At 46.6% G+C, this 57,671-nt stretch carries 40 protein-coding genes (2 of these 40 cut by a window edge); 27 read left to right on the forward strand and 13 right to left on the reverse strand.

Annotation, left to right across the window (positions count from 1 at the left end; translation table 11 throughout):
• Both H9625_RS01580 and mltG read right to left on the reverse strand, forming a co-directional pair.
• Positions 1-1,285: the 5' portion of a capsule assembly Wzi family protein gene (locus tag H9625_RS01580; protein ID WP_191762806.1), read on the reverse strand. It extends 206 nt beyond the left edge of the window; the window shows 1,285 of its 1,491 coding nt (coding positions 1-1,285); it begins with the start codon at positions 1,283-1,285; the stop codon falls past the left edge of the window.
• Positions 1,286-1,345: 60 nt separating this feature from the next.
• Positions 1,346-2,371, reverse strand: a complete 1,026-nt coding sequence (mltG, locus tag H9625_RS01585) for an endolytic transglycosylase MltG (protein WP_022040731.1) — start codon at positions 2,369-2,371, stop codon at positions 1,346-1,348.
• A 640-nt stretch (positions 2,372-3,011) separates the two neighbouring features.
• On the opposite strand from mltG, the gene H9625_RS01590 reads away from it, so the two are divergent.
• Positions 3,012-5,201 carry a glutamine synthetase III family protein gene (locus H9625_RS01590; RefSeq protein WP_022040729.1) on the forward strand — a complete coding sequence of 730 codons (2,190 nt, stop codon included), beginning with the start codon at positions 3,012-3,014 and terminating at the stop codon, positions 5,199-5,201.
• A 390-nt stretch (positions 5,202-5,591) separates the two neighbouring features.
• Here H9625_RS01590 and H9625_RS01595 read toward each other — a convergent pair whose 3' ends face one another.
• From H9625_RS01595 to H9625_RS01605, 3 genes are read right to left on the reverse strand one after another with little or no spacing between them, the layout of a single operon-like run.
• Complete coding sequence (locus tag H9625_RS01595) at positions 5,592-6,977, reverse strand: efflux transporter outer membrane subunit (protein ID WP_022040728.1); 1,386 nt, start codon at positions 6,975-6,977, stop codon at positions 5,592-5,594.
• A gap of 12 nt (positions 6,978-6,989) precedes the next feature.
• Positions 6,990-10,100 carry an efflux RND transporter permease subunit gene (locus H9625_RS01600; RefSeq protein WP_022040727.1) on the reverse strand — a complete coding sequence of 1,037 codons (3,111 nt, stop codon included), beginning with the start codon at positions 10,098-10,100 and terminating at the stop codon, positions 6,990-6,992.
• A gap of 30 nt (positions 10,101-10,130) precedes the next feature.
• Positions 10,131-11,324, reverse strand: coding sequence for an efflux RND transporter periplasmic adaptor subunit (locus tag H9625_RS01605; protein ID WP_191762807.1), 1,194 nt, complete (start codon positions 11,322-11,324; stop codon positions 10,131-10,133).
• 221 nt (positions 11,325-11,545) lie between these two features.
• On the opposite strand from H9625_RS01605, the gene H9625_RS01610 reads away from it, so the two are divergent.
• The 6 genes from H9625_RS01610 to nudC all read left to right on the forward strand — a co-directional run bounded on the left by H9625_RS01610 (position 11,546) and on the right by nudC (position 18,401).
• Positions 11,546-12,931, forward strand: coding sequence for a threonine/serine exporter family protein (locus H9625_RS01610; RefSeq protein ID WP_191762808.1), 1,386 nt, complete (start codon positions 11,546-11,548; stop codon positions 12,929-12,931).
• Positions 12,932-13,038: 107 nt separating this feature from the next.
• Positions 13,039-13,410 carry a hypothetical protein gene (locus H9625_RS01615; RefSeq protein ID WP_191762809.1) on the forward strand — a complete coding sequence of 124 codons (372 nt, stop codon included), beginning with the start codon at positions 13,039-13,041 and terminating at the stop codon, positions 13,408-13,410.
• Between the two features lie 260 nt (positions 13,411-13,670).
• Entirely contained in the window at positions 13,671-14,366 is a 696-nt protein-coding gene (locus H9625_RS01620; protein ID WP_087212216.1) for a hemerythrin domain-containing protein, read from the forward strand.
• Complete coding sequence (locus tag H9625_RS01625; protein WP_022040721.1) at positions 14,363-14,971, forward strand: response regulator transcription factor; 609 nt, start codon at positions 14,363-14,365, stop codon at positions 14,969-14,971. Before H9625_RS01620 ends, H9625_RS01625 begins: the two co-directional genes overlap by 4 nt.
• A gap of 383 nt (positions 14,972-15,354) precedes the next feature.
• On the forward strand, positions 15,355-17,487 hold the full coding sequence (locus H9625_RS01630; protein WP_191762811.1) for a Tex family protein: 2,133 nt from the start codon (positions 15,355-15,357) through the stop codon (positions 17,485-17,487).
• A 110-nt stretch (positions 17,488-17,597) separates the two neighbouring features.
• Positions 17,598-18,401: an NAD(+) diphosphatase gene (gene nudC, locus H9625_RS01635; protein WP_191762812.1), complete on the forward strand. Its 804-nt coding sequence runs from the start codon at positions 17,598-17,600 to the stop codon at positions 18,399-18,401.
• An 11-nt stretch (positions 18,402-18,412) separates the two neighbouring features.
• Here the strand turns inward: nudC and H9625_RS01640 are convergent, their stop codons facing one another.
• The 3 genes from H9625_RS01640 to H9625_RS01650 are packed head-to-tail and all read right to left on the reverse strand — an operon-like array spanning position 18,413 to position 22,151.
• Entirely contained in the window at positions 18,413-21,286 is a 2,874-nt protein-coding gene (locus H9625_RS01640; RefSeq protein ID WP_191762813.1) for a golvesin C-terminal-like domain-containing protein, read from the reverse strand.
• Between the two features lie 26 nt (positions 21,287-21,312).
• Positions 21,313-21,870, reverse strand: a complete 558-nt coding sequence (locus H9625_RS01645; RefSeq protein ID WP_087212733.1) for a 1-acyl-sn-glycerol-3-phosphate acyltransferase — start codon at positions 21,868-21,870, stop codon at positions 21,313-21,315.
• Positions 21,867-22,151 (reverse strand): hypothetical protein, encoded by a 285-nt coding sequence (locus tag H9625_RS01650; protein ID WP_191762814.1) that lies wholly within the window; start codon positions 22,149-22,151, stop codon positions 21,867-21,869. The genes H9625_RS01645 and H9625_RS01650 overlap by 4 nt, the downstream gene beginning before the upstream one ends.
• A 215-nt stretch (positions 22,152-22,366) precedes the next feature.
• On the opposite strand from H9625_RS01650, the gene H9625_RS01655 reads away from it, so the two are divergent.
• Together H9625_RS01655 and H9625_RS01660 are read left to right on the forward strand one after the other, a co-directional pair.
• A complete protein-coding gene (locus H9625_RS01655) occupies positions 22,367-24,010 on the forward strand; it encodes a diphosphate--fructose-6-phosphate 1-phosphotransferase (protein WP_087212730.1) in 1,644 nt (547 codons plus the stop codon).
• Positions 24,011-24,154: 144 nt separating this feature from the next.
• A complete protein-coding gene (locus tag H9625_RS01660) occupies positions 24,155-25,087 on the forward strand; it encodes a glycoside hydrolase family 25 protein (RefSeq protein ID WP_022040714.1) in 933 nt (310 codons plus the stop codon).
• An 86-nt stretch (positions 25,088-25,173) separates the two neighbouring features.
• On the opposite strand, the gene prmA is transcribed toward H9625_RS01660, so the two are convergent.
• Positions 25,174-26,022 carry a 50S ribosomal protein L11 methyltransferase gene (prmA, locus tag H9625_RS01665; protein ID WP_087212728.1) on the reverse strand — a complete coding sequence of 283 codons (849 nt, stop codon included), beginning with the start codon at positions 26,020-26,022 and terminating at the stop codon, positions 25,174-25,176.
• 110 nt (positions 26,023-26,132) lie between these two features.
• Between prmA and H9625_RS01670 the strand changes: the two genes are divergently transcribed.
• A complete protein-coding gene (locus H9625_RS01670; protein WP_191762815.1) occupies positions 26,133-27,809 on the forward strand; it encodes a metallophosphoesterase family protein in 1,677 nt (558 codons plus the stop codon).
• Positions 27,810-28,000: 191 nt separating this feature from the next.
• Here H9625_RS01670 and H9625_RS01675 read toward each other — a convergent pair whose 3' ends face one another.
• Together H9625_RS01675 and H9625_RS17550 are read right to left on the reverse strand one after the other, a co-directional pair.
• Positions 28,001-28,294 carry a hypothetical protein gene (locus tag H9625_RS01675; protein WP_191762816.1) on the reverse strand — a complete coding sequence of 98 codons (294 nt, stop codon included), beginning with the start codon at positions 28,292-28,294 and terminating at the stop codon, positions 28,001-28,003.
• 315 nt (positions 28,295-28,609) lie between these two features.
• Positions 28,610-28,807: a hypothetical protein gene (locus H9625_RS17550; protein ID WP_087406948.1), complete on the reverse strand. Its 198-nt coding sequence runs from the start codon at positions 28,805-28,807 to the stop codon at positions 28,610-28,612.
• A 177-nt stretch (positions 28,808-28,984) separates the two neighbouring features.
• On the opposite strand from H9625_RS17550, the gene H9625_RS01685 reads away from it, so the two are divergent.
• The 11 genes from H9625_RS01685 (at position 28,985) to H9625_RS01735 (ending at position 44,515) form a co-directional block, all read left to right on the forward strand.
• Positions 28,985-29,560 (forward strand): DUF3575 domain-containing protein, encoded by a 576-nt coding sequence (locus H9625_RS01685; RefSeq protein WP_087247292.1) that lies wholly within the window; start codon positions 28,985-28,987, stop codon positions 29,558-29,560.
• 17 nt (positions 29,561-29,577) lie between these two features.
• A complete protein-coding gene (locus H9625_RS01690; RefSeq protein ID WP_191762817.1) occupies positions 29,578-31,002 on the forward strand; it encodes a DUF3868 domain-containing protein in 1,425 nt (474 codons plus the stop codon).
• A gap of 27 nt (positions 31,003-31,029) precedes the next feature.
• The gene (locus H9625_RS01695) at positions 31,030-32,736 is read left to right on the forward strand and encodes an Mfa1 family fimbria major subunit (RefSeq protein ID WP_191762818.1); all 1,707 of its coding nucleotides are present in this window, start codon (positions 31,030-31,032) and stop codon (positions 32,734-32,736) included.
• Positions 32,737-32,831: 95 nt separating this feature from the next.
• On the forward strand, positions 32,832-33,875 hold the full coding sequence (locus H9625_RS01700) for a FimB/Mfa2 family fimbrial subunit (RefSeq protein WP_191762819.1): 1,044 nt from the start codon (positions 32,832-32,834) through the stop codon (positions 33,873-33,875).
• Between the two features lie 37 nt (positions 33,876-33,912).
• Positions 33,913-35,841 carry a hypothetical protein gene (locus tag H9625_RS01705; protein WP_191762820.1) on the forward strand — a complete coding sequence of 643 codons (1,929 nt, stop codon included), beginning with the start codon at positions 33,913-33,915 and terminating at the stop codon, positions 35,839-35,841.
• Positions 35,838-36,968, forward strand: coding sequence for a hypothetical protein (locus H9625_RS01710; RefSeq protein WP_191762821.1), 1,131 nt, complete (start codon positions 35,838-35,840; stop codon positions 36,966-36,968). The genes H9625_RS01705 and H9625_RS01710 overlap by 4 nt, the downstream gene beginning before the upstream one ends.
• 8 nt (positions 36,969-36,976) lie before the next feature.
• The gene (locus H9625_RS01715; protein ID WP_191762822.1) at positions 36,977-39,973 is read left to right on the forward strand and encodes a DUF4906 domain-containing protein; all 2,997 of its coding nucleotides are present in this window, start codon (positions 36,977-36,979) and stop codon (positions 39,971-39,973) included.
• A 428-nt stretch (positions 39,974-40,401) separates the two neighbouring features.
• Entirely contained in the window at positions 40,402-40,983 is a 582-nt protein-coding gene (locus H9625_RS01720; RefSeq protein ID WP_087210346.1) for a LemA family protein, read from the forward strand.
• Between the two features lie 9 nt (positions 40,984-40,992).
• Positions 40,993-41,907, forward strand: a complete 915-nt coding sequence (locus H9625_RS01725; protein ID WP_087247304.1) for a TPM domain-containing protein — start codon at positions 40,993-40,995, stop codon at positions 41,905-41,907.
• Between the two features lie 79 nt (positions 41,908-41,986).
• Positions 41,987-43,063: a chorismate synthase gene (gene aroC, locus H9625_RS01730; protein ID WP_191762823.1), complete on the forward strand. Its 1,077-nt coding sequence runs from the start codon at positions 41,987-41,989 to the stop codon at positions 43,061-43,063.
• Between the two features lie 84 nt (positions 43,064-43,147).
• Positions 43,148-44,515 (forward strand): dipeptidase, encoded by a 1,368-nt coding sequence (locus H9625_RS01735; RefSeq protein ID WP_191762824.1) that lies wholly within the window; start codon positions 43,148-43,150, stop codon positions 44,513-44,515.
• Positions 44,516-44,541: 26 nt separating this feature from the next.
• Here H9625_RS01735 and H9625_RS01740 read toward each other — a convergent pair whose 3' ends face one another.
• Positions 44,542-44,712, reverse strand: coding sequence for a hypothetical protein (locus H9625_RS01740; protein WP_158100135.1), 171 nt, complete (start codon positions 44,710-44,712; stop codon positions 44,542-44,544).
• A gap of 324 nt (positions 44,713-45,036) precedes the next feature.
• On the opposite strand from H9625_RS01740, the gene H9625_RS01745 reads away from it, so the two are divergent.
• The 6 genes from H9625_RS01745 to ybaK all read left to right on the forward strand — a co-directional run bounded on the left by H9625_RS01745 (position 45,037) and on the right by ybaK (position 56,615).
• Positions 45,037-46,470, forward strand: a complete 1,434-nt coding sequence (locus tag H9625_RS01745) for a calcineurin-like phosphoesterase C-terminal domain-containing protein (protein WP_191762825.1) — start codon at positions 45,037-45,039, stop codon at positions 46,468-46,470.
• 54 nt (positions 46,471-46,524) lie between these two features.
• Complete coding sequence (locus tag H9625_RS01750; protein WP_191762826.1) at positions 46,525-49,788, forward strand: SusC/RagA family TonB-linked outer membrane protein; 3,264 nt, start codon at positions 46,525-46,527, stop codon at positions 49,786-49,788.
• Between the two features lie 33 nt (positions 49,789-49,821).
• Positions 49,822-51,624 (forward strand): RagB/SusD family nutrient uptake outer membrane protein, encoded by a 1,803-nt coding sequence (locus H9625_RS01755; RefSeq protein WP_191762827.1) that lies wholly within the window; start codon positions 49,822-49,824, stop codon positions 51,622-51,624.
• A 304-nt stretch (positions 51,625-51,928) separates the two neighbouring features.
• Positions 51,929-52,714 carry a nucleoside triphosphate pyrophosphohydrolase gene (gene mazG, locus H9625_RS01760; RefSeq protein WP_177895618.1) on the forward strand — a complete coding sequence of 262 codons (786 nt, stop codon included), beginning with the start codon at positions 51,929-51,931 and terminating at the stop codon, positions 52,712-52,714.
• Positions 52,715-53,078: 364 nt separating this feature from the next.
• A complete protein-coding gene (uvrA, locus tag H9625_RS01765) occupies positions 53,079-55,931 on the forward strand; it encodes an excinuclease ABC subunit UvrA (protein ID WP_191762828.1) in 2,853 nt (950 codons plus the stop codon).
• Positions 55,932-56,141: 210 nt separating this feature from the next.
• Positions 56,142-56,615: a Cys-tRNA(Pro) deacylase gene (ybaK, locus tag H9625_RS01770; RefSeq protein ID WP_013617433.1), complete on the forward strand. Its 474-nt coding sequence runs from the start codon at positions 56,142-56,144 to the stop codon at positions 56,613-56,615.
• Here the strand turns inward: ybaK and H9625_RS01775 are convergent.
• Positions 56,554-57,671: the 3' portion of a glycerate kinase family protein gene (locus H9625_RS01775; protein WP_191762829.1), read on the reverse strand. The gene runs 58 nt beyond the window's last position; 1,118 of the gene's 1,176 nt are visible here — the last part of the coding sequence; its start codon lies off the right edge, out of view — the gene reads right to left on this strand; its stop codon occupies positions 56,554-56,556. The genes ybaK and H9625_RS01775 overlap by 62 nt on opposite strands.

Consider the following 57,671-nt stretch of genomic DNA (forward strand, 5'->3'; position numbering starts at 1 on the left):
TCAGTATGCGCCAGTTCCATTCCTCGCTTGGGTCGCCTTCGATGCCTAAATGCTGGGCACGCACGCGGTTGCTCTTGAAAGTGATTTCTCCGTCTTTATTATAAATAGGCCCCGGAAGGAAAGGATTTCCCATACCTTGTCCCCAGTGCTGCCATGCCTGATAGCAATAGTTGTTGTAATAATTATCGGATGCACTGACTTGATAACCCAGTGTTCCGGCAAATTCGTCATACAGTAGCGGGCCGGTCTGCTGTTTGGTCGACATGGTTTCCCATACAATTGCGCTTAACCAACGATTCTTCGGCAGGTCTATTTCGATGCCTAGCTGTCCGTCTTTCCACCGTCCGTATTGCCATACCATTTGCGAATGGTCATCGAAATAATGGTCTAAGTAAGCACGGAACCGCCAGTCATTCAAGTAATAGGTCAAGGCAAAATTCCAGCTTCCCAGGTGGTTGCCTTCTACGTTTACTTGATCGCCCCAAGGTGTGTCGCTTCCTCCGCTCATCGGGATGAATGCCTTAAAGAAACTTTTCAGTCCGCCGGGCATGTCTACAGAGACCGTGCTGCTTCCATCGGCATTCTTCAGCATTTGTGCTCCGGCAAACTGTGCAGCCATCAGCAGTCCCAGTTCGAACTCTACCGGAAACTTTTCACGGTTCCCGATGCGGAACATCAACGACTTGCTGTGATACAGGATATGTTTGCCCCAATTGGTCTCGGGAGCTGCGAAATCTTCCTGCCAGTTCCAGTCGGTAAACGCTCCGTAAGCAAGATGCCCCTTTAAGGCAAGCCAATTGCCCGTACCAGGGATGGTGACATATTCGGGGATGTCTATTCTGACTTGCGGAACTGGTCGGGCATTCGGTCCTTCTACCATCATGCCGCTGCTCAGTCTTTCATTTTTCGTAAGTGGGAAACCCGGGCGTTCTTTGCTTCCAATGCTGAGGCGCAGGAATTTCCATGCGATGTCGGCGTACGCTTGTTGTATAACAAAACCGGAAACTTGATCGGCGGCACCTGCCAGTTCAAGTCCTGCTTCGATGCGCCAGTGGCGGTTCAGTTTTTTTCCGTAATGTAGTCCGGCTCGGATGTAGCCACTGTTTGGTTTCTGGCTGGATAGCCCATACCGGTTGGCTGTGAACCAGAGCGGTGCATACGTACCATCCGACAGATTGCCGCTTGCTTCGATGCGGTAGGTGAGGGTGGTGTCTGTTTGTTGGGCAATAGCGGGCAATGATAGGCAACCTGCTGCCAGCCATAAAGTTAGTTTTTTCCAATTCATATTGTAATTATTGAAAATGTGATGCAAAAGTAATGATTATTTAAGACAATCCGCTCAAGTTTATCGGATATTCCTTCGGTTCAATGCTTGTTGATAACGTCGGGCATTGGCAAGGTGCTGGCTCATGGTACGGGCAAAATTGTGCGTACCCGAAAAATCTTCTTTGGCACACATGTACAGATAGTCGTGATGTGAATAGTTTAATACACTTTCCAATCCTTGTATGCTGGGAATGCGGATAGGACCAGGAGGAAGTCCTTTATATATATAGGTATTATACGGGCTGTCGGTCTCCAGATGTTTGTATAAAATGCGGCGTAATCCAAATTCCTGTAATCCGAATTTAACAGTAGGGTCTGCTTGAAGCAGCATGTTTGCTTTCAGCCGGTTAATGTACAGTCCTGCCACTATCGGTTTTTCTGCTTGGTTAGCCGTTTCTTCGTCTACGATGGATGCAAGGGTACTTACCTCAGTCGGGGTAAGTCCGATAGCTTTTGCCTGTGCTGTGCGTTTTTCATTCCAGAACCGTTGATGTTCTTTCTGCATGCGTTTTATGAAGTCTTTGCAACTGGTGTTCCAATATACTTCATAGGTGTTTGGAATAAATAGAGCAGGCAGGGTATAAGCGTTATATCCCAAACTGGCACAATATGTACTGTCTGTCAGGAGGCTGGCAATTGCGGTCGAATCCATCATCAATTGGTGTGAAATAGATTGGCATAGTTTTCCGATGGTGCGCACGCTGGGGATAGTGACCGATACAGGCGTTTGGTTTCCAGCTTGTAACGTCCGGAAGATTTGCCACGTACGTGCTTCTGGAGTAAACAGATAGGCTCCCGAGTGGATGTGGTTGGTATAATCACTTTGGAATGCCAGCAGGCGAAATCCTGTCAGCCTGCGTGCATGCAGCCTGTGTTCCAATTTATAGCATACAGAGTCTATGTTGTCATCATTGTCTATATATAAGAAAGTGGATTTTTCAATTCCCAGCGGTTGGTTCATTAGGCAGGCATATCCTGTTATGATGCCTGAGGCTAGGATTAGGAACAGGATGCTTCCTCCAATAAGCAGTCGTTTCTTTTTCATTTTAATTTAGTAGTTCAAATTTAGGGACAAAGATAATACAAAAAAGCAAGATACTGGGTAAATTACGAAAACGTAATTGAAAAATAGATGAGGAACTGTTTTTGAAAAACAGTTTTGAATTATGAATTCCGCAAACAGCCAATACATACCCTTGGAAAATGAATATATACTGCATCTGCGTTTGAATATATCTCCATCCGCCTACGGATATATACTTCATCGGCAAATGAAGTACTACTGCGTTTTCAACTCAACCGGATTGGCTAATTGCGGACATGCAGATTCATTAAATTTAAGTATGTCTTAGAAACTGTTTTGAATTTATCGCCCAACACACGCGAAACGAACACATCAAGCCCAAAAAAACTTTTTGTGGAAATTCAAAACAGTCCCTTTGTTTGTGAAAGTAATAAAATCGACTTCGTTTGTGTGAAATTGATAACAGAATGTTGCGGTTTTATTTCAAATTGAAAGGTTCTGATAAAATAAATGAAAATATGACTTCGTAGAGGGGGAGTATATGAATGAAAAGCCTTACTTTTGCATCAGACAAAAAGATGTTATATAATTGAATTTCGTTTCAAAAAGATTTGATTATATAGAAATATATGAACAAATAACAACTAATTATTGAGGTATTATGTCAACTTTAAGATTCAGGGTAGTAGAAAAGGCATTCCAGGCGAAGCCTTTTGATGTACCGGCTCCAAAGGAGCGCCCGAGTGAATATTTCGGGAAATACGTGTTCAATCGGGAAAAGATGTTTAAGTATCTTCCCAGCAAAGTGTACGAGAAGCTGGTAGATGCAATGGATAACGGCGCGACACTAGACCGCAGCATTGCCGATGCTGTAGCAGCAGGAATGAAACAGTGGGCAAGCGAATTAGGGGCTACTCACTATACACACTGGTTCCAACCGCTTACGGAAGGGACTGCAGAGAAGCACGATGCCTTTGTGGAACACGATGGCAAGGGAGGTATGATGGAAGAGTTTTCCGGAAAATTGCTGGTACAGCAGGAACCGGATGCTTCTTCGTTCCCTAATGGCGGTATCCGTAATACTTTCGAGGCGCGTGGTTATAGTGCGTGGGATCCCTCGTCGCCGGTATTTGTGGTAGACGACACCTTGTGTATCCCTACCGTGTTCATCGCTTATACGGGCGAATCGCTTGACTATAAGGCTCCGTTGTTGAAAGCACTGCGGGCAGTCAATAAGGCAGCGGTAGATGTATGCCATTATTTCGATCCGAATGTGAAGAAAGTTTCGGCATACCTGGGATGGGAGCAGGAATATTTCCTGGTAGATGAAGGCTTGTATGCCGCACGACCCGATTTATTGCTGACCGGGCGTACGTTGATGGGACACGAGGCTTCGAAGAACCAACAGCTGGAAGACCATTATTTCGGTGCCATCCCGACCCGCGTGGCTGCTTTTATGAAAGATTTGGAAATTCAGGCATTAGAACTGGGAATACCCGTCAAGACCCGTCATAATGAAGTGGCTCCCAACCAGTTTGAACTGGCACCTATCTTTGAGGAGTGCAACCTTGCCGTAGACCATAACATGCTGATTATGTCGCTGATGCGTAAAGTGGCACGTACGCATGGATTCCGTGTGCTGCTTCATGAAAAACCCTTCAAGGGAGTAAATGGTTCGGGTAAGCACAACAACTGGTCATTGGGGACTGATACAGGTGTATTGCTGATGGCACCAGGTAAGACTCCCGAGGAGAACTTGCGCTTTATAACTTTTATTGTCAACACACTGATGGCGGTGTACCGTCACAACGGTTTGCTGAAGGCCTCTATCATGAGCGCTACGAATGCCCATCGTTTGGGAGCCAACGAAGCACCTCCTGCCATTATCTCTTCTTTCCTCGGCACACAGCTTAGCAAAGTACTTGATCACATGGAGGAAAGCTCGACCGATGACTTGATAGCCCTTGGCGGCAAGCACGGCATGAAACTGGACATCCCGCAGATTCCCGAATTGCTGATTGATAATACCGACCGTAACCGTACTTCCCCCTTTGCTTTTACGGGCAACCGTTTCGAGTTCCGTGCGGTAGGCTCGGAGGCTAACTGTGCCAGCGCAATGATTGCATTGAATACTGCCGTGGCAGAGCAGCTGGTAGAGTTTAAACAAAAGGTAGACGAACTTATAGAAAAAGGTGAACCGAAAGTGTCTGCCCTCATTCAGGTTATCCGTGAATACATCAAGGCTTCGAAGCCTATCCGTTTTGACGGTAATGGCTACAGTGAAGAGTGGAAAGCGGAAGCGGCACGTCGCGGCCTGGATTGCGAAACCAGTTGTCCGGTTATTTTCGACCAGTATCTGACACCTGCTTCGGTGAAGATGTTCGAGTCGCAGGGTGTGATGACACAGAAAGAACTGGAGGCGCGTAACGAAGTGAAATGGGAAACGTATACAAAGAAGATTCAGATTGAGGCACGTGTATTAGGCGATTTGGTGATGAACCATGTGGTGCCGGTCGCCATCGAATACCAAAGCAAGCTGATAGATAATGTGTACAAGATGAAGGGACTGTTTCCAGCTGAAGAGGCAGAGAAGCTTTCTGCCGAGAACGTTGCCATCATCCGGAAGATTTCGGAGCATACGTCTTATATCAAAGAGCACGTGGATACGATGATAGAAGCGCGTAAAGTGGCAAATAAAATTGTGGACGAGCGTGAAAAGGCCGTGGCTTACCATGACACCATTGCGCCGATGCTGGAACAGATACGTTACCACATCGACAAATTGGAACTGATAGTAGACGATCAGATGTGGACGCTGCCTAAATATAGAGAGCTGTTATTCATTAGATAATATCATTAAATTTACCTCTAATTTCCTTATTGGTTGTTTGATGAAAGCGAGTCGGGGTCTCCGCGAGGAGGTTCCGGCTTTGTTCTTTAAAATTTTTGAGGCTTTGTTTTTGTCTGCATTTCAGAGGCATTGATTGAAGCATGCCTTTTGATGAACATAAGTGAGTTGGGTGTTTCACATAAGTAACTTGGGCGTTTCACATAAGTAAGTCAGTCGTATCACTTATGTTCGTTTGAGGGGGCATTTATAGTGTTGCATTTCCTTGAACCTTTCACACCGTTTCCGTAGAGATGATGAGGGTGTATCAAAATAAAAATCAACTTTCATTTTGATACACCTTCTATAATGACATCGACAAAATGCATCAATAAGTGCTGCGGAAGTATAATGTCAGTTTTTCCATCCGCCTCCTAATGCTTTGTATAGGCGGACAACGGTGATTTGCTTGTCACGTACAGCATTGCTAAGTCCGATTTGCGCATTAAGATAACCACGCTGTGCATCCAGCAGGTCCATATAGCCGATCACACCATTGATGTATTGCAGCTGAGCGAGATCGAGGGTACTTTTCGATGCTTGTTCCAAGCGGAGGCGGGTTTCATAGATTTCCTTGCTTTTGTTGAAGTCGGCAATGGCATTGTAGGCTTCTTTAAAAGCGTTGAGCACTACTTTCTCATAGGCTTGGGTAGCTCCTTCCAAAGCGGCTTTTTGTGCTTTCAGTCGGGCACGGTTCTTACCCCAACTGAAGACCGGTTGTAGTAGGTTGGCACTGAGCAGGTGCCAGGGAGATTTCAGCAGTTCGCTGAGCACATCGCTCTCGCCTCCGTAGCTGGCATTCAAGGTCAGACTGGGGAACAGGCTGGTGAAGGCAATACCTACCTCGGCATTGGCTGCTATCAGTGCCTGTTCTGCTTCGCGGATGTCGGGGCGGCGTTCCAATAGGCTGGACGGCAGCCCTACAGGCAGACTGGCTGGCAACAATACGTCTTCGGGCAATGCTGTGCGCCGGATGTGGTGTGGATAGTCGCCGGTCAGGAAAGCTATGTCGTTTTCTTTTAACGTAATCTGACGTTCAAGGTCGGGAACCAGTGTGGCTGTACGTGCCAATTCCACTTGTGCTTGCCGGAAGGCGGTTTCTGAAGTCAGTCCTCCTTCGTAGCGGATGCGTGCCAGGTGGAGACTTTCGCGTCGCGCATCTACGGTTTGGCGCACGATGGCAAGTTCATTGTCGAGGGCCACCAGTTCGAAGTAGGTTTGTGCCACTTCGGCTACCAGGCTCATTTTCAATGCCCGTTGGTTTTCTATTGACCCGATGAGGTCGGCTACGCTTTTGTCTTTTGCCCAACGCAGTTTACCCCAAAGGTCAATTTCCCAGCTCATGGTACCTTTCAGGTCGAATTCGTCGTCTTGTGAGTAGTGATTGCCACCATAGTTTTCCCGTTCACGCTCGGCGTAGACGCGCAGTCCGATTTGGGGCAGCATATCTCCGATGGCAATGCGCTTACGTGCTGCCAGTTCCTTCACCCGTGAGGCAGCTATCAGCATGTCCTTGTTGTAGGTCAGTGTTTTGCGTATCAGTGCCTGCAGGGTCGTGTCGGTATAGATTTTTTCCCAGGCGTAGTCACCTATTGAAGCGGTGTCTACGCTAAGACTGTCCAGGGTATGGGGCAGGTTCAGTTCGGGACGTGAATAATGTTTCCCTATCTGGCAACTAGCCAAGAGTGAGGTTGCCAAGATGATGCAAAGGAAATAATATGTGAGTTTTGTTACTTTCATAGGTTGCAGCAATTAATGAGTATGTTTCACTTTGAGTTTGTTTTTTGCCTTGTAAATCATCACGAAGAAGAAAGGAACCAGGAAAATACCTACTGTTACAGCCACAATCATTCCGAAGAATACGCCCGTGCCGATGGCTTGACGGCTGGCAGAACCCGGTCCGCTCGCAATGACCAGTGGCACCATGCCCAAAATAAAGGCGAGTGAGGTCATCAGGATGGGACGGAAACGTAAATGTGATGCGTGCAGCGCAGCTTCTATTACATCTTTTCCTTTGTCTACTTCGTCTTTGGCAAACTCTACAATCAGGATGGCGTTTTTGGCAGCCAGTCCGACCAGCATTACCAGGCCAATCTGGAAATACGTATCATTTTCCAATCCGCATAAGGCGACACCGGCATATGCTCCCAAAGCGGCTACCGGCAAGGAGAGCAGTACGGCGACTGGCACGCTCCAGCTTTCATACAGGGCTGCCAGGAAAAGGAAGACGAAGAGGAATACCAGTGTCAGAATCATACCGGTCTGTCCGCCTGCCTGTTTTTCCTGGTAGGAAAGTCCACTCCATTCTACTCCGATGTTGTCGGGCAGATGTTCTTTAGCCAGTTGCTCGATAAGTTCCATTGCTTGTCCTGAACTGTAACCGTGGGCGGCTGTTCCGCGGATGATGGCGGTGTTGAACATATTAAAACGTTTGATACTTCCGGGACCGGTGGTATATTCGGTATTGCCCAATGCCGTTAATGGAATCATATCGCCGGAACTTCCCCGCACGAAAAACAGGTTGATGTTGTCACGATGTTCACGGTAAGGTGCTTCAGCCTGGATGTACACACGGTAGATACGGTTGAACATATTGAAGTCGTTCACATAAAGCGATCCGGTATAAGCTTTCATTGTTGTGAAAACATCGGCCATCGGTACGCCCGACAATTTTACTTTGTCACGGTCTACGTCGAAATAAAGTTGAGGGATTTCCGCCTGCAATGAAGACGACAGTCCACTCAGCTCTTTGCGTTGCGAGGCGTAGTACATAAGCGTGTCTGCAGCAGCCACCAGATTGTCGTACGTAGCATCTCCACGGGCTTCCAGCTGCATTTCAAAACCTCCGGAGGTACCTAAGCCGGGAATGACAGGTGGTGTGGAGAGGTAAACCTTGCATTCAGGGTATTTCTTGAACTCGTTCTGCACATCTGCCATGATTTGTTCAATGGTAGTGTTGTCACGTTCTTTCCATTCTTTCAAGATGACCGTAAGCGTGGTGCGTGCCTGGCTGGTACCGACACGCGGGCTGGAACCTGCTACGCTTTGTACATATTCTACAGCAGGATCTTTCATCAGGAAGGCTACGGCACGGTTGGTAATTTCGCGGGTACGTTCCAGTGTAGTACCTTCTGGCATTTCCAGTTCGACGGTGAAATATCCCTGGTCTTCCGTTGGGAGAAAACTGGTTGGTATCAGCCGGTAGAGCACGAATATGAAAACGATGACCATACCGAATCCTGCCGTCACGCGTTTAGGGTTTTTGATGAGCCGGCTGATGCCGCCTACATATTTATGATTGCCTATGTCCAGCCATTTGTTGATAGCCCGGAACACACGGTTCTTGGGTTTGTTCGGGTCTTGTGGACGTAGAATCAGTGAGCACATCACAGGGCTGAGTGTCAGTGCCACGACGGTGGATAGCAGTACAGATACTGCAATGGTGATACTGAACTGTCGATACAATTGTCCTGAAATGCCGGAAAGGAAGCTGACTGGAACAAATACGGCAGCCAGTACCATAGAGGTGGCAATCAAGGCTCCGGTCAGACCGTCCATTGCTTTTTTGGTAGCTTCGTAAGGGCTGAGGTGTTCTTCTTCCATAATACGTTCTACGTTTTCGACTACTACGATGGCATCATCCACTACCAGTCCGATGGCCAGTACCAAACCTAGCAGAGTCAGGATGTTCAGCGAAAAGCCGAAAATGAGCATAAAGCCGAAAGTACCGATCAATGAGATAGGAACGGCTATGGTAGGAATCAGAGTCGCACGCCAACTTTGTAGCGAAAGGAACACTACCACGATGACGAGGAACAAGGCTTCGAACAGGGTCTTGTATACTTCGTGGATGGATTCGGATATATAAGATGTCATGTCGAAAGGTACTTCGTATTTCATGCCTTCCGGAAAATTCTTGCTGATTTCATCCATGGCGGCTTTCACACGTTCTGCTACTTCCATGGCGTTGGCACCTGGCAGCATGTAGACTCCTAATACGGCGGCATTGCCTCCGTTGATACCACTCTCAGTATTGTATGACTGGGCTTCGAGCGATACACGCGCCACGTCCCGCATGCGTATCAGTGAACCGTCGGGGTTGGCACGCAACACGATTTCTTCGAATTGGGCAGCACTTGACAGACGCCCTTGTGCCGTTATCGGGATAGTAATGTCGAGACCGGTAACGGGTTGTTGTCCCAATACACCGGCAGCCGATTCACGGTTCTGGTCTTTCAAGGCATTTTGTACGTCTTGTACGGTGAGACCGAAATTGGCAAGACGGGCAGGGTCCAGCCAGATTTGCATGGCATAGTAACGGCTTCCGATGTTGGATACGCGTCCTACTCCTGGTATACGGCGCAGCAGGTCGAGTACATTCAAGGTAGCAAAATTACTCAAGTAGATTTCGTCAAACTTGGGATCGCTTGAAGTCAGGCAGATAGTCATCAGCTGGCTGGCGGCTTGTTTCTCGATTTCGATACCATTCTGTACCACTTCGGCTGGCAGACGTGATTCGGCCAGTTTGATGCGGTTCTGAATTTCCACGGCAGCAAGGTCGGGGTCTGCCGAGATGTCAAAGGTGACTGTTGCCGAGAATCCTCCGGAATTGGAACTGTTCGACTCCATATAAAGCATGCCTGGTGTACCGTTCAGTTCTTGTTCTATCGGGGTTGCGACGGCTTGTGATACCGTGAGTGCGCTCGCACCCGGATAAGATGCACTGATTTTTACCACAGGTGGCGTAATTTGCGGATATTGGTCGATAGGCAGCATGGTAAGTCCGATGACACCGATGATGACTATCAATATAGAGATGACGATTGAAAAGACTGGCCGGTCGATAAAGAAACTTACTTTCATTTTGTGAATACGTTTTGGTGATTGTGCGATTTATTCATCCTTATTTTCTTCTTCTTTTTCTATCGGGGTTGTGCCTATACGCATCTTGATGCCCGGGCTCAGCTTGTGGTAACCTTCTACTACAATGTTTTCTCCCGGTATCAGTCCGCGTTCTACTACTGCATTGTTGCCAAATTCCGGTCCCAATTCGATGAAACGTTTTTCAGCTGTAGAGTCTTTGCGCATCACGTAGATATATGCACCTCCCTTTTCAATAATCAATGCTTTTTGGGGAACTACTGTGGCATTTTCGCGTACGTCGAGCAGCAGCTTTACTTTTGTAAACTGTCCGGGCAGCAATACATGTTCGGGATTGCTCATTTCTGCACGTACGGAGAATGTTCCGGTTTTGGGGTCTACCTGCGGTTCGGCGAAGTCTACCAGTCCTTTGTAAGGATATACCGTGTTGTCGGGGAGGGTGATAGTGACAGTTGGTTGCCAAGAACGGGTAGAATCTTTCTGGCCGATGATGATGTTCCGTTCCTTGCTTTTCAGGTAATCGAGTGCTGTCATGCTGAAATCCACCAATACGGTATCACTTTTTACGATGGTGGCCAGCAGAGACTTGCCTGATGTGCCGACCAAGGTACCGAGGTCGACGTGACGTTCGCTGATTTGTCCGGTTATCGGCGAACGCACTACGGTGTAGCTTAGTTCCTGTTCTGCCTGGTCAAGGTCTGCCTGGCTCATGCCTACGCTGGCTACAGCGGTTTCGTAGGCAGCCGTGGCGTTGTCAAGGTCCAATTGGCTGGCAGCCCGTTGTTCATAAAGCGGGCGGATACGGTTCAGGTCGCGCTCTGCCTTGCGTGCCGTTGCTTCGTCTTTTTTTAGTTGGGCACGTGCCTTATCCACTTTGGCTTGGTATTGGTCTTGATTGATGATGAACAGGACTTGATTGCGTTTTACTTGTGTTCCTTCCTCGAACAGCATTTGTTCCAGAAAGCCTTCCACGCGTGCGCGTACCTCTACAAATTGTTGGGCGCGTATGCGTCCGACATATTCGCCGTAAATCTCTACGTCTTGTTGTTGAGCCGGAGCTACACTGACAATAGGCGCTTCTGGTTCTGTCTTTTTCTCTCGTGTCAGGAACAGGTATATTCCTATAATTACAACGACACCGATAATGGTGTAGATGGTTTGTTTTTTCTTCAGTTTCAAATCTTTCTTTGTTAAAAAGCGTCTCATACGAATTTTAAGTTTATGGGTTAGATGCCGTAAAGGACAAACAATACTTGTGCCAAAGATACGATAAATTTTTATATATTGAGAATCAGAAAGCTAAATCCTGCATGCAAATTTGTGTCTTGGGGAATTTCTGGCGAAGATTGTGGAATTTCTCTACACTGAGATAGCGGGAACTAGGGATATTTTTCATACCTTTGCGGCCGGAATTAAATTTAGACAAAATGAATTTAGAGGAACATTTAGAAACGACTTTGAAAGCCCACGACCAGATGTTGCATCGTCGGGTAGACCTTTTGCTCCGTACCGGAAAGCTTTTGGTGGAAAGTTTGGCGGATACCAACCGGATTATGAGAAACATGAAGCGGACAGCCGCTTATCTGGGTATTCCGGAAGAGAAACTGCATATCAACATCGGATTTACGATGTTGATGGTGAATGTGAGTGATGAAAACTTTTCGTTCACCAAATTTCAGCGTATCAACGGACATGGAGTGAACATGACTGCCATTTCGGAAGTGAGCAAACTTTCCTGGAGGGCGATAGAGAACGATTATACGCTCGACCAATATGAGGAGGAGCTGGAAAAAATCCGTATCAAGAAACGGAACTATACTCCTTTGCAGACAGCTGTCGGTGCCGGATTTGCCTGTGGCGGATTCTGCATTCAGTTCGGATGCGACTGGATGGCATTCTTGTATGCTTCAATTGCAGCGATTATCGGTATGCGCGTGCGTCAGAAATGTAATGAGTCAGGTCTGAATGGCTATGTGGGTATTGCTATTGCGGCTTTTGTTGCCACTATGATTGCATGGGCTTCTACTTACCTTCCCGAAACGTGGACTAATACACCTTGGCATCCGCTGTTGGCGTGTGCTTTGTTTATCGTTCCAGGAGTTCCTTTGATAAATTTTGTGGATGATATGCTCGACAATTTTATCCAGGTGGGTATTGTGCGGGCTGTCAATACGCTTCTGATGATGGGAGCCATGGCTTTTGGTATTGCATTTGCTGTGAAATTGTGTGCCATCGACAACTTTTTCCCGACCATCAGCATGGTGCCGCACCACGAGTATTGGGAATATGCCTTGGCGGCTGCCATTTCGGCAATGGGATTCTCTATGATTTTTAACATTCAGCGTCGTTTGCTTTGGGTAGTAGCTATCGGAGGTATTTTGGCTGTTTGTACACGTAACTTTGTCAATCTTGGACCGAGTACCAACAACATCGGTCTGGACATGGGATTGGTGGTCGGTTCGTTCACCGGTGCTTTGCTGGTCAGCCTGATAGCTGTAAAGGCGGTTCACTGGTTTCATGTCCCCAATCACGTACTGACCATTCCTTCGGTTATCCCGATGATTCCGGGAGTATTGATGTATCGAATGCTTTTCGGGCTCATCAATATGAATGTGCAGAATCTTGAAGGGGTTACTCCGTTGATGAAAGCTATTGAAAGTGGAGTAAATTCGGGATTGGTTATTCTTTGCATTTCCGTGGGGGTTGCTATCCCGAATATTTTTGGTCGTAAGTATATTGCTTCGTCCAAGAACAAACATTTGGCGGAAATATTGGAAGAACGCCACAAGCGGGGAAAGTTTGTCGAATGGTAAAGCTTTTTTTGATAAAGAATGAAGTATGAAGTATGAAGAATGAAGAATTGTTTCGCCTGGAATTCTTCATTCTTCATTTTTAGAAGCTGTTTTGAATTTATCGTGCGATGATTTGGGATGAGTTTTTGAGGCATTTTCGCTTCTGTGATGAGGAAGATAGCGGGCTATCTGACGAAGAACAGGAGCGAAAAGGACCAAAAAATCGCCCAAAGCACACACGGAAACGGATACATCAAGCCAAGAAAAACTTTTTGGAGAAATTCAAAACAGCTTCTTATACTTTGAGCGGTGTGCAATTGTGCATTTTTAATGGGATACACACTGCCGGTGTCACTCCTGTTGCCAGTGTCACGCTGGATCGCCAATCCGCTTCTTCAATTACGCCGGGTTACACATCCGGCATGACAAGCAGGCTTTGGTCTTTCCGCAATATAGCTGCGCCGTTTGTAAGATTATTAATCTTACAGCGTGAAGATTAATAATCTTTCGGCATGAAGATTAATAATCTTACAAGCAAGGCAGCTATGCGGATTGGATTTTCAGACTAAACTGATGTTCTGGTTTGGCTTGGAAAAGCAACCGATGGACATAAAATGTATGGGCGTAAATCCGGCTTGACAAATATGACAAGCGACAAAAATGCACACGTTAATAAATATACCTATAAATGGGGATTGACCGATTCCCGTGGATTGTCTTACTTTGCAAACAGAAATCAATTATGAATTCATTTTTTGTTATGTGTAAACCCAAAACATATAAGCCGACCGATAAGATGAGCGACTTGATCTGTGAGAATTATGCGTTGCTGCAGGTGTTGAGCCGTTTTGGAGTATCTTTAGGATTTGGTGACAAGTCTGTTCAGGAAGTATGTGACATGAACGGGGTGGATTGTCCCACATTTCTGATTGTGGTTAATTTTCTGACAGAGGAGAACGACCGGATGCAGGACCATCTGGCACGACTTTCTGTGCCGGCATTGATGGATTATTTGCAACGTGCCCATTCGTATTTCCTCGATTTTCAGCTCCCCTCTATCCGGAAGAAGTTAATAGAAGCAATTGACTTTTCATTAAGCGACAAGGTATCGTATCTGATTCTTCAGTTCTTTGACGATTATGTGGGAGAAGTGAGGAAGCACATGGAATATGAGAATAAACAAGTCTTTACTTATGTGAGAGATTTGTTGGAAGGAAAGAAGACTGAAGAATTCAGTATCGGAGTGTTTGCCCGTCATCATGACCAAATTAATGTTAAGTTGACCGAGTTGAAAAATATTATTATCAAATACTATCCGGCCAATGGAGACAATCAATTGTTGAATGCAACATTATTTGACATATTTTGTTGTGAAGAGGATCTGGCATCGCACAATCGGGTAGAAGATTACCTGTTCGTCCCTGCTATAATGGAGTTGGAAAAGGGGGTAAAATGAAATCAGAGGAAAACATACTGGTGGCTGTAGCCGAGACTTCAGTCATTGTCCGGAGCGGGTTGGTTACAGTGCTGAAACGTTTGCCGGACCTGAATGTTCAAACTGTGGAAGTAACATCGCAAGAAGGTTTGCAACACTGTATGGAAGCGCATAGCCCGCAATTGCTGATAATAAATCCACAGTTCGAAGGCTGGTTCGATGTAGAGGCTTTCAGAGAATGTTACCAATCATTGGACATTAAATTAGTAGCTTTGTTGAGTTCGTTTGTTGATTCGAACCGTTTGAAGGGATATGATGAGAGTATCAATCTGTTCGAAGATATAGAATCATTGGAAAAGAAGATTTCGGTGTTGATGAATTTTACAGACGATGAAGATGCCGATCAGGATGCCTTGAGTCAGCGGGAGAAAGAAATTATCTGCTGTGTGGTGCGCGGAATGACCAACAAGGAAATAGCCGAGAAACTTTTCATTTCGGTACATACGGTCATTACGCACCGGCGAAACATCACCCGTAAGCTGCAGATACATTCGGCGGCAGGTCTGACAATTTATGCCATTGTCAACAAGTTGGTTGAGTTAAGCGAGGTAAAGATGAAGTTGTAATTGGACTATTGTTTGGAATGTTTCTAAAATACCTATATGTAGGTATTGTCTGAATGTCTGAAAGCCGGTATCTTTGCAGCGTTAGTCATATGAAATTACGTAAACCACAAAAGTAAAAAGTTAGTTATTAGTTGGGCACTCCCTGCGAAGTGATTCGCGGGGAGTACGCGCATATAGGGGGTAATTTTCTTTCCGATATCGGATAATTCTTTCTGCCAATAAAGATAATCAGTGTCTTTTCTTCAGATAGCTGTTGTTTGCTTTATCACAGAAGCGAAAATGCTTTAAAAACCCATTCCTAATCAGCGCATGATAAATTAAAATAGTCGATTATCAATTGAAAACTCTTATCTTTGCCATCCGAAAATACAGAACGACGAATTATGGAAAACTTCAGCGAAATGATAGCACGGGCACTCAAGCTGCCCGCGCATCGCGTAGAAAATACATTGAAACTATTGGAGGGCGGCGCCACCATCCCCTTTATCAGCCGCTACCGCAAGGAAGCCACCGGCGGAATGGACGAAGTGCAGATAGGCGAGATACAGGCGCGTAACGAGAAGTTGCGCGAGTTGGCGAAACGGAAAGAAACCGTGCTCTCTACCATTGAGGGGCAGGGAAAGCTTATCCCTGAACTCCGTGCGCGGATAGATGCCTGCTGGGATGCCACGGAACTGGAAGACATTTACCTGCCCTACAAGCCCAAGCGCAAGACACGTGCCGAAATGGCGCGCCAGAAAGGGCTGGAACCGCTGGCGGCGCTGCTTCTGATACAGCGCGAGAACCGTTTGGACGCACGTGTGCATGCCTTCGTAAAAGGCGAGGTGAAGGATGAGGAAGAGGCCTTGAAAGGGGCGCGTGACATTATCGCCGAGCAGGTGAGCGAAGACGAACGGGCACGCAGCCTGGTGCGCGGATGCTTCGCCCGGCGGGGAGTCATCGTTTCGAAGGTGGTGAAGGGAAAAGAGGCGGACGAGGCGGCGCAGAAGTACCGCGACTATTTCGATTTTTCCGAATCTTTGAAGCGTTGTTCTTCGCACCGCCTGCTTGCCTTGCGGAGAGGGGAGGCGGAAGGCATCCTGAAGGTGAGCATCACGCCCGAAGACGACGAGGAATGCATCCGGGGGCTGGAGCGCCGCTACGTGAAGGGCGGCAATGCCTGTTCGGCGCAGGTGGCAGAGGCGGTGGCGGACGCTTACAAGCGTTTGCTTAAGCCTGCTATCGAGACCGAGTTTTCCGGCACCAGCAAGGAGCGTGCCGACGAGGAAGCCATCCGCGTGTTTGCCGAAAACCTGCGCCAGCTGCTGCTTGCTCCTCCGTTGGGGCAGAAGCGGGTGATGGGCATCGACCCCGGATACCGCACGGGATGCAAGGTGGTCTGCCTCGACGCGCAAGGCGCCCTGCTCTGCAACGATACGGTCTATCCGCATCCGCCGAAATCCGAGCGGCAGGCGGCGGCACGTAAGCTGACGACGCTGGTGGAGCAATATAAGGTGGAGGCGATAGCCATCGGCAACGGCACGGCGAGCCGGGAGACGGAACAGTTTGTCAATGCGTTGCGCTTCGGGCGCGAGGTGCAAGTGTTTGTGGTAAGCGAGGATGGGGCTTCCGTTTATTCGGCTTCGAAGACCGCCCGCGAGGAATTTCCCGACTATGATGTGACGGTGCGCGGGGCTGTGTCTATCGGCAGGAGGCTGATAGACCCGCTTGCCGAACTGGTGAAAATCGATGCCAAGTCTATCGGGGTGGGACAGTACCAGCACGATGTGGACCAGACGAAGCTGAAAGCGGCGCTCGACCGCACCGTGGAGAGCTGCGTCAACCTGGTGGGCGTGAATGTCAATACGGCAAGCCGGCATCTGCTCACGTATGTGTCAGGGCTGGGTCCGGCATTGGCGCAGAACATCGTGGACTACCGTACCGCTCACGGACCTTTCCGCTCGCGGAAGGAGCTGCTGGACGTGCCCCGTATGGGTGCGAAGGCGTTCGAGCAATGTGCGGGTTTCCTCCGCATCCCGAACGCCGGCAATCCCCTCGATAATTCGGCGGTGCATCCTGAAAGCTATCCCATTGTAGAGCAGATGGCGAAAGACCTGAAATGTGCCGTCTCCGACTTGATAGCGGACAAGTCGCTCCGTGAGCGTATCCGGATGGAAGACTATGTGACAGACGAGGTAGGCATCCCCACCTTGACCGATATCCTGCACGAGCTGGAGAAGCCGGGACGCGACCCGCGCAAGCGGTTGGAGGCATTCTGTTTCGACCCTAACGTGCATACCCTTGACGACCTGTGCGAGGGCATGGAACTGCCGGGCATCGTGACCAACATCACCAACTTCGGGTGCTTCGTGGATATCGGCATCAAGGAAAAAGGGCTGGTGCACGTATCCCAGCTTGCCGACTATTTTGTGAGCGACCCCACCACCGTGGTAAGCATCCATCAGCAGGTACGTGTGCGGGTGTTGAGCGTAGACAGGGAGCGCAGGCGCATCCAACTGACAATGAAAGAAAAATGATTGATTTTTTTCACCACACGAGGACGCAGAGGAACACAGAGTTTTTTAATTTTTTCCTCTGTGTTCCTCTGCGTCCTTTGTGGTGAAATATATGACAAATAGGAATAATTATGGAAGAACAAATAGAGAACAATTGTTATTGGTTTGCTTTTTACGAAGGGCAGGTATTGATTGAGAAACGGGCCGGCGGGTGGCATATCCCCGTGGGCACAGAGCCGCCGGCAGCTATACCCGAAGGGAGTACCGTGCACGAGATAGGCGTGATGGACGGGTGTGCGGCAAAGGCATACGCCCTGGCGGTACCCATCGAAGGGGATGATGAAAGTCCCCGTCGGATGAAAGACCTGCGTGCCTCGTTCGACGTATTGCCCTGGGACGAATACCGGATGGCGGGGAAAGCCTCGGAGATACTGACGTGGGACCGCGACAGCAGGTTCTGTCCCCGTTGCGGAGCGCCTGCCGGACAGGTGGCGCCCATTGCCAAGCGGTGTCCCGTGTGCGGTATGGAAATTTATCCGCGCATATCGCCTGCCATCATCGTGCTCATCAAGCGGGGCGAAGACGAAGTGCTCTTGGTGCATGCGCGCAATTTCCGTGGCACCTTCAAGGGGCTGGTAGCGGGATTTCTCGAGCCGGGCGAAACGCTCGAAGAATGTGTGCGGCGCGAAGTGATGGAGGAAACGGGGCTTACCATCAAGAACCTGAAATACTTCGGGAGCCAGCCGTGGCCCTATCCCAGCGGCATTATGATAGGCTATTCCGCCGAGTACGAGAGCGGCACCATCAAGCTTCAGGATGAAGAGCTGAGTGCGGGAGCCTTCTACCACAAATCGTGCCTGCCCGAGATTCCCAAGAAACTGAGCATAGCCCGCCGGCTGATAGACGCTTGGCTGGAAGGAAAACTTAATGACTAAAGGGTTATGGACTAGTATTCATTGGGCGATGTGAAAAAAGTGAGGACGCTTTGCATCAGTTGGGTGCGTGCTTTTTCTTCTTGGATACATTCGAAAGGAAAGCCGAGGGCAAAGATGCGATGGTTACCTTTGTAGGCAATGGCGGCACTGGCTTCAGAACCGGCATAGAGATAGACGGAAAAAGCATCGGATACGGGTGCCAAACTTTCGGGCGAAGGAACAGCATAAATTTCGGCATTAGCTTCACGGGCTATGTGGAAATTCAGGTTGTTGCCTTGGATTTTGTTGGTGGACGAATGACGCATGCTTCCTCCATAGTTGTATTTCAAGGTGTTCTGTAGGAAAGTATCGCTGCCTAGTTGGCTTCCGGTATATGTGCCACTAAGCAGCAAATTTCCTCCAGAGTGGCAATAGTCGGTCAATGCTTGTTGCACGTGAAGGCTGAGCGGTTGGTTTTCTGCTCCACGGATAAGGTCAACGATTGGATAGTGTTGCAATTGGGTCGAACCACTTTCCAATGTCTCGTCACTGCACGATACGAATGACCAGTTGCCTGCCATTTGGATAGCTTTACCATGGATAAAGGGATAGTCAAATGTATTACCGGCGATGTATTTTCCTTCCAGTTCATTTCCGCTGTACCCTAGTCCGCCTTCAGTTTCTATTCCGATGCGGCTGCGTTCGAAACTTTGTTGGTATCCGCAGAAGGCGGTTGTGCCGATATAAGGTATGCCGGGGTCGGCTTTTAAGTCGAAACCTTGTAGCGTAGTGGTTTCGATGGTGGCAGGTGCGCTGGTACGGTGGAAACTGTTTACTATCAAGACTGTTCCTTTGCTATGTTTTGCCTTGTATGCCGACAGAATTTCGGAGGGGAAGCTTTCTCCGCCTCGATTAACTGCTGTGACGTAGAAACTGTAAATGATGCCCGGTTCTGCCTGAAATGTGTATTGGGGTTCGCGTACGTAGACTCCGTTGTCGAATCCTCCTCTTCCTATGCGGGTGTAGACAATGTAACTTTGTGCCTTGGCAGTAGGTTCGAGAGGGTCTTCTGTTGGTATCCACCGGAGAGTGAAAGTATTTTTCTTTTTTCCTTCATCGATGGCGAAATGCGTCACAGGGAGAGGTTGCACAGTATATTGTTCATCGTGCATGTCGGCAAGGTATTTCAGCAGGGTTTTGTATACGGAACGTGCTGTGGTAAACTTGAAAGCTGGTTCGTATCCTAATTTTAAGTCGGCGAAATTTTGGTGCGACAGGGTTTCCAATATGGCTGAAGGCACAGCAGGCAGCCGGGTCTCACTATAGTTACGGTTCCACAAGGAGCGTCTTGCCCACTGGATGCCGAAGCGCGAACTGATATCCCGTTGCAGTTCTGTGAGGAGCATGTCGGCAAGGTCGCGCGAGGCATAGCGTGAAATACCGCAAGCCAGCTTCCCTTCATTGAAGCGGGTGGTATAGATGCCAAGTGAGCCTACCAAGCTGTTGTCTGGCTTGAAGCCGGCATCACTGTGTAGGGCAAGACTCAGTTCGAATGGAATGCCAAGTCCTTTTTCCTGTGGGTTGTAGACGGAACTGCCGCTCAGGTAATTGAGCATAAGTGAGCGGGCATTGATATCATCGTTGTAATCGTTTTCACCTTCGCTTTTACTGTAGATGGAGTAAGGCATGCCTGCCCATTGTGCCCAATAACGTGCACCTTCCGCCCATCGTGGCATGCCGCTGGTTTGTCCTTGCCGTGCAATGTTTCCCATTCCTCCCCCGAAGCGTACGGCATCAGCACACACGACACCTTTTTGCGAACTTTCGTTGCTGAGTACCACCATGCCGTAATCGTTCATACCTTGATCGAATTCGAAGGTACCCAGATAGACCCAGGTGCCTCCACCTATACGCTGGTTTACCTTAAATTCGGTCACTCCGCCGTTATGGAATACAAGATAACGTGCGTCAGTAACGCTTTCAGGAAGAGATTGATAACTGATGTAAACGGCATACCGGCCTTTCTCGGGGATGTAGGGAATCCATTCGGCAAACGCTTTTTCAGGTTTCTTGTGAGTGGGGATAAACCGGGCTGTGCCTTCGCGGAAAGGGTTTTGTCCGTCGGTGTATGTCGTGCGTTTTTGTGCAAATCCAGGCAACGATGTTGTTTGCCATACACATTTTTTCTTGTAGTTTACTTCCAGGTATTTGCTTCTGGGGGTGGAGATGTTGTTGTCTACGATGACTTCATGAGGTTGTCTGTCGCGTTCACGAGGGGTAAATACTATGGCTCCTGCATTTTCCAACATTGGAATCAGATAAGGCACTACGATGGATTGGGTGTAGAGGTCTTCGGTAGTGCCGAACAGGCGCGGACGTTGCCAGCACCATTTGTGTGTATCGTTCTTGTAAAACTTTCCGTGGCTTTGCCAGAGTGCAATGTGTTTGCCTTCCAGACCTTGGCTGGGTCGGTAGGCTTTCGATAGGTTGCTCACCCACGGTTCGCCCCGGTATGCTGTTTTTCCGTATAGCCGTGTTTTGTCTTTCTGTTTATTGCGGAAGGCGTTCGGTACAAGGTTTTCGATAGGTTGCCCGTCGGTATATAGGGTCAGTGTGTAATAGTTTGCTGGTCCGGGCAGAAGTTGTTTCAGTTGGCGATAGATAGCCGTTGTGTTTTCTTCGGTGAAAGGTTGATAACCGAATACATCATTGGCGTAGATAGCAAGAGTTTTCTTTTGATGGTCGATAATGAAATGGTCCAGCCGGCATGTTCCGATGTCGGCGTAGTGGGTCTGGTAGTTTGCAAAGAAGTCTTCAAGCCGTTTCTCCACGTTTTTCTCCAGGCTTTGTGCCGGTGCATGGAAGAAGGAAAGGAAAAAGAAGAGAGTGAGGTATAGTTGTTTCATAGGAAATATATGTGTTTACATCCCTGTCATCCCAGTTCTCCTAACTCGAATTTTTCGGGATGTCTGCCCTTGAAATGTCTGAAATAAAGTTTGATTTCGCGCATGTCGGTTTCTATATCTCCACTGGCATAGAGATAACGTTCGGCAAAGATACATTTCCGCTGGTAGTCGATACCTACCAGGATAATTGGAATGTCTGCTCCTGCTGCGATGTAGTAAAAGCCTTTTCTCCAGTTGGGATTTGCCGAGCGTGTCCCTTCGGGGGTAATGGCCAGATGGAATTTCGTGCTTTGTTTTATTTTTTGAATCATCTGTTCAACCAGCGAGGTATGTTTATCCCGATGGACGGGTATACCGCCCATCCATCGGAATAAGATTCCCAACGGGAAAAAAAACCATTCTTTCTTCATCATAAATCCGGAATCGCGTCCGATGGCTGAAATGAACAGCTTTCCGATGAGCAAATCCCAATTGGTGGTATGTGGAGCGGCACAATAGATGCACTTGTCGAAGTCGGGGACAGATACACGCGACTTCCACCTTAATACCTTATAATAGATGAAGCGGCAGAGTGCTTGTTTCATTCCGTTTTTCCGTCTGCTAATTCGTCAATCTTGCCGATAATGGCGTTGATTCCCTCCTTAAAGTCTTCTTTCAGCTTTTTGTAGAATGGTTTGACACTTCCCGGTTCGGTGTGGCTGATACGTCCCACGATATCGTGGTACAGGCAGACGATTTCATTTAAAAGCTGGTCGTATGCCGGACGCTTTTCATCGGATGCCACAGCCATTTCCCATAAGATAAGGCTTGTTACGTGATCGGATGTGTACTTCACGAATTTCTTTAAGTCTCTTCTTTTAGCCATAATGATATTCCTTTTTAGATAAATTGAGTATTGATTGTGGGGTAAAGATAATGTTTTTGTTTGAATTTACCGCTTTCTTTGCGAAAAAATCTTTCAAAACTCTTGTCGGGTGATTTTTTATTACAGACATTTTTGTCGTTACAAAAAAAAAAACGAAATTTGCGAAGCAGAAAAAGTGAATAACTTATATACACCTTTTTAAAATATAAACAATTATGACGAAAAGTGCATTACAAATTGCAAGAGCTGCTTATCAGCCGAAATTGCCTAAAGCATTGAAAGGTGCTGTAAAGGTAGTAGAAGGAGAAGCTACCCAGTCTGTAGCCGATCAGGAGGAAATCAAGAAATTGTTCCCCAATACCTATGGTATGCCTTTGTTGAAGTTCGTAGAAGGCGAACAGAAAGAATTTGCTCCGGTAAATGTAGGTGTCATCCTTTCGGGTGGACAGGCTCCGGGCGGACACAATGTGATTTCCGGTCTGTTCGACGGTATCAAAAAGATGAATCCAGCCAACAGACTGTACGGATTTATCTTGGGTCCTGGCGGTTTGGTAGACCATAATTATAAAGAACTGACTGCCGATGTCATCGATGAATACCGTAATACAGGTGGTTTTGATATCATCGGTTCAGGACGTACAAAACTGGAAAAGGAAGATCAATTCGAAAAAGGATACGAAATCTTGAAAGAATTGGGCATTAAGGCACTGGTTATTATCGGTGGTGACGATTCGAATACGAATGCATGTGTGTTGGCCGAATATTATGCTGCCAAGAATTATGGCATTCAGGTAATTGGTTGCCCGAAGACCATCGACGGTGACTTGAAGAACGATATGATAGAGACTTCATTTGGTTTTGATACTGCCTGCAAGACTTATTCGGAAGTAATCGGTAACATCGAACGCGACTGTAATTCGGCACGCAAGTACTGGCATTTCATTAAGTTGATGGGACGTTCTGCTTCTCACATCGCATTGGAATGCGCTTTGCAGACTCAGCCGAACATTTGCTTGATATCGGAAGAGGTGGAAGCCAAGAATATGTCTTTGGATGATATCGTGACTTATATCGCCAATGCAGTAGTTGCCCGCGCTGCCGAGGGAAACAATTTCGGTACGGTGCTGGTTCCGGAAGGTTTGATCGAGTTTATCCCTGCAATGAAGAAGTTGATAGCAGAATTGAACGACTTCCTGGCTGTACATGCTGACGAGTATGCTGCTGTCGAGCCCAATAAACAACGTGAATATATCATCAGCAAACTGTCGGCAGACAATGCTGCTGTTTATGCTTCATTGCCCGAAGGCGTTGCACGCCAGTTGACGCTTGACCGTGACCCGCATGGAAACGTACAGGTTTCTTTGATTGAGACGGAAAAACTGTTATCGGAAATGGTGGGCAAGAAGTTGGCTGCCTGGAAAGCAGAAGGCAAGTTTGCTGGCAAGTTCTCTGCACAGCATCATTTCTTCGGCTATGAAGGACGTTGCGCGGCTCCTTCCAACTTTGATGCAGACTATTGCTATTCGTTGGGTTATACAGCAGCCGTATTGATTGCAAACGGAAAGACCGGATACATGTCTTCCGTACGCAATCTGACTGCTCCTGCAGAAGAATGGATTGCAGGTGGTGTGCCTATCACAATGATGATGAACATGGAACGTCGTCACGGGGAAATGAAACCTGTTATCCAGAAAGCATTGGTTAAGTTAGACGGAGCTCCGTTTAAGGCATTTGCTGCTGTACGCGATACGTGGGCAAAAGAAACGGCATACGTATATCCGGGTCCGATTCAGTATTTCGGTCCTACAGAAGTATGTGACCAGCCGACCAAGACTTTGCAGCTGGAACACCAGAAATAAGAATAAGACGAGTTAGAGATATGCCAATGTAGATAAGCGAACGGGTCGGTAGTGCTGTGAAAAGATGTTTTTGCAGGCTGTCCGGCTCGTTTTCTTTGTCTGTTTGGATACATTCCTTTTGTGAAAAGATAGGCATTTATTTTTATGGTAAAAGAACCATCTGTTACACACACAGGCTCTTCCAGTCGGACTGTGCGGACAAAGACAAAGGCTCCTTCACGGAATCCGGTTGGAACGGGTAAGAAGAGGAGACCATCCGGCAAGAAGAACCGGCCGAAGAAGAAAATTCGCTTGAGTTTGCCGGTATGGTTGAATTATGTGGTGATGGGAGGGATGGCAGCTTTGGTTGTAATCGGTTTTTATTACCTGTTTATCCGTCCGTATGCATACCGATGGAAGCCTTGTTACGGAACAAAAGCCTATGGTGTCTGTCTTCCGGCTGGATATACGGTGCATGGTTTTGATGTGTCGCATCATCAGGGGGATATCAACTGGGAGGAACTCCGAAAAACACAATATGCGCCTTTTCCTGTACGTTTTGTCTTTATGAAAGCATCAGAAGGGGGCGATTTCAGCGACACCACATTTATTCGTAATTTCAATTGTGCACGTCAGTATGGCTTTATTCGGGGAGCCTATCATTTCTTTAATCCGAAAACAGACGCAGCGCGTCAGGCTGCTTTTTTTATCCGTTCGGTCAAACTGGAACCGGGCGATTTGCCTCCGGTACTTGATATCGAAAAGGTGGGCGATGATGAAAATGCACTCAGGAAAGGGGTAAAGACATGGTTAGGGATAATAGAGCGACACTACCATGTAAAGCCCATTCTGTATGCTTCTTACAAGTTCAAGGAGCGTTACCTGAACGATTCGATATTCAATACTTATCCCTATTGGATAGCTCATTATTATGTAGATTCGGTACGTTATGAAGGTAAATGGAAATTTTGGCAACATACCGATGGCGGAAGTTTGCCTGGCATCAAGGAGCAGGTAGACCTGAATGTGTTTAACGGAACTTTGGACGAGTTGAAGCAGATGACTATTCTTCCCGATTCTGTATTTTTCAGACTTTAGGAGTTCAAGACAGTTCCTACTTATAATTAGCTACTTGAAGATACCAGGTCGTGTTTCCCCGGATGACGGTTTACACGACCAGTTTCTTAGATTCGCTTGATGAACTTTACGGCTACCCAGCGGTTTTTTTCTCGGTAATGTACGAATTCCATACCCAGACTTTCAGCTTTTTCTTGGATGGCAGGAATATCTTCTATATAAAATCCGCTCATATAGAGTTCCGACCCCGGATGCATACATGCTGTATATGCAGGCATGTCGGCAAGCAGGATGTTACGGTTGATGTTGGCTATGATGACATCAAAAGGTTTGCGTCCTTTCAGCAGTGAAGCGTCACCTAGTTCTACATGGATGTTGTTTATGTGATTCAAGGCAATGTTGTCGCGCGAATTGTTTACGCACCAGTCATCTATGTCGATGGCAGTTACCGGATTGGCTCCGCGCATACTGGCAAGGATAGCAAGAATGGATGTGCCGCATCCCATATCAAGTACCGATTTGTTTTTCAGGTCGGCATCCAGCAGTTCGGCAAGAATGGAACTGGTGGTTTCGTGGTGTCCTGTTCCAAAAGCCATTTGCGGATTGATGACAATGTCGTATTCGGCTTTTGGGTAATCCGTATGAAAGGTGCTGTGTATCACGCAACGGTTGTCTATCACGATGGGTTGGAAGAAATTCTTTTCCCATTCTTCGTTCCAGTCTTTATCTTCCGGTTCGGTAAGGGTATAGGAGAGACACACGTTGGGAATCGGGAAATCAGTCAGCACATTTTTTAATGCTTCTTCATCGAACAGCGCTTTGGGAATGTAGGCCTGCATTCCTTCTTCGCAGGGTACGAAGCTTTCGAATCCGATATCCGCTGTCAATGCCGCCAGCACATCTGTAATGGTTTCGTTGCACGGTTGTGCCTTCATTGTAACTTCAATGTATTTCATAAAAGAAAAGTATTGGTTAGTAGCAGGCAAAGGTAATATAATTTGTGTGATAGTGATAAACAGAAGAAGAGAATTTGTATCTTTGTCGCGCTTATTATCAACATCTACTTATGAAGATTCGTAATTATTTATGGGCTTTGCTCTTTTTAAGTGGAGGGAGTCTGACTGCCGTCGGCCAACAGCGGGTAGCTTTTATATCCGATGCGCATATCCAAAACATTGCAGACCATCCCGAACTGGTGCGTTCGATGGAAATGCAGGTGCAGTCCACCCGCTTGTTTAATGAAAACTATTACGCCTTGATAGCAGCACTTGATGATGTGGCAAGGAGGGGCATTACGCTGGCAGTGCTTCCCGGGGACTTGACTGATAACGGTCAATTTGTCAATCAGGAAAAAATCAGGGAGATACTCGATACTTATCATAGGCGGTACGGCATACAGTTTTTTGTGACGACGGGAAATCATGACCCAGTCCGTCCGTTCGGTATGCAAAATGAGGAGCAAGGTTTTCTCCGTGCCGACGGAAGCCGTACTACACAGGAAAACCGATGTGCAGGATATGCCGACGAGATGCACTGCTATGCAGCATTTGGATTTTATCCCCAACCCGGATATGTGTATTGGGAAACCCCTTTTACTTCCTACCGGTACGAAGATTATAATTATCAGGAAGCCTTGCGCGAAGGGGCTTTAGACCGGCGGCAATATACATTGTGCGATTCCTTGCAGGCTACGGATGCCAGTTATTTGGTCGAGCCTGTACAGGGATTGTGGTTGCTTGCCATTGACGGAGGAGTCTATCTGCCCGGTGCGGTGAAAAACGGCGTACAGACTTACCAAGGCTCCAGTGTAGGCTATAATAATGTATTGAAACATAAGGCTTTTTTGCTCCCGTGGGTACGGAAAGTGGTAGCCGAGGCGAAGCGAAGAAATAAAATTTTGGTGACTTATTCGCATTATCCGTTAGTGGATTTCAACGATGGAGCTTCCGGATTAGTACGCAAGGCTTGGGGAAGCAGGAAATTCGATTTGCATCGGGTGCCGGACGAAGAAGTGACAGAAGCCTTTCTGGAAGCCGGCATCAGGCTGCACGTGGCAGGACACATGCATGTAAATGATACGGGAGTGATGCGCGGAAAGAATGGCAAATGTTTGTACAACATTCAGGTACCTTCCATTGCTACGTGTGTCCCGGCTTATAAGATTCTTACAGCTGAAGATGCGGAACATTTCGAAGTGGAAACGGTATTGCTGGATAGTGTCCCAGGTTTCGACAGTCTGTTTGGTTTGTATGAGAAGGAATATGCTTATGACAGGCAGGCAGGTAAGTCTCCGGTATGGAGTAGGGAAGCACTGGCATCAGAAAACTATGCGGAGTTTTGTGACTGGCAGTTCCGCGACTTGGTGCGTGTGCGTTTCATACCGCAAGACCTCCCGGAGATAGTGCGTCAGAAAATGGTAACTATGAATGGAGCGCAGCTTTGGACGTATGTGACAGGCAAGGAAGCACAGACTGGATGGGGAACCGACTGGACGGGACATGATGTGATTGTCGATTTGTACCGTTTGCGTTATGCCGATAAGCTAGCCTTACGTCAGATTTCGAATAAGCGCCTGAAGGAGTACGATGAGTTGTTCAAGGCTGTGCGCAGGTCAGGTGCTGGCGATGAGTTGACAACCCGTCTGTGTGAGATAGCCGATATATTCGAATGCTTCCTGCATGGAGAGCCGAGTATCCATTTTTACATTGACTTGGATACCGACCGGATAACAGATGTGGAATAAAGGCTTCGGTTTTATTGAATTCTGCAACATCACATGTAGGGGCAGGGTCTGCCTGCCCGAAAACATTTACATGGACGCATACAGGTGGGCTAACCCCGCCCCTACATGGGATGTTTGCGGATAGCCACTCAATATAATATATTTTCCTCTTTATATTTCCTGATCTTATTATGTGGCAGTGTAATATCTGCTTACAGCCCCTCAACCGTTTCAAGGGGAAGCCCCGTAATTTGTGCTATTAAGTCAGGAGCAATGCCTGCGGCTTTCATGCCACGGGCGTTTTTAAGGCGTTCTTCCGCTTCACCTTCTGCAAAGCCTTGCTGCCGTGCATATTCTATCGTTACCAACTGGTCGCGGTAAACTTTAAGGCTTGCTTCATATTTCATGCGGTCTTCCTTGCTCATGGCGGCAATGTCCACTATCTGCTCCAGTTTCTCGAAGACAGCCTTACGTGCCTTAAAAGGCAATCTCTGTAACTTTTCCATATTCTTCAATTTGAATGTCCGCCTTTTCCCAATACGTCCCTACATGAGCTATTTGCGGATGTCATCATAGTAGAGACGATGTGCACATCGTCTAGAAATCATTTAATGAATATCCGCATTTTACCCAATTGCCATGTAGGGGCGTATCGCATACGCCCTAAAAACATCCACGTGGATTAGTTGGCGCATTCGGGCGTATGCGATACGCCCCTACATGGGATGTTTGCGGATATTCAATAATCATTTTCACATTTTGTTTCATGCAGACAAAGATAGCACTTAATTCCTAATAAAACACGCAGCGGATAAATATATTTACGCCGCATATGGCATTTGTTTCCCTGCGGCAGTTACAAAAGTTTTATATTCCATGGGCTGGAACGTACATTCCACGCCGTGGAACGTATATTCCAGCCCGTGGAATATACATTCCGCCAGCCGGAATATAAAACTTAGGTAACTGTTTGCAGAAAACCACTTGCCTGCTCGCGGATAATCAGCCTTTTCATTCATTCTTTTATTTTTTTGAAAAAAAATATATTAGCCTATTGTTGTTATAAAATAATATGTATATCTTTGTCCGCGATAAGAAATATATACAGATTTACAGACAGCCGCCTATATACCTTAATATACTATAGTCCGGCTGAGTTCCCGTTTTGATAGAGTATAAATAAAAAGAGATATGCTATGAAGCGTTTGTTATTCGTCCTTTTGTCGTGCATAGGACTCTCGGTTTCAGCGCAAAATTGGGCGGTGAAGACCAATCTATTGTACGATATGACCGCGACCATGAATTTGGGAGCGGAAGTCCGTATGTCCCCACAGTGGACATTGGATGTATCTGCCAACTGGAATCCATGGACTTTTTCTGACAATAAAAAATGGAAACAGCTATCTTTCCAGCCCGAAGCACGCTATTGGTTCTGTGAGGCATTCAACGGGCATTTTCTCGGCGCACACCTCTTAGGCGGCATCTATAACATGAGTAACTGGGATACAGACTTTACTTTTTTGGGCACCGATTTCGGCAAGCTGAAAGACCATCGGTACGAAGGGTGGATGTTGGGAGCCGGCATAGCCTACGGTTACCAGTGGATATTGTCGAAGCATTGGAGCATAGAAGCCGAAATCGGTATAGGCTATGTGTATAGCCGGTATGACAAATACCGGTGCGCCGGATGCGGACGCAAAACAGAAGAAGGCAAAAGCCATCACTTCGTGGGTCCTACCAAGGCAGCTGTCAATCTGATATATGTATTCTAACCTTAAAAGGAAAAACAATGAAATCTATATGCTTTTTATCAGTCCTGTTTAGTTTGCTGACGGCGCCAGCCGTAGCACAAGCCTTGCCGGACGGTAGTGTGTCTGCCGACAGCGTATGCATAGAGCGTCAGGGTGAATACTTGCACATAAGCATGAACGTAGACTTGGATGGATTAGAAGTAGAAGGCAACCAAGCAGTGTTGCTTACTCCTTGCCTCCGCCAAGGAAAGGATTCGTTAGAACTCCGCTCTATCGGCGTATATGGACGCAAACGCTATTATTCGTACATCCGAAACGGCGAAAGCCTGCTTACAGGATCGAAGGAATTAACCTACAAAAGAAAAGAAATGCCCTCCGAAGTGGCTTATGCAGACATAATAAGCTACGATGACTGGATGAACGGAGCAGAAGTAGTGCTCCGGCGGCAAGATTATGGCTGCTGCGGTTCGCTCTTGGCAGAGCAATGGAGTGTGATTGGCGGCTATAAGGAAGCGTTGGTCTATGTTCCCCATTTCGTCTATGTGCAGCCCCAAGTGGAAACGGTGAAGACACGTTCGTTGGACAAGTCCGCCTACATAGATTTCCCTGTGTCGCGTACCGATATACGTCCCGATTACCGCAACAACTGCGTCGAACTGGATAAGATTTTAGCTACGATAGACTCCATACGGGGAGATGCCGATATCACGATCACCTCGCTCTCCATCAAGGGGTATGCTTCGCCCGAAGGGTCGTATGCCAACAACGAGCGGCTGGCACGCGGGCGTACGGAAGCCTTGCGCGATTATGTGGCAGGCCTGTACCATTTCTCAGATGGCTTTATCCGCACGTCCTACGAACCCGAAAACTGGGAAGGTTTGCGGACATACGTGGCTGCCTCTTCGTTGGCAAACAAGGAAGGCATCTTGCGGCTGATAGATGACGACAGCTTGACTCCCGACGCGAAAGAGCGGAAGATACGGGCTTCTTATCCGGCCGATTACGCGCACCTGTTAAGCGAATGCTATCCCGCCTTGCGCCGTTCGGACTATCGCATCGGGTACGTGATACGCAGTTATACCGATGTGGAAGAAATCAAGCGCATTCTCCGCACCCAGCCGCAAAAGTTGAGCCGGCAAGAGTTTTACATGGCTGCCCAGACCATGGAGCCGGGCAGCGATGCCTTCAACGAAGTGTTCGAAACGGCAGTGCGGATGTATCCCGATGATGAAGTGACCAACCTGAATGCCGCCAATACAGCCATGCGGAAGGGTGACCTGCCTACGGCAGCCCGTTATCTGCAGAAAGCAGGTGATATGCCCCAAGCCATCTATGCGCGTGGTGTGTATGCCATGCTGACTAAAGATTATGCCGGAGCACGTAGCTTGATGGAAACTGCCCAAGCACAAGGTGTAACAGAGGCTGGAAATGTATTGGAACAACTGAAGAGAATAGATAATTAAATAGTATAAACGAAAGAAAATTGTGTTATGAAAATCAAGTATGTATTTCTAAGTATGTTGGCATGCGGCATGTTGGCGGCATGCAACAACGATGAAGTTGCGGAAGGGAGCAACAACGGGAATGTTTCCTTAGAGGGGGAATCGTATATGGCCATTCGGTTGGTTGCTGCTAATGAAACTGGAACTCGGGCTTCAGAAGGTAATCCTGCTTTTGAATTGGGCGAAGGAGACGAAAACGAAGTGACTTCTGTTGACTTCTATTTTTACAATGATGAAGGCACTTTCGTAGTGAAAGGTAAAACCATTAGTTCTTTTAAATGGAATGACCAAGCAGAAGGAAGCAATATTGAATCCATTTCTAATGTAATGGTCGTATTGGAAAATGTACCTGAAGCCCCTACTCAAGTACTTGCTGTGCTTAATGGCGGAAAGGTAGTCGGCGATTTGACGAATATGGATATGGAGGATGCTTTGGGAAAAACAATCTCTGCATACAGTTATCAAGCTGGTGAACCAGAAAAAACCTATTTTGTCATGTCAAACTCGGCTTACGTAACAGGAACCGGAGTACAATGGGCTACTCCTATCACGACTGCTAATCTGCAAAGTTCAGCAGATTTGGCAGAAGACCATCCTGTAGACATTTATGTAGAACGGGTTGCAGCCAAAGTGGAATTGGCTAAAAGCGGTTCATTTTCAGCAAGTGTAAATGGTGATATACAAGTAGATGGTAAAGACGCTGAATTGGAAATTACTGTTAATGGTTGGGGACTAAGCGGTACGAACAAATCAGCATATTGCGTGAAGAATATTCAAAATACTGCTTATTGGACAGATTGGAATGCTGAAAGTAATCACCGTTCTTATTGGGCTGAAGACCCCAACTATTCAACAGGCAATTATCCCAGCGATTACAATGGGTGGAATGCTGAAAATGCTGACCACTGGGCGTTGAATTATATTACTTATAACGACCTTACCCTTTCTGCTGAAGCGGGAAATGAAGCTTCCGCTTATTGCTTAGAAAACACAATGGACAAAAAGACACTTGCTTATGACGCAACAACCCAATCCATTCAGGAACCAGCCGTTACTCATGTATTGATCGCTGCAACAATGAAAGTAAAAGAAAGTGCTGCTCAAACTTTATATCGTTATAAAGGTTATTTCTATACAGAAAGCGAATATAAAGAAGCTGTATTAAGCGATTGGGAAGCTACAGGTGAGGGTATGATTTATACCAAGACCGAAGGAGTAGGAGAAGATGATCCGGACACATATACGCCGCTTGCTGTTTCGGATGTTGAGATAGAAGACAAAGGTGCCGGTAAAGTGAACCTTAAGTTGACAACCGCTGCTTTAGCTGAGACATGGTATACTTTGGAAAGGTATAATCCAGAAACAGGGCAAGCAACAAACGCAACAAAAGTTGATGAGGAAAAGTTGGCCGGTCTCTTTGCGGCTGTAAATGATGCAGACGGTTTCAAGGACGGTAAAATGTATTATTGCGTACCTATTGAGCACTTGAATGCAGCAAAAGGTGAAGTCGGCAGTTATGGTGTAGTGCGTAACCACCTTTATAAACTGACTTTGGATAAAATAAAGAATTTAGGTACAGCTGTTTATGATCCGGCAGAAGCGATTATTCCGGACTATAATCCTGAAACCTACTATGTAGCAGCAAGGCTGAATATTCTTTCTTGGCATATAGTCGAACAGAATGTAAGTCTTTAACCAAGCCTGATATACATAAACATTCCGGCAAGCGGGCGCAACGTCCCGCTTGCCATACGATAAGATAACCCAACTAAATTACATCCATCATCTCTATGAAAGTACTGACTTGCATAAGTAAACAGAAAATCCAATGGCTGCTTTTGTGGATGGTAGGCATACTGGCGGCATCATGCGACACCATCTACGAAGACGAAGGAGACTGTACCACCTACTTTCGGGTGAAGTTTACGTACGACATGAACATGAGCTTTGCCGATGCCTTTGCTCACAATGTCAAATCAGTGACGCTTTACATCTTCAACGGCGAAGGCAAATTGGTAAACACCCTGTCAGAAAGTGGGTCTGTATTGGCAGAAGACGATTATGTGATGAACCTCGGTATCGAACCGGGAACCTATACCTTGGTGGCATGGGCTGAAGGATGGGAAACAGGAAGCACATTCACCTACCCCATGATGCAACCCAATGTGCATTCCCTGCACGACCTCACTTGCCGCATGAACCGCGAATACGATGAAGGCAACGCCGCTTATATCGACAATGACTTGACACCGCTGTTCCACGGCATTGCCCAAAACATCGAACTGGAAGAACTGTTGGACGGAGGCGAGCAAATCATACCGATAAACTTGACCAAGAACACCCACAATGTGCGGGTCATGTTGCAACATCTTTCGGGAGAAGACATCCATGCCGACGATTTCACCTATACCATTACCGATGCCAACGGACACATGAATTACGACAATTCGCTGCTTGATGATGAAACTTTGACTTACCGTGCATGGACTACCTACGAAGGAACAGCCTCATTAGCCAGCCTTGACGGTACCAGAGACACACAAACCTCGGTAAGCGTGGCTATTGCCGAACTGACTACAGGCAGGCTGATGGCAGACCAAGAGCCGGTGCTCACCATCCGCAATGAAAAGGGAGAAACGGTGCTGTCTATTCCGTTGGTAGATTATGCCTTATTGGTAAAAGGCCATTACAACCGCAACATGAGCGACCAAGAATACCTCGACCGCCAAAGTGAATACAACCTGACGTTCTTCCTCGATGAAGACAACCGTTGGGTAAATTCCAGCATCATCATCAATTCATGGCACGTAGTGCTGCAAGAAACAGAACTTTAAGAATTAAGAATGAAGAATTAAGAATGAAGAATTAAGAATGAAGAAACATATCATAAGAACCCTGAGCGTATGTATCGCCCTGCTTTTGCTTTCGGCATGCCGGCAAGAGCAAGACGGGCTTGCCGTTGCGGACGAATCGGCTGCATCGGTACAGGTCAGCTTTACCCTCACTACAGCCAGCGGTAATGCTTCCACCCGTGTGGGTACAGATGAGCCGGGCACTGGATATGAAAACTACATCGACATAACAAACAATAATTTCCGTTTCTTGCTGTTTGATACCGAAGACGATACGTTTGTCTATTCTTTCACACCCCAAAGCGTGACCCCGGCAGGCGCAAGCGGTGAATATGCCCCGACTTACAAAGTAGAGGGAGAAATGCCGGAAGAATATGCCGACTTCAATTATAAAGTGGTGGTCTTGGCAAATTGGCCCGATTACCCTGATGCAAACGATTTGATAATAGACAGAACCACCATCGAAGACATTTGTTCTGCCTATGCATACCAATATACTGCCCCGTTCGTACCTTCCGAGGAGCAATTGATTCCTTTTTACGGTGTAGCTACTATCAACACCACACTTAGCCCGGATATTTCTACCAACCTTGGCTCCATCGACCTGCTGCGTGCCTTATGTAAAGTAGAAGTGAAGTGCAGTGCCGATGGCTTTACGCTGAAAGAAGTCAAGCTGAACAAGTATTCCACCAAAGGAATGTGCGCGCCACTGGAAGTGTACAACAATACAAAGGAAGATTGGGAAAAGAATGAACAAATTCATTTGCCCCAAGATAATACGGTAGGCGCAAGCCTGTCTTTATCAAACCCAGATGGAACTTTCATAGCCTATGTACCCGAATATAATAATGCGGCGTTAAAAGATTCGTATCTGGAAGTAACCCTGACAGATGCCAATAACAAAGAAGTGACTTTAAAAAGCCCGAACATCTATTTCAAAAATTACACAGATGGGAGTCCGGTAGATGGTTCAGATTACGACTTAATCCGCAACCACTGGTATCAGTTCGACATCACTAAAGTGGATGACGGCGAACTGAAGCTCGAATACCGAGTACTGCTATGGGATAAAGTGGAATCAGCTATCGGGTGGAATCCGATACTTCAGAAAGCTGATAAATCACCGGTGGCAGCATGGCGTTTGGCTACAGCCGAAGGGTATACAGATACAGATGTAGAAAATGAGGTAAAAGGAAGTTTATGTATAGATCCAGATTTTAAAAATGCCAAGAGAGGCGATGAAGAAGCCGTATTCTGTTATGTGCTTTATCCTCGCTATAATAGTGACAAAGATAAACAGGGACATGCGCTTCATCAAGGTTTGGAAGACAACACATCTTATGCTGGTTTTTATTTTTATTTAAAAGAACCGGAAGGGGCTATTTGGGAAGCTGTGTTGACCAATACGGAAGATTTTGCACTTAATGAAAATGGACGACATGATATTGATGGAGATGGGGAAGACGACAAAAAATGTGCTGTTAGGGGCATTGCTCGTTCTGAGGCATATCAAATACAAGTATATCCTCTTCATCCATGGACCGATACAGAATTTCAAAAAGATGAGAATGGAAATATAGTAGATGGAGCCGAGTGTGCCAATACTTATTGGGGAAATTTGTGGGAAACCAGTGGAAAATGTAAAAATCTCTATACAGACCTATATATCCGTATTTCCATTGATGGAGGACATACTTGGAATTATTTGGATATTAATCCAAAGGATCGCTATGGCATTGCTTATGATGGTGTAGATGGGTATATTGAGCATACCTATTGGGGTGAAAGACGTTTTGCCGGAGGTGACGATGAAAATGGAGGCAGCTACATCCGTATATGGCAATTAGAAGCAAAATACAATAAAGCTTACGACAAATTAGTAGAAGATTTGGATGCTTCTTGGGGCATAAAAGATTTTTGGGATCCGTATGATAAATTGTCAGAATGATGAATAGATATATAACATATTATATTATTAGCCTATTCGCAGTTTTAGGCTTGTTTGCTTCCTGCGCGGAAGAAAACGCATTGCCTGCTTTTTCGCAAGAGGAGGAAGAAGGTCATGTTGTTCTTTCTTATACAGTAAGTGGCAGCAGCATTGTATCTACACGGGTAGAAGAAAGCAAAGAAGAAGGCAATAAAGGGCGAAACGAAAACTTAGTGAAGGACTTGGATTTGTTTATCTTTCGAAATGGAACGATTATTACCAACCAACCCTTGCATTTCATTCCTGAAAAAAACGACCAGCAAACAGGTGATTATACTCCATTAGAGACCGGTCTTGCTCCCGATGATTTTCAAAACGGTGACCAAGTTTATTTAGTCGCCAATTGTCATGATGTCGTATCAGATGTCACTACATTAGACGGATTAAAAGCGAAAACCGTCAGCAGTTTAATCTGTTATGATAAACAACTCCAATTCGTGATGGATGGGATGGTTACGGTAGACGCAAAAATGTGGACTGATAAAGACCTTCACATTCAGATTGACTTGAAACGTGCCGCGGCCAAAGTACGTCTTCACTTTGCCAGCAGTACGGATTGGAACCAAGTATCTTATCGCTTTTGTCATTATGCAAATACCGCGACCGTGCTTGAACAAGAAGAAACGGAAGAATATACGTATGTGAACAGCCTTTCCTTAATGGATTATACAACTAGGGGAGAAGAGTTGGCAAAAGCTGATCCTATTGAAGAAAACGGAATGCAATGCCTTGTGCTTTACACTTACCCGAATAATTGGCATGATGGAAATCCAGATGATGATAAACTCAATGTGGAGCCTCCTATTAATGATGGTAGGGAAACCCGCATCTTATTAAAAGCACCCTATAATGAAGAATTATATTATTACGATATTCCCGTAAACTTCCGTTTGCCTGAGAAAAACGATGATATAAACATTAATGAAGATTATAAAGACCTTTACCGTATCCAGCGCAACCACATCTACGACATTACGGTGACGATAGACAGGGAGGGGGGTACAGTAAGCAAGCCTGTAACACCTAAATTATATTATCAAGTTCTCTCGTTTGATGAGGAAACTATAGATATTCCGGAATTCCAATAAAAATAGCTATGATACAAGGAAAATATATGAACATACGTCATTTGCATAAACTCTTGAATAGGTTTGCGATTATTGCTTGTTTTGTAACCATATTTTCGTGCACAGACGAAAATATTATCCGTCAAGATGGAGAAGTCAAGCCTGGTCAAGACGTAACGGTTAGGCTTGGTTTTGATGTAAGCGTTCCGGAAGAGAAAGCATCATCGCGCGTCCCGGATGACAATGTTGTTTTTGACCTCTACGTCCTGATATTCGATGCCAATGGCAATAAGACAGGTTCTGGATATTTCGATGATTTGAATAATGGAAATACAACAAGTCAACCGAACACTACCGGAAGTGATAATTATGTTACAATCGATACCAAGACAGGTCCGTCGTATGTTTATGGCATAGCCAACATATCCGGTGCAACCAATGTTTATGAAGACGATGATTTTAGAAGTAAATTAGATGACATTCAGAACAAGGAAGAATTATTGAATCTTTCTCCTGTACTATATGAACAAATAGACCGTGTAGGAAATTCGTATATAATGAGCGGAATGGCAATAAGCGATGAAAGAGACAACACTTACCTAATTGAAGAAGGGCAAGATATCAAAACGCTGAAACTCCGCAGGCTTGACTCACACATTACGTTTAATATCAAAGCGGCAGCTGGCTGTACGTTCCGTCCAACCAGCTATCAGGTTTTCAACGTTCCTAAGAAAGTTTATCTGATAGAACGGGAAGCGTCACGGGAAATCGCACTTGCCAATACGTGGGACGGAACAAATGATGAAGATGAGGATGACTTTTTCGATACCCAAGAAGTAACAGGGACTTTGTCTACAGACATGTCTTTTAATTTTTGGATGGTAGAAAACAGGCAGAATGGAAAACTATCCATACCGGACAATGATTACAATCAGCGTGAAAAGGAAGAAAAAAACTCAAACGTTTCAGATAGCAAACCAACTGTATCTAATGGAGATTATGTTTATGCACCGGATAAGGGTACGTATGTAGTTCTTAAAGGGGATTTCACCGGAAATTCCACCGTTGAAGGTAATGAAGGAGCAGTGGAAGCAAGTGTCAGCTATACCATTCATTTAGGTTATGTAGATCAAAATGCGGATGATTTTTTCAGTAACCGGAATACGAAATACACATATAATATTACCGTTAGTGGAGTAAATAATATTATAGTGGAAGTCTTGGCTGATGATCCGGAAATAGAACCATCTCCCGGAGCAGAAGGGGATGTGATATTTACCAACGGTACCACGAAATATATATTGGATGCACATTATGAAACCGTATTGCTCAGTTTCAGCGAAAAGCTGTTATCAGGTGGTGTCAATGTTTCCGATTTCTTTTCTTATAAAATAAGTACACCATTCGCTTCTTATATTTCTACCGATGAAAACATAAAAGTAAGAGATGAAGACTGGTTGCGTTTTGTGAGAAATGAAAAAGATGGTAACGATATTTATTCAAAACGTTTTCAGCCTTATGCATTATCGGACGGAACCCGTAACGGAATGACATTGTCTCAATTTATGGAGGAATTGAAAAAGATTGCAGATAGAACGGAACAAGATGCTTATGACAATGAAGGAAAAGTAGTTTATACTTGCCACATAAACGAATTTTATTATGACAAAGCCCCACAAGGAGTCACGGTATCAGGCGATTTATGGAAACGGTTTGTCAATGTGTCGCCACGTGAAGTGCAAATATTAAATGATGTGGAGCTGAGTCCGGATGGAGAAAGTAGTATAACGAAATCTACTTATATTCTGTCGCAACGTTCTATCCAGACATTTTTCAGCCGGAGCGTGCAAGAGTCTTATAGTGCTTATGGTGTAGAAACAATCAATGAGACCGGTCCATTGTATACATGGGCTTATTATCCTAACCAAGTAGGTGTTACTGCCAGAGATAGAGATACCGGATGGGATAACTTTTGGGAAATGATAGATAAACTTTGTAATACAAATAAAGAATGGAATACTTATGTGGATTTTGGCATAAATGGTTATGCCGATGTAACCAATATGCAAACGGTTAATGCGATGAAAAGCGATTATCAACGGGCTTACCTCGCTTGCATGCAGCGCAATCGGGATTTAAATGGAGATGGCTTTATCGAAAAAAATGAAATACAATGGTATCTGCCAGCCATTAACCAATATGTCGGTATGTTTATCGGCGATGGAAGCCTTTCGGAAGAAGCCAAGCTGTATACAGAAACAGATTATGTATATAAGCACTATGTATCAAGTACCACTTATGGAAATTACCCTATTATCTATTGGGCGGAAGAATCTGTTTCGGAAAGTCATGGTACAGAATATAATATGGCGGAATATAGAAGTGACGATGGAACTTTTCAATATACAAATTATGATCATGGAGATGATGATTATTACGGCAAAGAAGGAAATCGTATAGATAGGGACAAGTTGGTAAATCATTATAGGTGCATGCGCAATTTAGGTAGTGGAACTCCTGTTGGCATTTATTCTAAAGATCCGAATGATCCTTCTATAACAGTTCCTTATTTAGATGAAAGTTCTACCCGTCCTCGTGTACGATACGGTGAACTTGGAACGCATAAAAGTGATGAAAGCGAAAGTGAATTGTATAGTGGTGGATTTACTTATTCAGACGAGTGGATTAGGAATAATTCTAATGTTAATAACTATTATGTTGATGCTATAGATATTCGAGATATTATGGATAACACTTCTACTCCTTGTCGTTATCTTACTCCTAGAGGAGCTTGGCGTGCTCCTAATTTGCGGGAACTTTATTTGATGTCTATCGTTGGAGCACTAGATGATGGTGTTCCTGAAGAAAATGCGGTGTCTAGAACGGAATTCAAATTTTCTGATAAAAAACTGCCTAATTCTTCTAGTCAAAAACGCATCGGTTGGTTCTATAACGGTTCCAATTTGACTATGGGCAAGGGGAATGAAAATGAAGGCGATCGTATTCGTTGTGTACGAGACAATTAAATATATAAAGAAGATAAATCTCTATCGCGGGGAAGCGTCCCTGCACATTTTACTTAAATTAGTAATCCAAGAGCCGGTTCGCAGGGATGCGCGCCGGCTTTTTATACTTTGCGCGGTATGAAACAGTGCATTTCCTCACCATAGACACGGACACAGATTCTATTTTAATGTGCCAATGAATAATAGGGCAATGTGCTAATTTATATTCACATTAGCATATTGTTTATTGACCTATTCTTCTGTGTCCCTTTGTGGTACTCTGTGGTGAGGAAATGCACAAATCTATACCGCATATTAAAACCAATGCCTTGATGAATAGTCATAGTTAGCCACGATGTACATGACAATTATCAGCGATTCATTGGCAATTATTGAAATTTTTCGTATGTTTGCCGAAAATATGAATCAAAAAACAAAAAATGCATCTTATGAAAAAAACGTGGATTATCGTAATCGTGATTCTTGTCGTACTGATAGGATACAGTGTTTCATCATACAACTCGATGGTGGCACAGGAAGAGGAAGTCGGGACGGCATGGAGCAACGTGGAAAATCAATACCAGCGGCGCTCTGACCTGATTCCTAACCTTGTAAGCACCGTCAAAGGATATGCCGCACATGAAAAAGAAACGTTTGATGCCGTAGTATCGGCACGTGCCAAAGCTACCCAAATGTCGGTTGACATCGATGACCTGACCCCTGAAAAGCTGGCTGCCTACCAACGTGCTCAAGGCGAGATAGGAAGTGCGCTGGGACGCCTGCTTGCCGTAACTGAAAATTATCCCGAACTGAAGGCGAACGAAAACTTCCAGACCCTTCAGGCTCAATTAGAAGGTACAGAGAACCGCATCAGCGTAGAGCGGCGTAAATTCAATGAAACAGCCCGTAAATTCAATACTACCATACGCCGGTTTCCCAAGAACATCTTTGCCAGCATGTTCGGATTCGAGAAACGTCCTTATTTTGAAGCAGAAGAAGGGAGTGAGAAAGCGCCCGAAGTAAAGTTTTAATTTCTGCGTATGAAAAAACTGTTTCTGCTCGGTTTCCTGTTTCTGTCTTTTGCCTTGGCAGAAGCGCAAAGCCGCATCTACAAAGTAGAAGACATCCCTTTGGTGCATCTGAAAGACGCACGCCGCTACGTGAGCAACCCCGATGGTATCTTAAGCCCTGCTGTAGTAAGTGCCATCGACTCTACTCTTTATGCCCTTGAGCATGAAACAGGAATACAAACCCTTGTGGTAGCTGTAGGGCAAATAGAAGGAGGAGACTGCTTTGACTTTGCCTACCGGCTGGGACGGGAAAACGGAATAGGACAAAAAGAGACAGACAACGGGTTGGTCGTCCTGCTCGTTACAGGCGAACGATGCATACAGTTTGCCACAGGATACGGAATCGAAGGCGACCTGCCTGACGCCACATGTAAGCAAATACAGGTGCGTTACATGAATCCCTACTTCAAGGATGGCAACTGGGATGCAGGTATGCTGGCAGGCATCCATGCCATACGCGCCCAGCTGAACGGGACAGGCGAACCGCTTCAAGCTCCAGAAGACGATGATACTTTTCTTTTGTTCAGCATTTTCTTTTGCTGTTTTATCTTAGTACCTTTGTTCTTATGGCTGAATGCACGCCAGCGCAAACGCTGTCCGAAATGTCATAAACACACCCTCCGGCAAGTCTCTGTGCAGACCCTTTCGCGGACAGCAGGCTATCACACCGACGAAGTGACTTACGTATGCAGACATTGTGGAAACGTAGTGCGTAAACAGCGTCGTATACGTGATGATGATGATTTCCATCATCGTGGAGGAAATGGCTGGCCTTTCCTGGGTGGTCCGTTCTTCGGTGGAGGTGGACATAGCGGCGGAAGCTTCGGCGGCGGAAGCTTTGGAGGTGGAGATTTCGGAGGTGGAGGAGCCGGAAGTAAATTCTGACATGAAAAACCTAAGAACAGAAAAGAGACACAAGAGTTCACAGAAGCAGCCTCTAACGAACGAATAAACTTATCTACTTATGAGCAACATTTTTGGAAACATATTCAGACTGACCAGCTTTGGCGAATCGCACGGCAAAGCCATCGGTGGTGTCATTGACGGATTTCCCGCCGGTATTGCTATTGACGAAAACTTTGTGCAACAAGAATTAAACCGACGCCGGCCGGGACAATCAACCATTACCACCGGCCGTAAAGAACCCGATGCCGTAGAGTTCCTTTCTGGTATTTACGAAGGTGTATCTACCGGGTGCCCCATCGGATTTGTCGTGTGGAACACCAACCAGCATTCTTCTGATTACGACAATATGAAGGACGTGTTCCGTCCTTCGCATGCCGACTTTGCCTATTTCCAGAAGTACGGTGTGCGTGACCACCGTGGCGGAGGACGTTCTTCGGCACGTGAAACCATAGCACGGGTGGTAGCGGGAGCACTTGCTAAGCTAGCCCTTAAGGAAATAGGCATACGCATCACGGCATTCACCTCACAGGTAGGTGCATTGAAACTGAATGAAGACTATACGCACTACGACCTGAACCTTACTGAAAGTAATCCTGTACGGTGTCCCGATCCCAAGCTGGCACAACAGATGGAAGAACTTATTTTCCGTACGAAAGGAGAAGGTGATACACTGGGAGGCGTGGTGACCTGTGTTATCCAGGGATGTCCTGCCGGATTGGGTGAACCTGTATTCGGGAAACTCCATGCAGCCCTTGGCAGTGCAATGTTAAGTATCAATGCTGCCAAAGGTTTCGAATACGGACAAGGATTCAGCAATATGGAATGGAAAGGCAGCCAGCAAAATGACCTGTTTTACAACCAAGACGGACACATAGCCCTGCGTACCAACCGCTCGGGGGGCATTCAGGGAGGTATCAGCAACGGTGAAGATATTTATTTCCGCGTTGCATTCAAACCTGTAGCCACTGTTCTGATGGAACAACCTACAGTAGACAAGAACGGAAATGAAACCATACTGAAAGCCCGTGGGCGTCACGACCCTTGCGTCTTGCCCCGTGCCGTTCCCATAGTAGAAGCGATGGCGGCAATGACCCTGCTTGATTACTACTTACTGAACAAAACTACCCGATTATGATAAAACCTCCACAGACGGCACCAAAATCAAATAGGCTTGATGTTATTTTCAGCTGTGCCATCTGTGATGAAAATACGCACAACCATGGAAATCAAACAATACATTCAAGAAAACGAAAAACGGTTCCTCGATGAACTGTTCAGCCTGATACGCATCCCCAGCATCAGTGCCCTGCCGGAACACAAAAAAGACATGCTTGCCTGTGCCGAACGCTGGCGCCAGCTCCTCCTTGAAGCAGGAGCCGATAAGGCAATGATTATGCCTTCGGAAGGCAACCCGTTGGTATATGCCGAAAAATGCATTGACCCTCAGGCTCCTACAGTGCTTGTTTATGCACATTATGACGTAATGCCTGCCGAACCGCTCGAGCTATGGCAAAGCCAACCGTTTGAACCAGAGATACGCGAAGGGCGTATTTGGGCACGTGGTGCCGATGACGACAAAGGACAGGCAATGATTCAAGTAAAGGCTTTCGAGTACCTCGTACGCGAAGGGTTACTTCGTCACAATGTGAAATTTATCTTCGAAGGCGAAGAAGAAATTGGCTCGCCCAGCCTGAATGCTTTCCTCAACGAACACCGCGAATTGCTCCGTGCAGATGTCATCCTGGTATCGGATACCAGTATGTTGGGCGCAGACACTCCTTCGCTCACAACCGGTCTTCGGGGACTTGCTTATTGGGAAATCGAAGTGACTGGTCCTAACCGCGACCTGCATTCGGGACATTTCGGCGGAGCGGTGGCAAACCCCATCAATGTGCTATGCAATCTTCTTTCACAGATAACCGATGATGACGGACACATTGCCATCCCGCATTTCTATGATGATGTAGAGCCTGTTCCGGAAGCCGAGCGTCAAATGATAGCCAGCATTCCTTTTGATGAGGAAGCCTACAAGGCAGCCATCGGTGTACGTGCACTGAAAGGTGAGAAAGGTTATTCCACCCTTGAGCGGAACAGTTGCCGACCTTCGTTCGACATCTGTGGCATTTGGGGAGGTTATACCGGCGAAGGTTCGAAAACAGTTCTTCCATCAAAAGCATACGCTAAAGTGTCGTGCCGGCTTGTCCCTCACCAGAACCATGAAACCATCTCACGTCTATTTACCGACTACATCCATGCCATCGCCCCCGACTACGTACAGGTCAAAGTCACTCCGATGCATGGTGGCGAGGGTTATGTATGCCCTATCTCGCATCCAGCTTATCAGGCTGCCGAAAAAGGATTTACCCAGGCATTCGGTAAAAAGCCACTGGCGGTACGACGTGGAGGGAGTATTCCCATTATCAGTGATTTCGAACGGATATTGGGTATCAAAACCATCTTGATGGGATTCGGGCTGGAAAGCGATGCCATCCATTCGCCCAACGAAAACTTCCGGCTTGACATCTTCCGCCGGGGTATTGAAGCTGTAGTAGGATTTCACTTGGAACTGCATCTCCAGAACATCTGACTACCAAGAAACAGTTTTGAATTTCTCTAAGAAGCTGTTTTGAATTTCTCCAAAAAGTTTTTCTTGGCTTGATGTATCTGTTTTCGTGTGTGCTTTGGGCGATTTTTTGGTCCTTTTCGCTCCTGTTCTTCGTCAGATAGCCCGCTATCTTCCTCATCACAGAAGCGAAAATGCCTCAAAAACTCATCCCAAATCATCGCACGATAAATTCAAAACAGCTTCTAAAAAGTTTTTTGGGCTTGATGGTTAAAAAGCTCCCTCGAACGAACATAAGTGATCGACCTGATTTACTTATGTGAAACGCCCGACTTACTTATGTGAAACGGCTCACTCACTTATGTTCATCAAAATGCATACTTGAATCCTTGTCATGGGTTCAGGTATGCATTTTTTGTTTGTATTGGTTTTGTCTTTGTTCTCACATAGTAATGTCATTAAGGTGTAACTGATTTGAAATACCACAGGTTTACTTTTGCTTTCGTAAACAAAACTAGATTAAATTTATAAAATCAAAAGTAAAGATGGATGGTAAATCTTTAATTATTAGTGCTTTCTTTTGTGGTATGTGCCTGGCTTCAGGTGCTCAGGAAGCAATGTTGCGTTTCAATGGGAAGGTGACAGACCAAAGCGGTAAGGGAATACCTGGTGTGGTGGTAAATGACGGTGTGCATTTTACCAAGACAGACAAGCTGGGAGCATGGGCATTGAATTCGGATACGACAATCAGTAAATTTGTAGCAATATCTACTCCGGCTGCGTATGTTTTGCCACAGCAGGACGGGTTGGCTACAGGACATTATATTGCGGTACGTGACTTGGCTCAAGCAGGCGGAAAGTATGATTTCGTATTGGAGAAGCGGAAGCAAGCAGACGGACGTTTCCATTATATAGCCATATCGGATCCTCAGGTGAAAAATGAAAAACAACTGAAGCGCTGGTGTCAGGAAACGGTACCCGATTTGAAAGAAGTTATCGATTCTTTAAAGCAGACGCGTGAAGTGGTTGCCATGACCTTGGGTGATTTGGTGTGGGACAACATGCCATTGTTCGATGAATATCAAGAGTCGGTAAAAAATACCGGTGCTGTTTTCTTCCAATGCATCGGAAACCACGATTTCGATAAGCAATACCAAGACCTTCACAATATGGCGATGGGCACTCCGGTATACGGTGAAAGGATATACGGAAGCTATTTCGGACCTACCGATTATTCGTTTAATATCGGTAAGGCGCACATTGTAACGATGAAAGACATCAACTATGTGGGCGGGAAGAATTATGTAGAAAGCCTTACAGGGCAGCAGTTGGAATGGCTGAAGAAGGATTTAAGTTATGTGCCGAAAGGAAGTCTGGTTATTCTGAATATGCATGCGCCGGTATGGAATAAGGTGTCGCCGGGCGGAAATGTCCGTAATGCGGATGCTTTGAAGGAAGTATTGAAAGATTATAAGGTGCATGTATTCTCCGGGCATACGCATTTCTTCCAGAACAACGAAGTGACTCCTACGCTTTACGAGCACAACATCGGCGCAGCTTGTGGCGGCTGGTGGGCTGGTTGGGTAAACCAGTGTGGTGCACCCAATGGCTATATGGTAGTAGATGTAGATGGCGATAATGTGAAATGGCATTACAAAGCAACGCGCCGCGATTTCGCTTATCAGTTCCGTATATATAATAAAGGAGAGTTTACGGCTCAAAGCAGTTTTGTGGTAGCCAATGTCTGGGACTGGGACAGTGCTTGCCGTGTGGTATGGTATCAGGATGGCAAGCCGATGGGGGATATGGAACAGTTTGTCGGTTCGGATGAAGAGCGTGCTTCACAACTGAAAGACCGTAGCCAGGCTGAACCTACGGCTCACTTGTTCCGTGCCATGCCTTCCGACGGTGCCAAACAAATCAAAATAGAGTTTACCAACCGTTTCGGCGAAGTCTATACACAGACTATCAGCCTGTGACATCCTTGAAGGCTGTTATTTTTCGTGTAAATACACATTCTTAACCAATAAATAATGAGAACATTACAATCTGTAGTTTTGTTCCTGATATTGGTCTTGGCGGGAAGCAATGTGACGCTTTCTGCACAGAACCGGACCATATCGGGAAAAGTGTTGGATGCAAACGATGAACCTCTTATTGGGGTGACGGTTGCGGTTGAAAGTTCTACTATCGGAGCGATAACCGATGTGGATGGTACATTTTCGATTCAGGTGCCACAAGGAAAGGTCACTTTGAATGTATCGTATGTAGGTTTTGCCGCACAAAAAGTGACGGTGGCACCCAATCAGAAAAGTGTTACGGTGCATCTGAGTGAGGATGCGGTTTTGTTGAATGAGACCGTGGTTGTGGGATATGGCAAGCAGAAGAAAGTAAATCTTACGGGAGCTGTATCTACGGTGAACGGAGATGAACTGGAACACCGCGTGACGACTTCGCTCAGCAATATGCTGCAAGGTACGGTGGCTGGTTTGAACGTAACCACTTCTTCGGGCGTACCGGGAAGCTCGGCTACTATCAATGTGCGTGGTGTGACTTCTATCAACGATGCCGAACCGCTGGTGTTGATAGACGGTGCGGTAGGCGAGATAGACCGCATCAATCCCAACGATGTAGAATCAATCTCCGTAATTAAAGACGCATCGGCTGCCGCTATTTACGGTGCACGTGCAGCCTTTGGTGTGATTTTGGTGACTACCAAGTCCGGAGCTGCTAAAGACGGGAAAGCTACGGTGCATTATAGCGGCCGTTTCGGCTGGCAGGCACCTACCACTTCTACCGACTACGAAACGACCGGTTATTGGTCGGTATATACTATCAACAAGTTCTGGCAAGCCAATTCGGGTACATTGTATGTCGATTATACAGACCAGGACATGCAGGAGTTGCTGAACCGTGTGAACGACAAGACCGAGAACCCCGACCGCCCGTGGGTGGTAGAAGACGTACGTAACGGACGCCGCCAGTGGGTATATTATGGAAACCACGACTGGTGGCACGAATTGTACCGCGATAATCGTCCGATGCAGCAGCACAATCTTTCTGTCAGCGGCGGAAAAGACGATATCAAGTATTATTTGTCTGGCTCATTCGACAAGCAGACCGGTATCTTGCGCGAAAATCCGGATGTGTACCGGAAATACAACTTGCGTTCGAAGATTGACTTCCGGATTAATAAGTGGTTTACGATGTCGAACAATACGTCGTTCTACAGTTCGCAATACAGCTACTTGGGCGATGGAAGTGTAGAAAATACCTTGGCATACAGTGCCCGCCACGCTTTGGCTTGTTTTCCGCAGAAGAATCCCGATGGTTCGTGGTTGTATAGTACACCTTATCTGAATTATAAGGTGGCAAATGGCCGTCATATTCTGTTGGGCGAAGATTCACACCGCAATGTAGAGCGTGGTACAGACTTTTCGAATACAACCCGTTTGGTTTATTCTCCGATAAAGGAACTGAGCTTTACGGGCGATTTCACATACCGTTTGTATCAGACACGCAATACGAGCCGTTCCAATCCGATGTATTACCGTGAGTATCCCGATGGCGAACTGCTTTCGTATGCTACCGGTGCCGGTGCCAACCGTTTGGATGAATCGGTGAATACGAGCAATTATTATTCGACGAACATCTTCGGTAATTATACCGATACGTTCAACGATGCGCATCATTTGACCGTAGTAGCCGGTATGAACTACGAAGCATGGAAGAGCAAAAACATTTCGGCATACGGTGAAAACCTGGTATCTGCCGACCTGGACGATTTGGACTTGGTAGGTCAGAATGCCGAGGGTGCTACCATTACCGGTGTAGGCGGCGGACAGAACGAGTATGCTTTGTTAGGTATCTTCGGCCGTATCAACTACGATTACAAGAGCCGTTACCTGTTCGAAGTGAGCGGGCGTTACGACGGTACTTCCCGTTTTGCGAAAGGCAACCGCTGGGGATTCTTTCCTTCGGCTTCTGTAGGATGGCGCATTTCGGAAGAGCCTTTCTTCCTGCCTGCACGCCGTTTGGTTGACAACTTGAAAATCAGGGCTTCTTTCGGTAGCCTGGGCAATCAGAATGTGTCTTCTTATTACACCTTCGCGCGTCTGGTATCTATCGCCAATCTGAATTATACGTTTGGTGAAGGAAGCGTATTGCCCAAATATTCTACGTTGGGTGCTCCGATTGCTTCGGACATGACATGGGAAACCGCCCAGCAATGGGACTTCGGTTTCGACTTGACGATGCTGGGCAACCGCTTGAACTTGACGGTAGACGGTTATATACGTGATACCCGCGATATGTTGACCGACGGTGTGGAACTGCCTTCTGTATATGGAGCGAGTATGCCGGAGATGAATGCTGCCGACTTGCGTACGAAAGGATACGAAATCACCTTGAACTGGCATGACCAGTTGACGCTGGGAGGCAAACCGTTTGAGTACAGCATCGGGGTTAACCTGAGCGACTACAAGAGCATTGTTACGAAGTATGATAATAAGGACAAGACTTTTGCCAAAGATTATTATGAGGGTAAGGAAATCGGAGAAATCTGGGGATTCGTGACCGACGGGCTTTTCCAAACCGATGAAGAAGCACAGGCATACGCCGACCAAGTAGACTTGACTTATGTATTGAAAGGGCAAACCGGAGGCTGGCAGGCAGGCGACGTGAAGTTTGTCGATTTGAATGGTGACAATAAGGTAAATATCGGAAGCAATAATGTGAACGCTCCGGGCGACCGTAAGATACTCGGTAATTCGTTGCCTTCGCTTTCTTACGGTATTACGGCAAGCGTGCGTTGGAACGGCATTGATGTATCGGCATTCTTCCAGGGAACGGGCAATCATTACTGGTATCCTGACGGAGAATCCATGCCTTTCTGGGGAGCTTACTCTTATCCGTACCTGTCTTTCTTGCAGAAAGATTTCTTGAAAGACGTATGGTCCACAGATAATACAGATGCTTATTTCCCGCGTGCAATGGCTTATTCGGCATCAAGCGGTGTGCTGAGCAATGTAAACGACCGTTATTTGCAGAATATACGTTACATGCGTTTCAAGAATCTGACCGTAGGGTATACCTTGCCGCAACAGTGGACGCAGAAAGCCGGCATAGAGTCAGTACGCGTATATTTTACGGGTGAAAACCTCTGCTATTGGTCGCCTATCAAGAAACACTCGAAATATGTCGACCCTGAAGGAGCCATCGACCGGAGCGGAGCTTACAACAATGCATTCTATCCGTGGCAGAAGTCATTCCTGTTCGGTATCGATGTCACTTTCTAACATGAATTTTTAAACAGAAGAGAAAAAACGATTATGAAAAATAGAAATATCTTTATAGCGCTTGCATTGTTTGCCGGACTTTCCTCGTGTGACGACTGGATAGATAAAAGCCCTTTGAGCGAAATAGAGGAGGGGAATTATTTCAAGACCGAGACCGACCTGCAGCTTTTCAGCAACGGTTTTTATAACAGTATCCTGAATAAATCACCGTATGACGAGCAGAGCGATGTGTATGTACAGCAAGAACTTTCCGACGAGATGTTGGGCGGAGAAAACCGCATCGTTCCTGCCAGCGGGGGAGGATGGAGCTGGACGGCGTTGCGTAGTGTCAATACCTTGCTGGGCAATGTAGACAAATGTGAAGATGCGGAAGCGGCTGTGAAATATACGGCGTTGGCACGTTTCTTCCGTGCCTACTTCTATTATGATAAGGTAAAGCGTTTCGGTGATGTGCCTTGGTATGACAAGGAATTGTTTTCGGATGACCCGGACTTGTACAAGGCACGTGATTCGCGCGAACTGGTGATGACCAATATGCTTGCCGACATCGACTATGCTATCGAGAACCTGCCCACCAAGGAAGAAGAGACTAGCAGTCCTTTCCGTGTAAACCGCTGGGCGGCACTGGCGTTGAAGTCCCGCTTCTGTCTGTACGAAGGTACATACCGGAAATATCATAACCTGGCTTTGGAGGGGAATGATTATGCGTATTATCTGCAACAGGCAGCGGATGCGGCAGAAGAATTGATTAATAGCGGTGAATATCATTTGTATTCGACCGATAATCCGGAAGAAGACTATCTGATGCTTTTTGCCGAAGAAGATGCCAATCCCGATGAATACATCCTTGCCATCAAGTTCGATTACGGCATGAGCGTTTACCACAATGCGACGGCACATACGTTGGTGCCCACCCAAGGACGTCCGGGCCTGACCCGTAAGTTTGTCAATACGTATCTGATGAAAGACGGAACACGTTTTACCGACCGTGAAGGATGGGAAACCATGCCGTTTACCGAAGAAGTGAAAGACCGCGACCCGCGTCTGGCACAAAGCATCCGTACTCCGGGGTATCACCGTATCGGACAGACAGACATCCTGGCTCCCGATTTGTCGGTTAGTGTAACAGGATACCAGCCGATAAAATATGTGCAAGACCCGTCGGCTTCGGGCGGTCAGGTAGACCGTAACGACCGTTCTACCTGCGACCTTCCTGTATTCCGTCTGGCTGAAGTCATGCTGAATTTTGCTGAGGCTAAGGCAGAACTGGGAACATTGACGCAAGAAGACTTGGATAAGTCGGTGAATGAAATCCGTGACCGCGTAGGTATGCCGCATTTGGATATGGCTCAGGCTAATGCAAATCCCGATAGTTACCTGTCGTCTGCCGATTACGGCTATACCAATGTGACCGGAAGCAATCAAGGGGTTATCTTGGAAATCCGTCGCGAGCGTGCCATTGAGTTGACTCAGGAAGGTTTCCGTTTCGATGACTTGGTGCGCTGGAAAGCGGGTGCTTGCATCAACCAGTCTATTATGGGCATGTATTTCCCCGGTGCAGGCGAATACGACTTGAGCGGCGACGGTCAGATTGACGTGGTTTTGTATGATGAAGGCGATACTGAACCCGAAGTGCCCGATGCGCAGGTATATCAGATTGGGTCGGACATTATTCTGTCGGAAGGCGATCATGGGTATGTCGATTATCATCACGATATTGTACGTACGGCTTTCAATGAAGAGCGTGATTACCTGTATCCGATACCTATCAACGAACGGTCGCTGAATCCGAATCTGACTCAGAACCCGGGTTGGAACGACGGATTGTCTTTCTAATGAATAGTAATAAATAGTGAACGGTGAATAGCGGCGATGTCTTTTATCGTCGCTATTCACTGTTTAAGTAAGTATGCAAAATGAAATGATATTATCAGAAACACAGATTTTCGCAGATTAGCGCAGATTAAGAACAAATAATTAGAATAATAATCCGCGAAAATCTGCGTTAATCTGCGTTTCTGAGCTGACACATTATATAAACTAATACTCAACATCTACTTATTATTCATGCTTTTTCAAATCCGCAATAGGTTTTTCCGAAGCTTTTCCTTACTTTTGCAGACGCTAAAATGATAAGTATATGCATACAAGAGAAGAAAAGATAGAAGCTTTCGGGCGGTTGCTCGATGTGCTCGACGAGTTGCGGGTAAAGTGCCCGTGGGACCGGAAACAGACCAACGAGAGTTTGCGTCCCAACACAATAGAAGAAGTGTATGAGTTGTGCGACGCCCTGATGAAGGACGACAAGAAAAACATTTGCAAGGAATTGGGCGACGTGTTGCTTCACGTGGTGTTCTATGCCAAGATAGGAAGCGAGACGGGCGATTTCGACATCAAGGACGTGTGCGACCGCCTGTGCGACAAGCTGATATTCCGCCATCCACACGTATTCGGCGAAGTGAAGGCGGACACGGCAGAGCAGGTTTCCGAGAACTGGGAGCAAATCAAGCTGAAGGAAAAAGACGGGAACAAGTCTGTGTTGAGCGGAGTGCCCGAGGCATTGCCCTCACTGATAAAAGCATACCGCATTCAGGACAAGGCGCGTAACGTGGGATTTGATTGGGAAGACCGTACGCAGGTATGGGATAAGGTGAAGGAAGAAATCAGCGAGTTCGAATCGGAAGTAGCCACAATGGAGAAGGAGAAGGCGGAAGCCGAGTTCGGCGACGTGATGTTCAGCCTTATCAATGCCGCACGTCTGTATAAAATCAATCCCGATAATGCTTTGGAGCGGACAAATCAGAAGTTTATCCGCCGGTTCAACTATCTGGAAGAACATACGCTGAAAGCCGGACGGAAACTGACGGATATGTCATTGGAAGAGATGGACGCTATCTGGGAAGAGGCGAAAAGGCAAGGGCTTTAGGTGATGTTTAAGAAGCTGTTTTGAATTTATCGCCCAAAGCACACACGAAAACGGATACATCAAGCCAAGAAAAACTTTTTGGAGAAATTCAAAACAGCTTCTTAAAAGACTCTGTGTTCTGTGGTGAGAAAATACACAATTTCATACCGCGCAAAGTATAATTGGCAAGATGCGGACATTTGTACAAATTCATACCGCTCATAGTATAAAATAAAAAACGATTATCAAAAAGTAATCTGAATTCCGCAACCATCTCATGTAGGAAGGTATGAAAAGCCTTGCGGCATTTGTTACTTTTTCTTTGCGGAGTATGGCAGTTCGGTAAGGTTTTTATATCTTTGCGAGGATATATCACCTGTTAAGTATGAAAGAAGAAAACCAAACGCTCAGTGTAGAGGGTGCCCGTGTGCACAACTTGAAGAATATAGATGTAGATATACCCCGCGACAGCCTGACGGTCATTACAGGTCTGAGTGGGAGCGGGAAGTCATCGTTGGCTTTTGACACTATCTTTGCCGAGGGACAACGTCGTTACATCGAAACCTTTTCGGCATATGCCCGCAATTTCCTGGGAGGAATGGAGCGGCCCGATGTGGATAAGATTACGGGGTTGAGTCCGGTGATCTCCATTGAGCAGAAAACCACGAATAAGAATCCTCGTTCTACCGTAGGTACCACTACCGAGATTTACGACTACTTGCGTTTGCTCTTTGCGCGTGCCGGAGTAGCCTATTCGTATTTGTCGGGCGAAAAGATGGTGAAGTATACCGAAGAACAGATTCTCGACCTTATCCGGCGCGACTATAAAGGAAAACGGATTTATATCCTGGCACCGTTGGTGCGTACTCGGAAGGGGCATTATAAAGAACTTTTCGAACAGGTGCGGAAGAAAGGCTACCTGTATGTGCGGGTCGACGGAGAGGTGAAGGAAATCGTGCATGGCATGAAGCTGGACCGTTATAAGAACCATGATATCGAGGTGGTTATCGATAAGACCGTGGTGACGGACAAAGAGGAAAAACGCTTGAAACAGAGCGTGGCTACGGCGATGCAGCAGGGTGACGGGCTGCTGATGATACTCGATGCGCAGACCGAAAACGTACGCCATTACAGCAAGCGGTTGATGTGTCCCGTCACGGGACTTTCGTACAAGGAGCCGGCTCCTCATAATTTCTCTTTCAATTCGCCTCAGGGTGCGTGCCCGCGTTGCAAGGGATTGGGTTACGTCAATCTGATAGATGTGGACAAAGTGATTCCCAACCGTTCCCTCTCGGTCTACGAAGGGGCGATTGCTCCCCTGGGAAAGTATAAGAATGGCATGATATTCTGGCAAATCGATGCCTTGCTCGAACGGTATGACGCAAACCTGAAGACGCCGGTCAACCAGTTGCCCGAGGATGCCATTAACGAGATATTGTACGGATGCGACGAACGTCTGAAGATAAAAGATTCCCTGATACATGCTTCGTCCGATTATTTTGTGACGTACGAGGGGATTGTCAAATATATCCAGCTGATGCAGGACCGGGAGGCTTCGGCTACCGCACAGAAATGGGCGGATCAGTTTGCCAAGACCGATGTATGTCCCGAATGCAAGGGGGCGCGGCTGAATAAGGAGGCGTTGCATTTCCGCATTCACGATAAGAATATCTATCAATTGGCAACGATGGACATCAGCGAGCTGTATGCATGGCTGCAGCATGTGGAGCCTTTTCTGGAAGAGAAGCAGCGCCTGATTGCAGCGGAAATCTTGAAAGAAATCCGTACCCGCCTGAAGTTCCTGCTGGATGTGGGGTTGGATTACCTGTCGCTCAACCGTTCTTCGGTCAGCCTTTCGGGAGGCGAGAGCCAGCGCATCCGCCTTGCCACGCAGATAGGGTCGCAACTGGTAAACGTGTTGTATATTCTTGACGAGCCGAGCATCGGGCTTCACCAGCGCGACAATATCCGCCTGATAAATTCGTTGAAGGAATTGCGCGACTTGGGAAATACCGTCATTGTGGTGGAGCACGACAAGGACATGATGCTTGCGGCTGATTATGTTGTCGATATGGGACCAAAAGCCGGACGGCTGGGTGGGGAAGTGGTCTTCGCCGGAACCCCAGCTGAGATGCTGAAGACCAGTACGCTGACCTCGCAATACCTTAACGGGCAAATGAGAATCGAAGTGCCTGCCAAGCGTCGGGAAGGAAACGGGAAATCGCTTTGGATTCGGGGAGCGAGGGGAAACAACCTGAAGCATGTCGATGTGGAATTTCCGTTGGGCAAGCTGATTTGCGTGACCGGGGTTTCCGGAAGCGGCAAGTCTACGTTGATTAATGATACCTTGCAGCCCATTCTCTCGCAACATTTCTACCGCTCGTTGCAAGACCCATTGCCTTACGATACCGTCGAAGGGCTGGAATACATTGATAAGGTGGTCAATGTCGACCAGTCGCCGTTGGGGCGTACGCCGCGTTCCAATCCGGCTACCTATACGGGCGTGTTCAGCGATATCCGGAATCTCTTTGTAAGTCTTCCCGAAGCGAAGATGCGCGGATACAAGCCCGGACGCTTTTCGTTTAATGTGTCAGGAGGCAGGTGCGAGGCATGCGGAGGAAACGGTTACAAGACCATTGAGATGAATTTCTTGCCCGATGTGCTGGTGCCTTGTGAGGTGTGCCACGGCAAGCGGTACAACCGCGAGACTCTGGAGGTGCGTTTCAAAGGAAAGTCGATTGCCGATGTGCTGGATATGACCATCAACCGTGCGGTAGAGTTTTTTGAAAACGTGCCACAGATTCTGAATAAGATTAAGGTGTTGCAGGAAGTAGGGTTGGGCTATATCAAGCTGGGGCAGCCTTCCACCACCTTGTCGGGAGGCGAAAGCCAGCGTGTGAAGCTCGCCACTGAACTTTCGAAACGCGATACAGGCAAGACCGTGTATATTTTGGACGAGCCGACCACAGGCTTGCACTTCGAAGACATCCGGGTACTGATGAACGTGCTGAACCGTCTGGTGGACAAGGGCAATACGGTGATTGTCATTGAGCATAACCTGGACGTCATTAAAATGGCGGATTATATCATTGATATGGGACCCGAAGGCGGAAGGGGAGGAGGCGAGGTGCTTTCTACCGGCACGCCCGAAGAAGTGGCACTGAGTCCGAAAGGTTATACGCCTAAGTTTTTGAAGGAAGAACTGAAGGTAAATGAAGAATTAAGAATGAAGAATTAAGAATGAAGAATTAAGAATGATACCATGTGCGGTATGAAATTGTGCATATATTCACCACAGAGGCACACAGATTCTATTTTAATGTGCCAATGAATAATAGGGCAATGTGCTAATTTATTTTCACATTAGCATATTGTTTATTGACCTATTCTTCTGTGTTCCTTTGTGGCACTCTGTGTCTTCTGTGGTGAGATTCAAACGAAATTGCTTATGAAAATTAACAAGACCAATGTGGCACGCTTGCTGGATAAGGCAAAAGTGCCTTACGAACTGATTCCTTACGAAGTGGACGAGAACGACTTGAGTGCTGTGCATGTGGCGGCATCGTTGGGAGAAGACATCGAATGTGTATTCAAGACCTTGGTGTTGCACGGCGATAAGAGCGGATATTTTGTCTGTGTGATTCCCGGCGAGCATGAAGTCGACTTAAAATTAGCGGCAAAGGTTTCGGGTAATAAGAAGTGTGATTTGATACCTGTAAAGGAATTGCTTCCGCTTACGGGTTACATACGCGGTGGATGTTCGCCTATCGGGATGAAAAAGCATTTCCCGACGTATATCCATAAGACCTGCCTGGATTTTCCTTTTATCTATGTAAGTGCGGGCGTACGGGGGCTGCAAATCAAGCTTGCTCCTGATGACCTGATACGTGAGGCGCGGGCGGAAGTGGCTGCATTGTTTTGAATGCACATTGCGTAGCCTTGCGGATGTTTTCCCGTGCAATATCCGGTTGTATGGCTTGCTCGGGAGACAACGTGTCAGGTGAGATTTGGATGATCCGGCAGAACCCCATCTTTTCCAATAAGTCGCGGTCTTCTGTCTTTCCTGCCAGCAGAAGGGTAGGGATACCGGCTTTTGTCGCTCTTTTCAGTACTCCTGCAGGAACCTTTCCCTCGCAAGTCTGGCGGTCTGCCTTGCCTTCTCCGGTGATGACGAGGTCGGCGTCTTTGATTTGTTCATCGAATCCTACGGTGTCCAACAGTAATTCGATGCCCGATTGAAGCCGGCTTTTCAACAATACGTGGAAGGCTCCGCCAAGCCCTCCGGCAGCTCCCGCTCCCTTTACCTTATTTATATAGATGTGAAAATCCTGTTCGATGAGACGGGCGAGATGTTGCATCCCTTTGTCCAGCAGATGTATTTGTTCGTCGGTAGCTCCTTTTTGCTTGGCAAAGACATAGGCGGCTCCTTGTGGCCCGTAGAAAGGATTCTGCACATCGCAAGCTACGGTAAAACTTGTTTCCTTCAGAGCCGGGTGCAGGAGGTCGAGGTCGATACGCGCGATGTGTTGCATGATTTTTCCTCCTTGTCCCAATTCGTTTCCTTCTTTATCGTAGAGCCGTGCACCGAGTGCCTGCATCATGCCCATGCCTGCATCGTTGGTGGCACTTCCTCCGATACCGATAATGAACCGTCGGAATCCCTTTTCCAAAGCCTCCTTTATCAGTTCTCCCGTACCGTATGTGCTGGTCTCCATCGGATTTCGTTCGGCGGGAGAGAGTGTGGTCAGGCCGTTTATTTCCGCCATTTCGATAACAGCGGTTTGTTGATTGCCCAGTATGCCGTAGCGTGTTGTACGCATTCGCATGAGTGGGTCGTGGGCACGGGTATAAATGATTTGTCCTTGCATGGCATTTATCAGTGTGTCTAGCATGCCTTCTCCTCCGTCAGCAATAGGGATGGATAGGGTCTGGCATTGGGGGTGGAGGCGATGTATTTCTTCGGCCACACATTGTTCTA

Origin of the sequence: Phocaeicola intestinalis (assembly GCF_014837065.1) — a bacterium.
In the GTDB taxonomy this organism is placed as follows: Bacteria; Bacteroidota; Bacteroidia; order Bacteroidales; family Bacteroidaceae; genus Phocaeicola; species Phocaeicola intestinalis.

Coding starts and splice junctions, on each gene's coding strand:
- H9625_RS01650 (WP_191762814.1), bottom strand. CDS start 22,151: ATGGCTAAAAGAAGAGACTTAAAGAAATTCGTGAAGTACACATCCGAT.
- H9625_RS01630 (WP_191762811.1), top strand. CDS start 15,355: ATGGAAAACTTCAGCGAAATGATAGCACGGGCACTCAAGCTGCCCGCG.
- H9625_RS01740 (WP_158100135.1), bottom strand. CDS start 44,712: ATGATTTGGGATGAGTTTTTGAGGCATTTTCGCTTCTGTGATGAGGAA.
- prmA (WP_087212728.1), bottom strand. CDS start 26,022: ATGAAATACATTGAAGTTACAATGAAGGCACAACCGTGCAACGAAACC.
- H9625_RS01690 (WP_191762817.1), top strand. CDS start 29,578: ATGAAATCTATATGCTTTTTATCAGTCCTGTTTAGTTTGCTGACGGCG.
- H9625_RS01695 (WP_191762818.1), top strand. CDS start 31,030: ATGAAAATCAAGTATGTATTTCTAAGTATGTTGGCATGCGGCATGTTG.
- aroC (WP_191762823.1), top strand. CDS start 41,987: ATGAGCAACATTTTTGGAAACATATTCAGACTGACCAGCTTTGGCGAA.
- H9625_RS01600 (WP_022040727.1), bottom strand. CDS start 10,100: ATGAAAGTAAGTTTCTTTATCGACCGGCCAGTCTTTTCAATCGTCATC.
- H9625_RS01595 (WP_022040728.1), bottom strand. CDS start 6,977: ATGAAAGTAACAAAACTCACATATTATTTCCTTTGCATCATCTTGGCA.
- H9625_RS01670 (WP_191762815.1), top strand. CDS start 26,133: ATGAAGATTCGTAATTATTTATGGGCTTTGCTCTTTTTAAGTGGAGGG.
- H9625_RS01625 (WP_022040721.1), top strand. CDS start 14,363: ATGAAATCAGAGGAAAACATACTGGTGGCTGTAGCCGAGACTTCAGTC.
- H9625_RS01685 (WP_087247292.1), top strand. CDS start 28,985: ATGAAGCGTTTGTTATTCGTCCTTTTGTCGTGCATAGGACTCTCGGTT.
- mltG (WP_022040731.1), bottom strand. CDS start 2,371: ATGAAAAAGAAACGACTGCTTATTGGAGGAAGCATCCTGTTCCTAATC.
- H9625_RS01725 (WP_087247304.1), top strand. CDS start 40,993: ATGAAAAAACTGTTTCTGCTCGGTTTCCTGTTTCTGTCTTTTGCCTTG.
- H9625_RS01750 (WP_191762826.1), top strand. CDS start 46,525: ATGAGAACATTACAATCTGTAGTTTTGTTCCTGATATTGGTCTTGGCG.
- nudC (WP_191762812.1), top strand. CDS start 17,598: ATGGAAGAACAAATAGAGAACAATTGTTATTGGTTTGCTTTTTACGAA.
- H9625_RS01590 (WP_022040729.1), top strand. CDS start 3,012: ATGTCAACTTTAAGATTCAGGGTAGTAGAAAAGGCATTCCAGGCGAAG.
- H9625_RS01615 (WP_191762809.1), top strand. CDS start 13,039: ATGATTTGGGATGAGTTTTTGAGGCATTTTCGCTTCTGTGATGAGGAA.
- H9625_RS01675 (WP_191762816.1), bottom strand. CDS start 28,294: ATGGAAAAGTTACAGAGATTGCCTTTTAAGGCACGTAAGGCTGTCTTC.
- H9625_RS01755 (WP_191762827.1), top strand. CDS start 49,822: ATGAAAAATAGAAATATCTTTATAGCGCTTGCATTGTTTGCCGGACTT.
- H9625_RS01655 (WP_087212730.1), top strand. CDS start 22,367: ATGACGAAAAGTGCATTACAAATTGCAAGAGCTGCTTATCAGCCGAAA.
- H9625_RS01700 (WP_191762819.1), top strand. CDS start 32,832: ATGAAAGTACTGACTTGCATAAGTAAACAGAAAATCCAATGGCTGCTT.
- H9625_RS01640 (WP_191762813.1), bottom strand. CDS start 21,286: ATGAAACAACTATACCTCACTCTCTTCTTTTTCCTTTCCTTCTTCCAT.
- H9625_RS01710 (WP_191762821.1), top strand. CDS start 35,838: ATGATGAATAGATATATAACATATTATATTATTAGCCTATTCGCAGTT.
- H9625_RS01620 (WP_087212216.1), top strand. CDS start 13,671: ATGTGTAAACCCAAAACATATAAGCCGACCGATAAGATGAGCGACTTG.
- H9625_RS01735 (WP_191762824.1), top strand. CDS start 43,148: ATGGAAATCAAACAATACATTCAAGAAAACGAAAAACGGTTCCTCGAT.
- H9625_RS17550 (WP_087406948.1), bottom strand. CDS start 28,807: ATGAATGAAAAGGCTGATTATCCGCGAGCAGGCAAGTGGTTTTCTGCA.
- H9625_RS01715 (WP_191762822.1), top strand. CDS start 36,977: ATGATACAAGGAAAATATATGAACATACGTCATTTGCATAAACTCTTG.
- H9625_RS01645 (WP_087212733.1), bottom strand. CDS start 21,870: ATGAAACAAGCACTCTGCCGCTTCATCTATTATAAGGTATTAAGGTGG.
- H9625_RS01705 (WP_191762820.1), top strand. CDS start 33,913: ATGAAGAAACATATCATAAGAACCCTGAGCGTATGTATCGCCCTGCTT.
- uvrA (WP_191762828.1), top strand. CDS start 53,079: ATGAAAGAAGAAAACCAAACGCTCAGTGTAGAGGGTGCCCGTGTGCAC.
- mazG (WP_177895618.1), top strand. CDS start 51,929: ATGCATACAAGAGAAGAAAAGATAGAAGCTTTCGGGCGGTTGCTCGAT.
- H9625_RS01610 (WP_191762808.1), top strand. CDS start 11,546: ATGAATTTAGAGGAACATTTAGAAACGACTTTGAAAGCCCACGACCAG.
- H9625_RS01720 (WP_087210346.1), top strand. CDS start 40,402: ATGAAAAAAACGTGGATTATCGTAATCGTGATTCTTGTCGTACTGATA.
- H9625_RS01745 (WP_191762825.1), top strand. CDS start 45,037: ATGGATGGTAAATCTTTAATTATTAGTGCTTTCTTTTGTGGTATGTGC.
- H9625_RS01660 (WP_022040714.1), top strand. CDS start 24,155: ATGGTAAAAGAACCATCTGTTACACACACAGGCTCTTCCAGTCGGACT.
- H9625_RS01605 (WP_191762807.1), bottom strand. CDS start 11,324: ATGAGACGCTTTTTAACAAAGAAAGATTTGAAACTGAAGAAAAAACAA.
- ybaK (WP_013617433.1), top strand. CDS start 56,142: ATGAAAATTAACAAGACCAATGTGGCACGCTTGCTGGATAAGGCAAAA.